Below are 56,864 nucleotides of genomic sequence, written 5' to 3'. Positions count from 1 at the left end.
CGCTGGTTGATGATCGTGTCGACGGCCAGAGCGGTCTTGCCGGTCTGACGGTCACCAATGATCAGCTGACGCTGGCCGCGGCCGATCGGCACCATGGCGTCGACGGCCTTGTAGCCGGTCTGCATCGGCTCGTGCACCGACTTGCGGACCATGACGCCAGGGGCCTGCAGCTCGAGGGCGCGGCGGCCGTCGGTCGCGATCTCGCCGAGACCGTCGATCGGGTTGCCGAGCGGGTCGACGACACGGCCGAGGTAACCCTCGCCGACGCCGACGGAGAGCACCTCACCGGTGCGCTGCACCGGCTGGCCCTCCTCGATACCGCTGAACTCGCCGAGAACGATCGCACCGATCTCGCGCTCCTCAAGGTTGAGGGCGAGACCGAGGGTGCCGTCCTCGAACTTCAGCAGCTCGTTCGCCATGGCGGAGGGCAGGCCCTCCACCTTCGCGATGCCGTCGCCGGCAACGCTGACCGTACCGACCTCCTCGCGCGAGGCCGCGTCCGGCTTGTACGACTGGACAAAGTTCTCCAGCGCGTCCCGGATCTCCTCCGGCCGGATCGTGAGCTCCGCCATCTGGGTTCCCTGCTCTCCTTGTTGGGCCCGAAGTTTCTTAAGGGGGTCTGGGGGCCGACCCCCAGGAATCTTCTGCAGTTTCTGCACGGCCCAACCGGGCCGCTGGTCTTGCTCTGTTCTGTTGGGTGCGCCGCGCTCGGTCAGCCGGCCATGCGACGGGTCGCCTCGTCGAGGCGCTCCGCGATGGTGCCGTTGATGACCTCGTCGCCGACCCGCACCGCGATCCCGCCGAGGACCTCGGGGTCCACATCGAGATTCAGGTGCATCTGCCGGCCGTAGAGCTTCGCCAGGGCCGCGCCGAGGCGCTGCTTCTGGCGGTCACTGAGCGGCACCGCCGAGGTGACGACCGCGACCGTACGGTCCCGGCGCTCCGCGGCGAGCTTGGAGAGGGAGTCGAGTCCCGCTTCCAGGCTACGTCCCCGGGGCTGGGTGACGAGTCGCACGACGACGCGCTCGGTGGTGGGCCGGGCCTTTCCGCCGAGCAGGCTGCGCAGCAGCTCGCCCTTGGCGGCCGGGCTCGCGGTCCGGCTGGTGAGCGCGGAGCGCAGCTCCGTGTCCGAGGCCACGATCCGGCCGAACCGGAACAGCTCGTCCTCGACGTCGTCGAGGTCACCGCTGCGCTGGGCGGCGGTGAGGTCGGCGGTGTTCGCCAGCTCCTCGATCGCGTCGACCAGGTCGCGCGACTGCGACCAGCGCGAGCGGACCATGCCGGAGACCAGATCGACGGCTTCGCCGCCCACCTGGCCGTTCAGCAGACGTCCGGCGAGCTCGGCCCTGGCCTCGGCGGCCTGCGCCGGGTCGGTCAGGACCCGGCGCAGCGACACCTCGCGGTGCAGCAGCGCCGTGACGCCGGCCAGGTCCTCGGCGAGCTTCGACGCGTCGACCGACGTGCTGTCGGTCAGCGCGTCGAGACGCTCGCGTGCGGCAGCCAGTGCCTCGCGGCTCGCGCTGTTCATCGGACGGCCTCGGCCTTCGCCTCGAGCTCGTCGAGGAAGCGGTCGACGGTGCCGCTCTGCCGGGCGTGGTCCTCGAGGGACTCGCCGACGAGCTTGCCGGCCAGGTCGGTGGCGAGCTTGCCCACGTCCTGGCGCAGCGCGGCGGCGGCGGCCTTGCGGTCGGCCTCGATCTGGGCGTGGCCGGCGGCGACGATCTCGTCGCGCTGGCGCTGGCCCTCGGCACGCATTTCCTGCAGGATCACGGCGCCCTGCTCCTGCGCCTCCTGGCGCAGACGAGCGGCTTCGTGGCGGGCCTCGGCGAGCTGAGCCTTGTACTGCTCAAGAACGCTCTGGGCCTCGGTCTGGGCCGCATCGGCCTTCTCGATCCCGCCTTCGATGGCCTCGCGGCGCTCTTCCAGAACCTTGTTGATGTTCGGGAGGAGCTTCTTGGCGAGGAAGCCGAAGACGATGACGAAAGCGATGAGGCCAATGACGAGCTCAGGGATCGGCGGAATGAGCGGGTTTTCCGCTTCCTCCGCCGCGAGCTGAACCAGGGGGTTCACGTCAGTGCCTTCCGTCGAATGGGCTGTTCGCGACCGGTCAGGCGGTCGGGTAGACGAACGGCATGACCAGACCGATCAGGGCGAGCGCCTCACAGAAGGCGAAGCCGAGGATCTGGTTGGCGCGGATGAGACCGGCAGCCTCGGGCTGACGGGCGAGCGCCTGGGTGCCGTTACCGAAGATGATGCCGATGCCGACGCCGGGGCCGATCGCGGCGAGGCCGTAACCGATCGAGCCGAGGTTGCCCTTGATTTCGACGCCGGCGGCGAGGGTCTGGAGAGCGGACATGCCGGTTCTTCCTTCTCTTTCAATGTCCGGTGGGGGTTGGCCACCGGGTGCTTCAGGAGGTGGGTGCTCAGTGGCCCTTGGCGAGAGCGCCCTGGATGTAGCTGCAGGCCAGCAGGACGAACACATAGGCCTGGACAGCCTGGATGAAGAGCTCGAAGGCCGTCATCACGAGGACCATCACGAACGAGACGCCCGCGTACGCGATCCCGATGCCGTTGAGCATGTACCAGCTGGCGATCGTGAAGAGCAGCAGGAGCGTGTGGCCCGCGAACATGTTGGCGAAGAGTCGGACCGCGTGCGTGAACGGCCGGACCAGCAGGTTCGAGAAGAACTCGATGGTCATCGAGAGCGGCAGGACCCCGCCGAGGTTCTTGTCGTAGCCCGTGAAGTTCTTCAGGGCCCCGACGAAGCCGTGCTTCTTGAAGGTCAGACCGACCCAGAGCACGTAGACGATGCCGGCGAGGACCGCCGGGTACGAGATGATCGCCGTCACGGGGAACTGGGCGATCGGGATGATCGACCAGAGGTTCATCATCCAGATGACGAAGAACAGCGAGACCATCAGCGGGACGTACTTCTCGCCGTCGCGCTTGCCGATCGTCTCGTAGACGATGCCGCGGCGGATGAAGTCGTAACCGGCCTCGGCGGTCATCTGAAGCTTGCCGGGCACCAACTTCGGCTTGCGGAAGGCGGCCCAGAAGAAGCCAACGATGATCACCGAGCCGAGCAGGGCCAGCAGCATCGTCTTGTTGAAGTACAAGTTGCTGTCCGCGTCGCCCCAGAGGGGCTCGAACAGGAACGAGTGCAGGCCGGGTGCCGGAAAGCCACAACCGTCGAAGAGGTGGCAATCGGTCTCGAAGGCGAGCACCTGTGTCGGGTCAGCACTCACCGCGGGCTCCTTCAGCGTGGCGCATAGGTACGGCAACCTCGTTGTGTCGGCGCGGCGCGCAGCCGCGGTTCGGCACTGGACTGGTGTTTCGGATGTGTGAGCGGCAGTCAGGCATGTGAGCCTCGCGATCGAGCAGGCGTCAGCTCACATGCACGCGCCCGCAGTGCCGCAGTTGGAACCGGACGATAGCAGGGTCCTGAACCTGCACTTATTCCGCCCCTACCCTTCACGCTCGGGACCCCGGCTTCTTCGGCTTCTCGGCCTGGTCGGACTCGGGTTCCACGTAAAGGATCTTGGCCTTCATGTGCGCACGCGCCTGTGCGCCGATCCACACGAGGGTGGTCGCGACCAGCGTGATCGCGAATGCCTTCGGGTTGAACAGCGAGGTGTTCTTGAATACGGCGACGAAGATGAACAGGAGCAGGAGCTGCGCCGTGTAGAGCGCGAGCCCCATCGCCTGGAAGAGGTGAGGCATGGACCGGGCGGTCCGCTGCAGGACGACCATCCCGATCCCCATGAAGAGGATCACCACGATCGTCCCGACGAGCGCGCCCAGGGCTCCCTTGCCGCCCGCGACGCCACCGCTGATCGCGACGGCTGCGACGCCGGCGGTGGCGGTGGGTACGGCGGTCTGGAGGAGAGTCCGGACGTCGTTGGACGGCATGGCGGCAGCTCCGCTTGCTGGGGGTGGGCAGTGTGTCGTCATGGACGAGCGTAGGGCCGGTGAGAGTCGAACCCTCGGGGGCCAAGGGACCGTGCTACTCAGGTCCTTCGGCTCTGTCACCGGGTTCGTGAACGGTATCACAAACTATTTGATGAGGTCTTTACCAAGAAAGTGTGCTTGCTGTCACACGTGAGAGCTAATTCGCGCGTGTGAGCAAGACAACTCCGACCCTTGTCTGGTATTGCCCCGCGATGACCGAAATATCAACGGGTGGAATCCGCCTTGCGACGATCCGAGAACCTCGCACGGGGGCCGATCGCGGTCGCCCCGTTGACGCCGGAGACACCCGCGGCGATCGGCGCCCGCGGTGAAGGCTCCTGTCCCTCCTGCCCCATCCGCCCGTCCTGGGGCCCCTGTTGGCCCTCCTGGGCGCCTTCGGCGGACGCCCCGGGGTCCTGGACCCCGCCCCGCTTCCGCCGCCGGTAGCGGGGCGGTACGAAGCGCTCGGCCCAGCGCGGCGCGCGGGGGGTGAACCGGGGCATCAGCAGCAGGATCAGACCCAGCGTGGAGAGCCCGGTGATCGCCAGCACGATCCACATCGACGTCGAGTGCACCGAGTAGCCCACCGCGCCGAAGGCGATCAGCGCCGACCAGAAGTACATGATCAGCACCGAGCGGCTGTGCGAGTGGCCGATCTCCAGCAGCCGGTGGTGCAGATGGCCGCGGTCGGCGGCGAACGGCGACTGCCCGTTCCAGGTCCGCCGCACGATGGCGAGCACCAGGTCCGCCGCCGGGATGGCGATGATCGTCAGCGGCAGCAGCAGCGGGATGAAGACCGGGAGCATCGCGTGGGTGGCCTGCCGCTCGCTGCCCGCGAAGAGCTTCATCGCGTCCGGGTCGACCTGCCCGGTCACCGAGATCGCGCCCGCGGCGAGGACCAGGCCGATCAGCATCGATCCCGAGTCCCCCATGAAGATCCGGGCCGGGTGCATGTTGTGCGGCAGGAAGCCCAGGCACATCCCCATCAGGATCGCCGTGAAGAGCGTCGCGGGGGCCGCCGCCTCGATGCCGTACCCGTACCAGAGCCGGTACGTGTAGAGGAAGAGCGCCGCTGCGGCGATGCAGACCATGCCGGCCGCCAGACCGTCCAGCCCGTCCACGAAGTTGACCGCGTTGATCGTGATCACGACCAGCGCGACCGTGAGCAGCGTGCCCTGCCACTGGGTGAGCGGCACCGTGCCGACGCCGGGGATCGGCAGCCACAGGATGGTGAGGCCCTGGAGCACCATGACCGCGGCGGCGATCATCTGCCCGCCGAGCTTGATCAGGGCGTCGATCTCGAACTTGTCGTCCAACACCCCGATCAGCCAGATCAGCGCGGCGCCCGAGAGCAGCGCGCGCGGTTCGTTGGAGAGGTCGAAGACGCCGTCGAGATTGGCCAGGTGGTCGGCGACGATGAGCCCCGCGCAGAGCCCGCCGAACATGGCGATGCCGCCGAGCCTCGGTGTCGGTTCGCGGTGCACGTCGCGCGCGCGGATCGCGGGCATCGCCCCGACCGCGATGGCGAACTTACGCACCGGGCCGGTGAGCAGGTACGTCACCGCGGCCGTGACACAGAGCGTCAGCAAGTAATCACGCACGGGCTGCCCCATAAATGTCGCCGGCCATCTCAGCCCACACCTTAACTAGGTCCGCCTCATGGTTGAGGACACGGAGCACCCCGCGATGGTTGCACAGGGCACTCCTTTACGGACAAATGTGCGATGTCACCCCGGGTACGGCGGATGCGCCTCGGCCATCTCGCGCACCTCGGCGCCCGCGTCGCCCTCCCCGCGCACGGCCGAGCCGATCAGCACGGCGAGTCTGGCCATGTCCGCGTCGTCCATGCCCTGGGTGGTGAGGGCCGCGGTGCCCAGCCGGATCCCCCGGGCGTTCCCGTACGGCAGCGCACAGGTGTCCAGCACCATCCCCGCGCCGGCCAGCCGCGCGCGGGCCTCGGGGCCGTCGGCGCCCAGCGGCGCCGGGTCCGCGACGATCAGATGGGTGTCGGTGCCGCCCGTGACGATCTCGAAGCCCTCCGCCTCCAGACCGGCGGCCAGCACCCGGGCGTGGGCCACCACCCGATGGGCGTACGCGGCGAAGGACGGCGCCGCCGCCTCCCCGAAGGCCACCGCCTTCGCGGCCACGGTGTGCATCTGCGCGCCGCCCTGGGTGAACGGGAACACCGCGCGGTCGATCCGCTCCGCCAGGTCCGCCCCGCACAGCAGCATCCCGCCGCGCGGGCCGCGCAGCACCTTGTGCGTGGTCGCGCAGACGACGTCCGCGTACGGAACGGGGTTCGGCGCCGCTCCCCCGGCGATCAGCCCCATCGGATGCGCGGCGTCGGCGATCAGGAACGCGCCCACCTCGTCGCAGATCTCCCGGAAGCGCGCGTGGTCGATGTGACGCGGATAGGAGATCGAACCGCTGACGACCGCCTTGGGGCGGTGCGCCAGGGCCAGGGCCCGGACCTGGTCGTAGTCGATCAGCCCGCTCTCCGGGTCCACCCCGTAGCCGATGAACTCGAACCACCGGCCGGAGAAGTTGGCGGGCGAACCGTGGGTGAGATGGCCCCCGTACGGGAGACCCATCGCCAGGACCGTGTCCCCGGGCCGCAGCAGCGCCGCGTAGGCGGCGAGGACGGCAGAGGAGCCGGAGTGCGGCTGCACATTGGCGTGCTCGGCGCCGAAGAGCGCGGTGGCCCGGCGGACAGCGATCCGCTCGGCCGCGTCCGCCTGCTCGCAGCCGCCGTGGTGGCGGGCGCCGGGATATCCCTCGGCGTACTTGTTGGCGAGCGGGGAGCCGAGGGCGGCCAGGACGGCGGGCGAGACGAAGTTCTCCGCTGCCGTCAGCTGGAGCGTGTGCGCCTGCCGGTGCGCCTCCCCCGCCAGTACGCCGGCGATCTCCGGATCCTCCCGGAGCAGCGCCCCGAAGTCCTGCGGCACGGCGGTGGCGGCGGACGGTGAGCTGGCGCTGGTGACCGGCATCGGGGGCTCCGGGCCTGGGGAGGGGTGGCGTCGGCTCCAATGTAGGCCCGTACGGCGGCCGCTGCCCGCTGCCGGACCCGGGTGCACCCGTCCGGACCCCGGGCACCGCGTCCGCGCCGTACGGCCGAGGGCGCGCTCTCGGCGCCCCGGGTCGGATCAGTGCGCGGCGGGCACGCCGGTGAGCGCGGTGACGACGGGGTCCAGGGCCTGGTTGATCTCGTCGCCGATGGACCGGAAGAACGTGATGGGGGCGCCGTACGGGTCGTGGACCTCGTCGGCGTCCGCGGTGGGGGCGAGCAGCCAGCCGCGCAGTGCGGCGGCCGCCCGGACCAGGGCGCGGGCGCGCTCGACGACGCCCTCGTCCCGGGCGTCGGGCAGGGTCGCCGGGTCTATCGCCCGGACGAGCCGGGTGAACTCCTTGAGCGTGAAGGTGCGCAGCCCCGCCGAATGCCCCATGGAGATCACCTGGGCCCGGTGGTCGCGGGTCGCGGTGAGGACGAGGTCGGCGCGGATCACGTGCTCGTCGAGGAGCTCGCGGCCCACGAAGCCGGTGGCGTCGGCGCCGAAGTCGGCGAGGACCACCTCCGCGTTGGCCTCCATGGGGGCGCCCTCGTGCCCCCAGGTTCCGGCGCTCTCCACGATCAGCCCGCCCTGGAGCGGATCGCCCAGCCGGTCCACGAGGGCATGCCGGGTCAGCCGCTCGGTGATCGGTGAGCGGCACACGTTGCCGGTGCTGACGTGGAGGATGCGGAAGGTGTCGGTCCGACCCGCTATGCCACGCCCCTCAGGGGCGGTCAATTGGCCACCTCGAGGTCGGGTACCACCGTGCGCAGGTCCTCCGCGGAGAGCGCCCCGGCCCGCAGCAGGACCGGCACCTTGCCCGTGACGTCGACGATCGAGGAGGGCACGATGCCCGGGGTCGGACCGCCGTCGAGGTAGACGGAGACGGCGTCGCCGAGCATCTCCTGGGCGGCGTCGCAGTCCTCGGGGGCCGGGTGGCCCGTGAGGTTGGCGCTGGAGACGGCCATCGGGCCGACCTCCGTGAGCAGTTCGATGGCGACCGGGTGCAGCGGCATCCGGATCGCGACGGTGCCCCGGGTGTCGCCCAGGTCCCACTGGAGCGAGGGCTGGTGCTTGGCGATGATCGTCAGGGCGCCCGGCCAGAAGGCGTCGACCAGCTCCCAGGCCTGCTCGGAGAAGTCGGTGACCAGGCCGTGCAGGGTGTTCGGCGAGCCGATCAGCACGGGCGAGGGCATGTTCCGGCCGCGTCCCTTGGCCTCCAGCAGATCGCCGACCGCCTCGGAGCCGAAGGCGTCCGCACCGATCCCGTACACGGTGTCGGTGGGCAGCACGACCAGCTCGCCGCGGCGGACGGCCGACGCGGCCTCGCGCAGACCCGTCGTACGGTCGGTCGCGTCGTTGCAGTCGTATCGCCGTGCCATCTAGCCGGCCTCCTCAAGCATGTACGGGTAGGGCTGGTACGGGCGGGTGCCGGCGGTCACGGCATGGCCTTGCGGGCCGTGGCGAACCGGGGGCGCCGGTTGAGGTCGGGGTGGTCGGCCGCGTCCGCCCAGCCCCGCTCCTCGGTGAAGATCCACGGCACCTGGCCGCCCTGGGTGTCGGCGTGCTCGATGACGACGAGCCCGCCGGGGCGCAGCAGCCGGTGCGCGGTGCGCTCGATGCCCCGGATGGTGTCGAGGCCGTCCTCGCCGGAGAAGAGGGCCATCTCCGGGTCGTGGTCACGGGCCTCGGGCGCCACGTACTCCCATTCGGTGAGCGGGATGTAGGGCGGGTTGGAGATGACCAGGTCGACCTGGCCGTCCAGCTCGGGCAGGGCGGTCAGGGCGTCGCCCCGGTGGACGGTGACCCTGGAGTCCTCGGCGTTCTTCCGGGTCCACTTCAGGGCGTCCTCGGACAGCTCCACGGCGTGCACGCGCGAGCGCGGCACCTCCTGGGCCATGGCGAGGGCGATGGCGCCGGATCCGGTGCACAGGTCGACGATCAGCGGTTCGACGACGTCCATCGCGCGGACGGCGTCTATCGCCCAGCCGACCACCGACTCGGTCTCCGGCCGGGGCACGAAGACCCCGGGGCCGACCTGGAGCTCCAGATAGCGGAAGAAGGCCCGGCCGGTGATGTGCTGGAGCGGTTCGCGGGCCTCGCGGCGGGCGATGGTCTCCCAGTAGCGGGCGTCGAAGTCGGCGTCCGGCACGCTGTGCAGCTCGCCCCGCTTGACGCCGTGCACGAACGCGGCGAGTTCCTCGGCGTCGAAGCGCGGCGAAGGGACACCGGCGTCGGCCAGCCGCTGGGTGGCCTGGGCCACCTCGGCGAGCAGCAGGTTCATCGCGGTTCTCCGTACGGGTTCACGGGCGGTGCGGTCAGAGGGGCTCGGCTCACGCGTTGGCGAGCTTGGCCGCCGAGTCGGCGTCGACACAGGCCTGGATCACGGCGTCCAGGTCCCCGTCGAGCACCTGGTCCAAGTTGTACGCCTTGAAGCCGACGCGATGGTCCGAGATGCGGTTTTCCGGGAAGTTGTACGTACGGATCTTCTCGGACCGGTCGACCGTGCGCACCTGGCTGCGGCGCACGTCGGAGGCTTCCTGCTCGGCGGCCTCCTGGGCGGCGGCCAGCAGCCGCGAGCGCAGGATGCGCATGGCCTGCTCCTTGTTCTGGAGCTGGCTCTTCTCGTTCTGGCAGGAGGCGACGACGCCGGTCGGCAGGTGGGTGATGCGGACCGCGGAGTCGGTGGTGTTGACGGACTGCCCGCCGGGGCCGGAGGAGCGGTAGACGTCGATGCGCAGGTCGTTGGCGTGGATCTCCACGTCGACCTCCTCGGCCTCGGGGGTGACGAGCACGCCGGCGGCGGAGGTGTGGATGCGGCCCTGGGACTCGGTGGAGGGCACGCGCTGCACGCGGTGCACACCGCCCTCGTACTTCATCCGGGCCCAGACGCCCTGGCCGGGCTCGGTGGCGCCGTTGCCGCCCTTGGTGCGCACGGAGACCTGGACGTCCTTGTAGCCGCCCAGCTCGGACTCGGTGGAGTCGATGATCTCGGTCTTCCAGCCGACGCGCTCGGCGTAGCGCAGATACATGCGCAGGAGGTCGCCGGCGAACAGGGCGGACTCGTCGCCGCCCGCGCCGGCCTTGATCTCCAGGAGCACGTCCTTGTCGTCGCTGGGGTCGCGCGGAACGAGCAGCAGGCGGAGCTTCTCGGTGAGTTCCTCGCGCTCCTGCTCCAGTTCCTTGACCTCGGCGGCGAAGTCGGGGTCGTCGGCGGCGAACTCGCGGGCGGTCTCGATGTCGTCGCCGGCCTGCTTCCAGGAGCGGTAGGTGGAGACGATGGGAGTCAGCTCGGCGTAGCGCTTGTTCAGCTTGCGCGCGTTGGCCTGGTCCGCGTGGACCGCGGGGTCCGCGAGCTTCTTCTCGAGATCGGACTGCTCGCCGATCAGTTCCTCGACCGCCTCGAACATCTTCGGGCTCCTGGTTCCTTCGCTCGTCGTGCCTGCCGGAGAGATGCCTGTCCGGCCGGGGTGCGGGGCCGCGCCCCGGCCGAAAAAACGCCGGCCCCAGCGCCCCCGGAACGAGGGCGCCGAGGACCGGCGCTGTCGGCTCGCTACTTGCTGGCGGTGCCGGCGGCCTTGCCGAAGCGGGCCTCGAAGCGGGCCACGCGGCCACCGGTGTCGAGGATCTTCTGCTTGCCCGTGTAGAACGGGTGGCACTCGGAGCAGACGTCGGCACGGATGGTGCCGCTGTCCAGCGTCGAACGGGTGGTGAACGACGCGCCACAGGTGCAGCTGACCTGCGTCTCGACGTACTGGGGGTGGATGTCGCGCTTCAAGGGTTTCTCCTAGGTTCGGGAGGGCACCGGGTCGTCCGTGCGGATTGCGCGTCCGTGAACCGGGGCCGACGTACCAGTCTGCCAGGACCGGCCGTATCTCCCAAAACCGGGGTGGGCCGCCGGCTATTCCCGGGGCGGGGTCAGCGCACGATCTGCCCGGCGTCGCCCTTGTCGCCCGCGGATTCCTCCAGGGCGGAGGCGGGGATCGGGGCATCGGCGCGGAGCGCGGTCCACACCTGCTTCGACTCCTCCTCCAGCGGGACGACCCGGTTGGGATCGGCGGGGTCGTACCGCACGGGCAGGGTCACCATGCGGACGTCGTCGGCGCCGAGGCCCTTCAGCCCCGTCGCGAAGCTCGCCAGCCTGGTGACGGAGCCGAGGTCGGAGTCGGTGGTGACGGCCTTGGTGGCGGTGTCCGCGATGCCGTAGAGCTTGGTGCCGTCGAGGACGCCGACGCTCGTGGCCTGCTTGATGAGCGCCTTGATGAAGTCCTGCTGGAGCTGGATGCGGCCGAGGTCGCTGCCGTCGCCGACGCTCTTGCGGGTGCGGACCAGGCCGAGCGCCTGCTCGCCGTTCAGGGTGTGGGTGCCGGGGGCCAGGTCCAGATGGCTCTTGGGGTCGTCGATGGCCCGGCTCGTGGTGATCTCGACGCCGCCGAGCTTGTCGACGAGCTTCTTGAAGCCGGTGAAGTCGACCTCGATGTAGTGGTCCATCCGGATCCCGGACATCGCCTCGACGGTCTTCACCGCGCAGGCCGGTCCGCCGACCTCGTACGCCGTGTTGAACATGGCCCGCTCCTGGCCGGCGACGGGCTCGCCGCTCACGTCGCCGGTGCACTCGGGACGGGTGACGAGGGTGTCGCGCGGGATGGAGACCACACTCGCGGACTTGTGCCCCTTGTTGACGTGCACGACCATCGCGGTGTCGGAGCGGGCGCCGCCCTGGTCCTCGCCGTACGCGGCGTTGGCGCCGGAACGGGAGTCGGAGCCGAGCACGAGGATGTCCTCGGAGCCGTTGTCGACGTTCTCGGGGCGGTTCTTGCCCAGCGCGTTGTTGATGTCGACGGCCTTGAGGTTGCCGTTGAGGTGGAAGTAGGCGTATCCGAGACCCGATCCGCCGACGACGACCAGTCCGGCCAGGCCCCAGGCGGCGACGACGGCCGCCCTGCGGCGGCGCGACGGCTTCCTCCGGCGGCGGCCGGTGGCCCGTATTCGGCTGGTGCTCCCGCGCTGTCCGCTCATCGCTCTCCTCGATCCCTCGGCCCGGTCCCGGCTACCGCCCCCTGCGTGGTGTGCGGGTGTGTGTGCCGCTTTGTCACTGTCGGGTACGACGTGGCGGCGACAGAAAGGGTTGCACAGGGGGTTGTGGCCTCCGGGTAAGGAACGGAACCGCGCGAGGGGCCGGGCAGCAGCCCGTGACCCCGCGCTCACCTGCGGTTTCTTGTCCTCTACAGCGACCGGACGGACCCGGTGGCGGCGGACGGCCGTGTGGCGAAGGTCTCGGGACGGCAACGACGAGGCCGCCCCCGGCACCGAAGTGCCGGGGGCGGCCCGGATGTCCGAAGCGGGACGGCCCTAGTCGTTGTTGCCCGGGGCCGGCGTCGTCTTCTGGATCTGGAGCAGGAACTCCGCGTTGGACTGGGTCTTCTTCATCCGGTCCAGCAGCAGCTCGATCGCCTGCTGCTGGTCCAGTGCGTGGAGCACCCGGCGGAGCTTCCAGACGATCGCCAACTCCTCGCTGCCCAGCAGGATTTCCTCCTTGCGGGTGGAGGACGCGTCGACGTCCACCGCCGGGAAGATCCGCTTGTCGGAGAGCTTGCGGTCGAGCTTGAGCTCCATGTTGCCGGTGCCCTTGAACTCCTCGAAGATCACCTCGTCCATGCGCGAGCCGGTCTCGACGAGCGCGGTGGCCAGGATGGTCAGCGAGCCGCCGTCCTCGATGTTGCGCGCGGCACCGAAGAAGCGCTTCGGCGGGTAGAGCGCGGTCGAGTCGACACCACCGGACAGGATGCGCCCGGAGGCCGGGGCCGCGAGGTTGTACGCGCGTCCCAGGCGGGTGATCGAGTCCAGCAGGACGACCACGTCGTGACCCAGCTCCACGAGGCGCTTGGCACGCTCGATGGCCAGCTCGGCGACGGTGGTGTGGTCCTCGGCGGGGCGGTCGAAGGTCGAGGAGATGACCTCGCCCTTCACCGACCGCTGCATGTCGGTGACCTCTTCCGGACGCTCGTCGACCAGGACGACCATCAGGTGGCACTCGGGGCTGTTGACCGTGATCGCGTTGGCGATGGCCTGGAGGATCATGGTCTTGCCGGTCTTCGGCGGGGCCACGATCAGACCGCGCTGGCCCTTGCCGATGGGGGCGACCAGGTCGATGATCCGCGTCGTCAGGACGTTGGAGTCGGTCTCCAGACGGAGCCGGTCCTGCGGGTAGAGCGGGGTCAGCTTCTGGAACTCCGGGCGGCCGCGGCCGGATTCGGGTGCTCCGGCGTTGACCGAGTCCAGCCGGACCAGCGCGTTGAACTTCTCGCGGCGCTCGCCGTCCTTGGGCTGGCGCACGGCACCCGTGACGTGGTCGCCCTTGCGCAGGCCGTTCTTGCGGACCTGGGCGAGCGAGACGTACACGTCGTTCGGACCGGGCAGGTAGCCGGAGGTCCGGATGAACGCGTAGTTGTCGAGGATGTCGAGGATGCCCGCGACGGGGATCAGCACGTCGTCGTCGGAGACGGCGACCTCGCCGGCGAAGTCGTCGCGTCCGCGACGGCCCCGGCGGTCGCGGTAGCGGCCCCGGCGGCCGCGCCGGCCGCCCTCGTCGTCGAAGTCGTCCTGCGGTCCGCCGCCCTGCTGGCCCTGGTTCTGCTGGCCGCGCCGGCTCTGGCCGCCCTGACCCTGGCCCTGGCCCTGCTCGTCGCCCTTGTTGCGGCGGTCGCGCTGACGCTCGCGGCGGTCGCCGCGCTGGCCGCGCTCCTGGCGGTCGCCGCGACGCCCCTCGGCGTTGTCGGCGGCGGCCTCGGCCTTGGACTCGGAACGGTCCTCGGCGGGCGCCTCGTGCTTGGGCTCGTCCTTGGCCCGGTCCTTGGTCTCGGACTTGGTCTCCGGGCTGCCGGCCTGCGCGGTGGCGCGGCGGCGACGGCGCTCGCCCGCGGGCGCCTCGTCGCTGGCGGGCTGCCCGGGGATGTCGATCTGCTGCTGGGCCGCGGGCTGCTCGGCGGGGGCGGCGGCCGGGGTCTCGTCCCCGGCGCCGGTGCGCGCCTTGGAGGTGGCCCGGCGCTTCGGCGCGGTCTTGGCCTCCTCGGCGGGGGCCGCGGCCTTGGCCTTCGGCGCGGCGGAGCCGCCGGCCTGGGCCTCCTTGATGACCTCGATCAGCTGGCTCTTGCGCATCCGCGCAGTGCCCTTGATACCGAGGCCGGACGCGACCTGCTGCAGCTCGGCCAGGACCATGCCGTCAAGGCCGGTGCCGGAGCGGCGGCGCCGTGCGGTGGTGCCAGTGGCAGCACCTTCGGCGGGCGCGGCGCTGTCGACGTTCTTGTCGGCAGTCACGCCCATCAGATCGGTGGTGTCGCTCACGAAGGGTCCTTCCCTGGAGCGGACGTCGGCCTTCTGGCTCGGCGACCGGTTGTGCTGTCCGACTGCGGTCTTCGGTGCGGACCGTGCCGGGGCGGTGGTCCCGCCGGGTAGGTACGGCGGAGAGGTGAACGTGTGCATGGGTCCGGCGCGAGCATCCCCCTGCTCGGCCCACTCCTGAGACAAGCGAGGGGTGTCGTGCCGGTTCCGGAGCGTGCTCGAAACTGCTCAGGCAGGCTGCTCAGGCAGTTGGGGAGGCTCCCGGAAGAATTGGTGGTCCCGGAAAGGGACACGAAGCAACGCGCCACATAGACGTCGATTGCAGACTTGAGGTTAACACTACCGGCTCCAACAAACATTCCCCCTCTCGGTCACCGGCAACCACTTCTCGCCTACGGGGCGAGCGGCAGCACACTCGCTCCCTGGGCGTCGAGAGCGAGCCGGTTGGCCGCCCAGCCCTCGCCCGCCAGTCGTGCGACCTTGTCGGCCGCACCGTCCTCGGCCAGTGCCAGCACGGTGGGTCCGGCACCGGAGATGACCGCGGGGACGCCTTCGGCGCGCAGCCGGGCCACCAGTTCCGCGCTCTGCGGCATGGCCGGGGCGCGGTACTCCTGGTGGAGCCGGTCCTCGGTGGCCGTGAGCAGCAGCTCGGGGCGCCTGGTCAGGGCCTCGACGAGGAGCGCGGCACGGCCGGCGTTGAAGGCGGCGTCGACGTGCGGGACGGAGCGCGGCAGCAGGCCGCGGGCGGTCTCGGTGAGCACCGGCTTGCCGGGGACGAAAACCACCGGAACGATGGAATCAGCGGGATCCATCCTGATCGCGCGCGCCGATCCCCCGTCCATCCAGGCCAGCGTGAATCCGCCGAGCAGACAGGCGGCGACGTTGTCCGGGTGGCCCTCGATCTCGGTGGCCAGCTCCAGCAGGGCGGCGTCGTCGAGCCGGGCGTCACCGCCGGTGGTCACGGCGCGGGCCGCGACGATGCCGGCGCAGATGGCGGCGGAGGAGGAGCCGAGGCCGCGTCCGTGCGGGATGCGGTTGGCGCAGACGATCTCCAGGCCGCGGGGCTGTCCGCCGAGCAGGTCGAAGGCGGTGCGCAGGGACCGCACGAGGAGGTGCTTCTCGTCGCGGGGCAGCGTGTCCGCGCCCTCACCGGCGATGTCGATGTGCAGTCCGGAGTCGGCCACGCGGACGACGACGTCGTCGTACAGGCCCAGCGACAGGCCGAGGGCATCGAAACCCGGGCCCAGGTTGGCGCTGGTGGCGGGGACGCGCACCCGGACGGCGGCGGCTCGGAAGGCGGGACCGGCCATCGCTCTGACGACTCTCCTTGTGAGGCGGCGGGGACATGCGAGAAGCTGCGGGGCTTCTGGGGATGGGGGTACTTCGGGGTGGTACGGGGGTTTTCCTGGCGTACTTCAGGGGGGGGACCGCAACGACCCGTGCACCCCGGCTCGTACGGCGGGGCGGACTGGGTTGGGTACAGCTTATCGAAGGAAGGTTCTGTCGCGACATAGGGCGCACAGGAGGCGCACGATGCGTGTCGCACGCCGCCGGTGCGCTCGCCGCCCCGAAAAGGGGCGTTTGAGCTGCGTTTCTGACGAGGTGTCGCCGTTTCCCGGGCCCGTCGCGCGGACGGGCCCGGGAGGCGGCTGCCGGGTGCGCCGGGTGTTACGCGAGACCCAGCCGCTCGGCCGCGGTGGCGGCGTCGACCGGGACGGTGACCGGCTGCGGGGCGCCCGCGACGGCCCAGTCGGGGTCCTTGAGGCCGTTGCCGGTGACCGTGCAGACGATCTTCTGGCCGGGGTCGACCTTGCCCTCTTCGGCGGCCTTCAGCAGACCGGCCACGGAGGCCGCCGATGCGGGCTCCACGAAGACGCCCTCCTGGGAGGCCAACAGGCGGTAGGCGGACAGGATCTGACGGTCCGTGACCTCGTCGATGAAGCCGCCGGACTCGTCGCGCGCGGCCAGGGCGTACTGCCAGGAGGCCGGGTTGCCGATCCGGATGGCGGTGGCGATGGTCGACGGGTCCTTGACGACCTCGCCGCGCACGATGGGCGCGGAGCCGGAGGCCTGGAAGCCCCACATGCGCGGGGTGCGCGAGGAGACGCCGTCCTTGGCGTACTCGGTGTAGCCCTTCCAGTAGGCGGTGATGTTGCCCGCGTTGCCGACCGGGAGGACGTGGATGTCCGGGGCGTCGCCGAGCGCGTCGACGATCTCGAACGCGGCGGTCTTCTGGCCCTCGATGCGGACCGGGTTGACCGAATTGACCAGCGCCACCGGGTAGTTGTCCGAAAGTGAACGGGCGAGCGTCAGGCAGTCGTCGAAGTTTCCGTCGACCTGGAGGATCTTGGCGCCGTGGACGAGCGCCTGGCCCATCTTGCCCAGGGCGATCTTGCCCTGGGGAACGAGGACGGCGCAGACCATGCCGGCGCGCACCGCGTACGCGGCGGCGGAGGCGGAGGTGTTGCCGGTGGAGGCGCAGATGACGGCCTGCGCGCCCTCCTCCTTGGCCCGGGTGATGGCCATGGTCATGCCGCGGTCCTTGAAGGAACCGGTGGGGTTGGCGCCCTCGACCTTGAGGTGCACCTCGCAGCCCGTGCGCTCGGACAGGACCTGAGCGGGGACGAGCGGCGTACCGCCCTCACGGAGCGTGACGACCGGCGTCGTGCTCGTGACCGGGAGCCGGTCCCGGTACTCCTCGATGATGCCGCGCCACTGGTGGGTGCCCTTGGTGGTCATGGGTCCTTACTCCCCTTCAACACGCATGATGCTGGCGACACCGCGCACGGTGTCGAGCTTGCGCAGCGCCTCGACGGTCCCGGAGAGGGCGGCGTCGGGCGCGCGGTGGGTGACGACGACGAGGGAGGCCTCGCCGTCCGATTCCTGACTGTCCGGCCGGCTCTGCTGGCGGACGGTGTCGATGGACACGCCCTGCTCGGCGAAGACCGTCGCGACCTGGGCGAGCACGCCGGGCTTGTCGGCCACGTCGAGACTGATGTGGTACCGCGTGACGACGTCGCCCATCGGGCTCACCGGCAGTCGGGTGTAGGCGGACTCGCCGGGGCCGGGCGCCTCGTTGAGCCGGTTGCGGCAGACCGCCACGAGGTCGCCGAGGACCGCGGAGGCGGTCGGGGCGCCGCCGGCGCCGGGTCCGTAGAACATCAGCTGACCGGCGGCCTCGGCCTCGACGAACACCGCGTTGTACGCCTCGCGGACGGAGGCCAGCGGGTGGCTCAGCGGGATCATCGCGGGGTGCACCCGGGCCGTGACGGACTGCCCGTCGGCGGCGCGCTCGCAGATGGCGAGCAGCTTGACCGTGCAGCCCATGCGGCGGGCGGAGGCGATGTCGGCGGCGGTGACCTCGGTGATGCCCTCGCGGTGCACGTCGCCGATCCGCACCCGGGTGTGGAAGGCGATGCCGGCGAGGATCGCGGCCTTCGCGGCGGCGTCGAAGCCCTCGACGTCGGCGGTCGGGTCGGCCTCCGCGTAGCCGAGGGCGGTGGCCTCGTCGAGCGCCTCGGAGTAGCCGGCGCCGCTGGTGTCCATCTTGTCGAGGATGAAGTTCGTGGTGCCGTTGACGATGCCGAGCACTCGGTTGACCTTGTCGCCGGCCAGCGATTCGCGCAGCGGGCGGACGAGCGGGATGGCACCGGCGACGGCGGCCTCGTAGTACAGGTCGCGGCCGTGCTGTTCGGCGGCGGCGTGCAGGGCGGCGCCGTCCTCGGCGAGCAGCGCCTTGTTGGCGGAGACGACGCTCGCGCCGTGCTCGAACGCGGTGGTGATGAGCGTGCGGGCGGGCTCGATGCCGCCGATGACCTCGATGACGACGTCGATGTCGCCCCGTTTGACCAGGGCGGTCGCATCGGTGGTGATCAGCGCGGGGTCGATGCCCTCGCGCACCTTGGAGGGCCGGCGCACGGCGACACCGGCGAGCTCGACCGGGGCGCCGATGCGCGCCGTGAGGTCGTCGGCGTGCGTCGTCATGATGCGGGCCACCTCTGAGCCGACGACTCCACAGCCCAGCAGCGCCACCTTCAGCGGACGCGTACGCATCATCCGACCTCGTTTCCTCAACATCTGATGTGTGAACCAGTCTCACTCACCGGACGGGCGATTCTGTCACCCGTCCGGATCCTGAGATGTTTACTGCGGCCCGGGGGCGCGCCCCCGGAAAATCGTCGTCAGCCCACGTCGAGACGCAGGAGATCTTCCTCCGTCTCGCGCCGAACGATGACCCGCGCCTCCCCGTCGCGCACGGCGATGACTGGCGGACGCAGGGCGTGGTTGTAGTTGCTGGCCATGGAGCGGCAGTACGCGCCGGTGGCGGGTACGGCGACCAGATCGCCGGGGGCCAGGTCCGCCGGGAGGAACGCGTCCTTGACGACGATGTCCCCGCTCTCGCAGTGCTTGCCCACGATGCGGACGAGCATGGGCTCGGCGTCCGAGGTCCGCGAGGCGAGCGCGACGCTGTACTCGGCGTCGTACAGCGCGGTGCGGATGTTGTCCGACATGCCGCCGTCGACGCTGACGTACGTGCGCAGCCCCTCCAGGGGCTTGATGGTGCCGACCTCGTACAGCGTGAAGGCGGTGGGGCCGACGATGGCGCGGCCGGGCTCGACGGAGATGCGCGGGGTGGCGAGACCGGCGGCCTCGCACTCGCGGGTCACGATGTCGCCGAGCGCCTTGGCGATCTCCTGCGGCTCGCGCGGGTCGTCCTCGGAGGTGTACGCGATGCCGAGGCCGCCGCCGAGGTCGATCTCGGGCAGTTCGACGCCGTGCTCGTCGCGGACCTCGGCGAGCAGCTGCACCACGCGGCGGGCGGAGACCTCGAAGCCGGCCATGTCGAAGATCTGCGAGCCGATGTGGGAGTGGATGCCGACGAGCTCCAGCCCGTCGAGGGTGAGCGCGCGGCGCACGGCCTCGGCGGCCTGTCCCCCGGCCAGCGCGATGCCGAACTTCTGGTCCTCGTGCGCGGTGGCGATGAACTCGTGGGTGTGGGCCTCGACGCCGACGGTCACCCGCAGCTGGACGCGCTGGCGCCGGCCGAGCCGCTGGGCGGCGTGGGCGACGCGGACGATCTCCTGGAAGGAATCGAGGACGATCCGGCCGACGCCCGCGGTGACGGCGCGCTCGATCTCGGCGACGGTCTTGTTGTTGCCGTGGAAGGCGATGCGCTCGGCGGGCATCCCGGCGTCCAGGGCGGTGGCCAGTTCGCCGCCGGAGCAGACGTCGAGGTTGAGCCCCTCCTCCTTGAGCCAGCGCACGACGGCGCGGGAGAGGAAGGCCTTCCCGGCGTAGAAGACGTCGGCGTCGGGTCCGAAGGCGTCGGCCCAGGCACGGCAGCGGGCCCGGAAGTCGGACTCGTCCATGAAGTAGGCGGGGGTGCCGAACTCCTCGGCCAGCCGGGCGACTTCGATGCCGCCGACGGTGAGGGCGCCTCGTTCGTCGCGGGTGACCGTACGGGACCAGACCTTCGGGTCGAGCACGTTGAGGTCCTCGGCGGGGGCGGCGTAGTGGCCCTCCGACAGAACGTCGGCGTGACGGGGTCCGGCGGGGTGTGCGGATCGGCTCATCGTGTGGTTCTGCTCTCTCGGATCTGTCAGAGGTACGGGGGCGCGCTGATGCCGAGCAGGGACAGGCCGCCGGCCAGCACCGTCCCGGCGGCCTCGGCGAGGGCGAGCCGGGAGCGGTGGGCGGCCGAGGGTTTCTCGTCCCCGACGGGCAGCGGCGAGGCCGCGTCGTGGACGTCGAGGAAGGCGTGGGCCACCGCTTCGAGGTGGCGGGCGAGCCGGTCGGGCGCGCGGTGCCGGGCGGCGGCGGCCAGCTCGGCGGGGTGGTCGGCGAGCAGCCCGTACAGCGCGACCTCCTCGGGCCCCGCGGGCACGGCCGCCGCCTCGTCCGGACCGGCGGCGGCGAAGCCGAGCAGGGCGGCGCCCCGCGTCATCGCGTGCGTACGGGCGTGGGCGTGACGGACCAGGAAGAGCGCGTTGCCCTCGCCCTGGACCAGGAGGTGGTCGCCGAGATCCGCCCGGTCGTGCCCGGCGGGGCGCAGCAGCCCCCATCGGGCGGCGTCGGGTCCGAGCCGCCGCAGCAGCTCCGCGGCGGTGGCCCCGGCGGGGACGGGCCGAATCGTGATGGCGGGGGCAGAGTCCGGGGCGGCCCCCGCGGCCGGGGTGTCCCGGGCGGCGGCGAGAGCGGACGGCGCGGTGTCCCGGGCGGCGGCGACAGCGGACGGCGCGGTGTCCGGGACGGAATCCATATCCGTCCCGTCCTCCACACCCAGCCGGACGAGGTCCGGTCCGGAGGTCCCCGCCGCGTGGTCGACGCGGACGCGGGCGCCCTGGGCGCGGGCCAGGCGGCGCACGGCGTCGGCGGTGACGGCGGCCCTCACCCCGCCGGCGGGGCGCAGACGCAGCACCTCCCCGGCGAGCGCGTCCCCGTACCCGTACCGCGCGCCCCGCTCCCGCACCCCGGCGAGAACCGCGCGATGGGCGGCGGTGTCGGCGCCGGCGTCGAGCGTGAAGTTCAGGAATCCGGCGCCGGTGACCTCGACGCGCCCGAGCCCCGGCAGGCCGCTCATGCGCGCGCACAGGATCTCGGCGACCTCGCGGGCGGGCCGCGCGGCTGGTCCGGCGAGCTGGAGGGCGACGGCGGTGGCGTAGTCCCCGGTGCCGCCGGGCCGCGTCCGCTCGACCCGCACCCTGCTCGGCACGGGCGCCCGCAGCACATGCGCGTCGACCGCGCTGCGCACGGCGTGCAGCACGGTCGCGGAGAGATCTGCGGGGGTCACGGGACAAGCGTAGGCGAGGGAGGGGGGCCTTTAGCGAACGCGTTTCGTCATCCGGTCAGCCGGCCGCGCTCTCCGCACGCCCGGCCCCCTGCCGCCCGTCCAGCACGGCGGTCCGCCCGCGCTCCGCCAACGTCCGTACCAGCCGCACCAGCTCACTGGGCTCGAAGGGCTTCGCGAGGAACGCGTCCACCCCGGCCGCGACCCCGCTGTCCACCTCGTACGGCGTGCAGGCACTGACGATCGCCAGCGGCAGATGCCGGGTCCGCGGATCGGAGCGCAGCCGGGTGGCCGTCTGCAGCCCGTCCATCCGCGGCATGACGACATCGAGTGTGATCACGTCGGGACTCACCCGATGAACGAGATCCAGACACTCGACACCATCGGCCGCGGTCACGACCTCGAAGCCCTCCAGCTCGAGATTGACCCTGATCAAGTGCCGGATGACCTTGTTGTCGTCGACAACAAGCACACGGCCGCACGCGCCTGACACCCTTCGAGAGTAGGCGGGGCGGAGGGGCTGCGTCCGGGTTTTGCCCACTTCCGCCCCCGGACGGCGGCGGCAAGGTTGGCCAAATGTGTGTGCGAGGGGGCGTACGCCCTCCCGCGATGACGCGGAATACCTGTTCACGGGCACCCCGTGGAAGCTGGTAGTGTTTCACCCGTCGCCGAGCAACACAGCGATACGCCCCCGTAGCTCAGGGGATAGAGCATCGGCCTCCGGAGCCGGGTGCGCAGGTTCGAATCCTGCCGGGGGCACTTCGCAGGAAGTGCCACAGAAGCGCTGACCGACAGAAATGTGGGTCAGCGCTTTTTTGTTGTTCCCCGGCCCCTCTCAGCCGGGAAGATCCAGCTCGGCAACGACCGTCTTGCCGATCGGGTCGCGGTCGAGCACCGCCCAGCGGTCGGCGAGCGCCTCGACCAGGAGGAGGCCCCGGCCGCCCTCGGCCAGCGGCAGGGGTGCGGGACGGAGGGTTCCCGGGGACGGCGGGCGGCACTCACTCCGGGTGTCGGAGACCTCGATGCGCAGGGTGGTGGGGACGAGCCCGAGGACCAGTTCGAAGTCGCGACCGGGGATCCGTCCGTGGGTGGCGGCGTTGGCGGCAAGCTCGGCCACGAGGACGGCGGCGGTGTCGGACGCCGGGCTGCCGTACGGCAGGCCCCAGAGATCGAGCTGGTGGAGGGCGAGCCGGCGGGCGAGGCGGGCACCTCGCGGGGTCGAGCTGAAGCGCTGGACGAACACACATACGGTGACGGACGCTTCGAGGGTGCCGGGGGCGGAGGGTGCTGTCATATGCCCACGGTGCCGCCGGGGTGTCCCCCTCCACCAGGGGCGGAGCGCGTACGCAAGGTCAGCGTACGCGCACGTTCGGTAGACAGTACGCGTCACCGTCCGTGACGATGGGCGCCAGTCGGAAGCGGTACGGCGGGCGAACAGCACGGGAGGTGTCCGGCGATGGCCTACGAGGGCATGGACGGCGGCGTTACGGGATCGGCGGGCGGTACGGAACCGGAGGCGTCGGACAGCCTGCGCACCTTCGGCGCGGTCGTCCACGCGTTACGGGAGCACGCGGGGCTCAGCCGCGAGGAGTTCGGTGCCCTCGTCGGGTACTCGAAGCACACGATCGCCTCCATCGAGCAGGGCCGCCGCATGCCCGACCTCGACTTCGTGGAGGGCGCGGAGCCGGTCCTCGGCAACATCGGCGCGCTCCGTCGGGCGGCGCCGTTCCTCACCCGGCAGGCGGGGCTGGCGAGTTGGTTCGTCCAGTGGGCGCGCATCGAGGCGACGGCGATCAGCCTGTACACGTACGAGTGCCGGGTGGTGCCCGGCCTGTTGCAGACCGAGGCGTACGCACGCGCCGTATCGCTGGATGTTCCGCCTCTGCCGGACCCGGAGGAACTGGAACAGCGCATCGCGGCCCGGATGGCCCGTCAGAACCTCCTGTCCGTCAACCGGAAGCCGCCCACGGCCTTCAGCTTCATCATCGAGCAGTCGGTGCTGGAGCGCAGGACGGGTGGCGACGAGGTGACGCGAGAACTCCTAGACCATCTCATCGACTTGGCCGAGAACAACTGGACCGTGGAGATCCAGGTGATGCCCACGCGACGGCCGCATCACGCGGGGCTGGATGGGCCGATGCGACTGGCCGAGACCCCGGAGCACCGCTGGTTCGCGTACTCGGAAGGACAACAGAACGGACGCTTGATCTCTGACGTGAAGGAGATCAGCGTCGTCCAGCAGCGGTATGCGAAACTGCGCTCGCAGGCTCTCACCCCCGAGGATTCGCTGAGTCTGCTGAAGCGAATGCGAGGAGCGCTATGAGCACGTCCGAACTGGCCTGGTTCAAGAGCAGTTACAGCGGCTCTCAGGGTGACGACTGTGTCGAGGTGGCGATGTCCTGGCACAAGTCGAGCTACAGCGGCTCCGAGGGCGACAATTGCGTCGAGGTCGCCGCCTGCCCGACCGCCGTCCACGTCCGGGACTCCAAGGACCAGCACAGCCCCGAACTCGCCCTCTCCCCCACCGTGTGGAGCGACTTCATCACCTACGCCGTCCAGGCCTGACGCCCGGACGCCCAGCGCCCCGTCCCGGAGTCGTCCGGGGCGGGGCGCTGTCGTTCACGGACCGGACAGCTCCGGGGCTTCGGGCGGCAGGGATCCGCACGCGTCTGAAAAGTCGGCCTCGGGATCCCTGGAATCTGCCCGTACAGCCCCTCGGAGGGGGTGCGGAGGCAAGCTGACGCCGGTCCCGGACCGTCTTGGTCGACCGCCTTCGGACAGGCTGTCACGCGCCCGTCGACGGGATGGAGAAACTGGCCTTGACCTGGTGTTTTCCTGGGATGTTCCTAGCCTGGAGACTCTGCTCGGCACCGTCGGAGGGGACATCGTGAACGCGGAGAGCACCGGGTACGACAGCACTCGCATCGAGATGCTGGAAGGGTGGGCCGCCGTACGGAAGCGGCCCGGCATGTATGTGGGCTCGACGGGGGAACGCGGGCTGGCCCAGATGGTGTTCGACGTCGCGGACCGGGCCGTGAACGAGGTTCTGGGCGGCCGTGCCACGTCCGTCGCCATCACGCTGACGGCCGACGGCGGTCTGCGCGTGGCAGATGACGGGCCAGGCATCCCTGTCGACGGGTCGGACGGGGCCGCTGGTAGCGGGCTCGAAGCCCTGCTCACCGAGACGTGGTCCGAGGCAGGTGTCGAGGACCGCCACGAGGTGGCGTTCAGTGCGTTCGGCCTGGGGCTCGGCGTCATCAACGCACTGTCCCATCGTATGACGGCCGAAGTGCGGCGCGGGGGCATCCGGTGGGTTCAGGAGTACGCGCGGGGCGTCGCCGTCACCCCGGTCACCGAGGTGGGAACGGCGGACGGAAGCGGAACCACCATCACTTTCTGGCCGGACGCCGACATCTTCGGAAGGGCGCAGTTCTCGTTCGACTCGCTGGAGAAGCCGTTCAGGGAACTGGCTCCGGTGTACCCGCTCCTGGACGTCTCGCTGGCCGACCTGCGGCGCCCGGACGAGCCCCGTTCGGTGCGGATCCGCTTTCCGGGCGGACTCGGGAAGTTCGTCGATGTTCTCGACGCTCACACGGCGGCCACCCCGATGGATACCCTCGCCTTCGCGCAGGAGGACTCTCGGATGTCGGGGGTGTTGGAGGTCGCCTTCCGCTGGTGCGGCTGTCCCGGCGAACGGGTGCGGAGCTACGCCAACGGCCGGCCCACTCTCGGCGGTACGCACGTCACCGGCTTCCGCCGAGGGGCAGCCGCCGCGCTCACGGCGTACGCGCGCGAGCGGGGGATCCTGACGCCGTCGGATCCCGACATTGACCCGGAGGGGATCGGTACCGGCCTGACGGCCGTCGTGTCGGTCAAGCTGGACCGCCCCGAATTCGAGGGCTCCACGAGAGGTGTGCTGGGCAACGCCGAAGTGACGAAGTGCCTCGAAGACGCCGTACGGGACCGCCTCGGTAAGCGGCTGCGGGAAGACCCGGAGGGGGCCGCCGCCGTCGGCCCGATTGTTCGGGGTGCCCGTCGGGGCTGAATGAATCGTCCCGTATCAGCATTCGGCTACTGGCTCAAAGGAGACGTACGCCCTCGGGAGCTCTCGGCAATACTCCCTTCACGGACCCGCACGATGCGGCCTTCCGGGGCCTGAAGCGAATGCGAGGAGCGCTATGAGCACGTCCGAACTGGCCTGGTTCAAGAGCAGTTACAGCGGCTCCGAGGGGGACAGCTGCGTCGAGGTGGCGATGTCCTGGCGCAAGTCGAGCTACAGCGGCTCACAAGGCGACAGTTGCGTCGAGGTCGCCGCCTGCCCGACCGCCGTCCACGTCCGGGACTCCAAGGACCGGCACAGCCCCGAACTCGCCCTCTCCCCCACCGTGTGGAGCGACTTCATCACCTACGCCGTCCAGGGCTGACGCCCGGACGCCCAGCGCCCCGTCCCGGAGTCGTCCGGGGCGGGGCGCTGTCGTTCGGGGACCGGATGGCTCCGGACACCGGCTGGACCGGCCGGGATACGGTCGTGTCCGGGGCCCGGCCGCAGGCGGTGCCGTCGTGGACGCCGTCGATCAGCCGGGTGATGTGATGAAGAGGACAGAGGGAATCGCGAGTTGCCTGCGAGGTGGCGGGTTCCTCAGGGGCTCCGCCCTCGGCCTTGCGGAGATGTTCCTCGGGTGGCGCACCCTCTTCCTGGGTTTCGGCGGAACGCTGGTCGGGTTCGTGGGAGCGATCACTAACGAGGGAGCCGCGACGCGGGTAACGCTGGTGGTCATCGGTTGCGTCTCCCTGGCCCTTCTGGTGGTCACCCTGAAGTACGTGAAGAGCGACCGGAGCCGGCACACCGGCGCCTGACCTCGTGCGTGGACCCGGTGTGCTTCCGGGCCGGTGCCGGATAACACGACAGCGCCCCTCCCCGGACTGCTCCGGGGCGGGGCGCTGTCGTATGCGGAGTGCGGGTCAGTCGACCGGCAGCCCCGGGGCCGGGTACGCCTCCATCAGTTCCTTCACCTCGGCGCGGATCGCCGTGAGGGTGGGCTCGTCGGCGGTGCGGGCGGCGGTGACGGCTCGGTCGATCCAGGTGGCGACGGTGGCCATCTCCGTCGTCGGGATGCCCCGGGACGTGAGCGCCGGGGTGCCGATGCGGATGCCGGAGGGGTCGAAGGGCTTGCGGGGGTCGTAGGGGACGGTGTTGTGGTTGACGACGATGCCGGCGCGGTCGAGGGCCTTCGCCGCCACCTTGCCGGGGATGTCCTTGGTGGTGAGGTCGATGAGGAGGAGGTGGTTGTCGGTGCCGCCGGAGACGAGGTCGAAGCCTCGGGCGGCGAGTTCCTCGCCGAGGGCGCGGGCGTTGGCGACGACGGTGTGGGCGTAGGAGCAGAAGGCGGGGGTGGCGGCCTCGTTGAGGGCGACGCCGATGGCGGCGGTGGTCTGGTTGTGGGGGCCGCCCTGGAGGCCGGGGAAGACGGCGCGGTCGAGGGCGCGGGCGTGTGCGGCGCGGCTGAGGAGCATGGCGCCGCGGGGGCCGCGGAGAGTCTTGTGGGTGGTGGTGGAGACGACGTCGACGTGGGGGGCGGGTGAGGGGTGGGCGCCGCCGGCGATCAGGCCCGCGATGTGGGCGATGTCGGCGACGAGGACCGCGCCGACCTCGCGGGCGATCTCCGCGAAGCCCGCGAAGTCGATGGTGCGGGGGACGGCGGTGCCGCCGCAGAAGATGAGCTTGGGCCGCTCGGCGAGGGCCAGGTCGCGGACCTCGTCCAGGTCGACGCGGCCGGTGTCGCGGCGGACGCCGTACTGTACGCCGTTGAACCAGGTGCCTGTGGCCGAGACGCCCCAGCCGTGGGTGAGGTGGCCGCCCATCGGGAGTGACATGCCGAGGACGGTGTCGCCGGGCTTCAGGAAGGCGAGGTAGACGGCGAGGTTGGCCGGGGAGCCGGAGTAGGGCTGGACGTTGGCGTGCTCCATGCCGAACAGGGCCTTCGCCCGCTCGACGGTGATCGCCTCGACCTGGTCGATGACCTGTTGGCCCTCGTAGTAGCGCTTGCCGGGGTAGCCCTCGGAGTACTTGTTCTGGAGGACCGTTCCGGACGCTTCGAGCACGGCGGCCGAGACGTAGTTCTCGCTGGGGATCAGGCGCAGGGTGTCGGCCTGGAGGCGTTCCTCGGCGGCCACGAGGGCGGCGAGTTCGGGATCGGCCGCCGTCAGGGCGGAGTGGCGGGGCGGGGCCACGGTGGATGCGGCTGTGGATACGGACGCGGTCACGGGAGTCCTCCCGGGTCGGTCGCACGAGGCGACATGGACCCGGATCGCCCAGGCGGACGGCTCTCCGGCGATGGCCCCCGGGCGCGCCCGGGTGTGCCGCTCCCTCGTGGTCGGTTCCACGGAACACCCCGGAGGGTGCACGCCAGTCGCGGCCCTTCGGACTCTACCCGTCGGCGGCCGGGACCGTCGGCCGAGGGTGCGAAGCCCGGCGATTTGGCGTCAACCGGCCATGCTTGAGCGTCCCTTGGCCGTTTCTTGGCTTATACATGCCCCATACATGAGACGTTCCTCGCCAGAGTGTCCCCTTACATGTGCACATCATCCGGCACATGGTCCACACGCGAGACCCATATCGCAGGGGGTTACGTTGAGAATCAGCCGCGCCGGACGACGCGCCGGGCTGAGCATGGCAGTGACACTGCCCATGCTCGCCGGGGCGCTCGCCCTCGGGATACCCGACGCCAGCGCAGACGCCGCACCCGGCGCTCGAGCGGCGTTGCAGGGGACCAAGCCGGCCTGGGCCACCGCATCGGCCGACCGGGGCGCCTCGGCCGACAGCGCGAAGGTCTCCGTCCGGGTCCACCTGGCCGGACGGGACGCCGCGGGCCTCACCGCGTACGCCGCCGCCGTGTCCGACCCGGAGTCGGCCTCGTACGGGAAGTATCTGAGCCCGGCCCAGGCGCAGGCCCGGTTCGGGGCGACGCCGGAGCAGATCGACCGGGTGAGCCGGTGGCTCAAGGACTCCGGGCTCACGGTCACGGGCACCAACCAGCACTACGTCTCGGCCACCGGTGACGTCGCCACGGCCGAGAAGGCCTTCGGCACCCAGCTGCGCGAGTACCGCAGGAGCGGCCGGACCTACCGGGCCCCGGCGGCCACCGCGACCGTGCCCGCCGCGCTCGGCGACGCCGTCCTCGCCGTCTCCGGTCTGGACAACGCGCCGCACCGGTCCAGCCACGACGAGGTCCTTCCGCCGCCGGACGCCGTGTTCCGCAACTCGGGGCCGTTCTCCAGCTACTTCGGCTCGAACACCGCCTCCTCCCTCCCGAAGGCGTACGGCGCGAAGGTGCCGTACGCGGTCAAGGGCTACACCGGCAAGCAGCTGCGCTCCGCGTACGGGGCCGGGAGCTACACGGGCAAGGGCGTGACCGTCGCGATCACCGACGCGTACGCCTCCCCCACCATCGCCGAGGACGCCTCCGAGTACGCGAAGCGCAACGGCGACGCGCCCTACCGGCGCGGGCAGCTCACCCAGGTCCTCCCCGACGACTACACGAGGACCGAGGAGTGCGGGGCCTCCGGCTGGTACGGCGAGGAGACCCTCGACGTCGAGGCCGTGCACGCCGTCGCCCCGGACGCGAACATCGTGTACGTGGGCGGCGCGTCCTGCTACGACAACGATCTGCTGGACTCGCTGAACAAGGTCGTCGACTCCCGGCTCGCCGACATCGTCTCCAACTCCTGGGGCGACATCGAGGCCAACCAGACCCCCGACCTGGCGCTCGCCTACGACCAGGTGTTCAAGATGGGCGCGATCGAGGGCATCGGCTTCTACTTCTCCTCGGGCGACGCCGGCGACAACGTCGCGTCCACCGGGACCAAGCAGGTCGACGTCCCCGCCAACTCCGCCTGGGTGACCTCGGTCGGCGGCACCTCGCTGGCAGTCGGCAAGCACGACGCGTACCAGTGGGAGACCGGCTGGGGCACCAAGAACGCGCTCCTGTCGGAGGACGGCCGCAGCTGGACCGACTTCCCCGGCGCGTACACCTCGGGCGCGGGCGGCGGCACCAGCGCCACCGTGAAGCAGCCGTTCTACCAGCGCGGCACCGTGCCGGACGCGCTGGCCCGCGCCAACGGGAAGACCCGGATGCGCACCGTGCCGGACATCGCGGCCGTCGCGGACCCGAACACCGGCTTCCTGGTCGGCCAGACGCAGACCATGCCCGACGGTTCCCTCGCCTACGACGAGTACCGCATCGGCGGCACCTCGCTGGCCGCGCCGGTCGTCGCCGGGGTGCAGGCCCTCGCCCAGCAGGCCGCGCACGGCCGTCCGCTCGGCTTCGCCAACCCGGCGATCTACGCCCGCTACGGCTCGAAGACGTACCACGACGTGACGGACCACCCGCTGGGCGCCAAGCGCGATCTGGCCGTGGCCCGGGTGGACTTCGTCAACGGGGTCGACGCGGCGGACGGGCTGCGGACCTCGGTGCGCAGCCTCGGCAAGGACGCCTCGCTGGCCGCCGTGCGCGGCTACGACGACGTCACGGGCGTCGGGACTCCGGCCCCGGGCTATGTGAGCTCCTTCCGCAGGCGCTGACGCCCGCGGGGACGGGAGAACGGGAAAACGGGGAAACGATACGGACGGCCGTCGCGGGGATGCCCCGCGGCGGCCGTCCGTCCGTCCGTCCCGTCTCAGGCGTGCGGCCGGTGGGACAGGTACCGGTCGAGGCCGGTGACCAGGATCTCCAGGCCCGCCGCGAACGCCTCCTGCCGGACCCCGGGGTTCCATTCGGCCGCCCAGGCCCCCAGATGCGGGAACCCGCTGAAGTCGGGGGCCTCGCCGGGCTCCTGGGCGCTTTCGGCGTCCTCGGTGGTGCCGGTCTCGCTCTGCTCCTGGAGGACGAAGCCCGTGACGTAGCTGACCACCGTGTCGCAGCCGTGCGCGACGGCGGCGACGGGGGCCCCGGTGACGCTCAGGACGCGCATCAGTCCGTCGGCGAAGCCGAGGCGGTGCGGGCCGAGCCAGGCGGATCCGGCCACGAGCCGGGCGGCGTCCCGGTGGGCGAGGAGCACCCGCCGCATGTCGACGGCCATCCGGCGCACCGCGTCGGGCCAGGTGGCGGCGTCGGCGGGCGGGACCGGGGCCAGTTCGCCGAGGATCTTCTCGGCCAGGGCGTCCAGCAGGTCCTGCTTGTTCTTGACGTGCCAGTACAGGGCGCCGGGGCGGACCCCGAGTGCGGTGGCGAGCCTGCGGGTGGAGAGGGCGTCGAGGCCGATCTCGTCGAGCAGTTCCAGTGCCGTGTCCACCAGTTCAGACCGTTGCAGCGGCATCGCGCCGTCCCGTCCCTTCGTCACGGACCTCAGCTGTTCCGGAGCCCTGCGCGCCCCCATCATCCGCTGCCGGGGCCTCGGCCGACGAGGGGCCCGACTCCGCGGCCGCCCCGGCCGCCCCGCTCTCCCCGACGAGCGCGTCGATGTCGTCGATCTCCCGCAGGCGCATCTCTTTGAGGAAGAAGGAGAGGGCCAGCGCCACGAGCATGATGACGGCGCCGGTGACGAAGACGACCCCCAGGGAGGAGGTGAAGGCGTCCAGCCCCGCCGTGCGCGCGGGCTCCGGGAGGCCGGCCAGCCGCTCGGGCGCGAGGTCCCGGCCGTGCAGTCCGGGGACGGTGCTCGCGGCGGCACGGGAGGCGAACTGGTTGGTCAGGATCGCGCCGAAGACCGCGGCACCGAAGGACTGGCCCATCGTCCGGAAGAACGTGGCGGTAGTGGTGGCGGAGCCCAGCTCGCGGTCGGGGACGGTGTTCTGGACCGCCTGGACCAGGACCTGCATCAGCAGGCCGAGACCGAGACCGAGGAGCAGCAGTCCGACGGCGAGGACGGCGTACGCGCTGTCGGCCCGCAGAGTGGCGAGGGCGCCGAGTCCGGCGGCGGCCACGGCGGTGCCGATGACCGGGAAGATCTTGTAGCGGCCGTCGCGGGCCGAGATGACGAGACCCGAGCCGATTGAGGAGGCCATGATGCCGACGATCATGGGCATGAGGCGCAGTCCGGTGGCGGCCGGTGTGAGGCCCTTGACCAGTTGGAGGTAGAGGGCGGCGTAGGTGATGGCGCCCATGAGGGCGAAGCCGGTGACGAAGAGCATCGGGGTGGCGACGGCGACGGTGCGTTCGCGGAACATCCGCAGCGGCATGAGCGGTTCGGCGGCCCGGCTCTGGCGCAGGGCGAAGAGGCCGAGGAGCAGGACGCCGGCGGCGGCGAGGCCGAGGATCGCCGGGTCGGACCAGGCGTACGTGTGGCCGCCCCAGGTCGTCATCAGGAGCAGCGCGCAGGTCGCGGCGACGACGAGCAGCGCGCCGGCGACGTCGATGCGGTGGCTGCCGCGTCCGGTGGCCTCGGGGAGCTTCAGCAGGGTGACGACCATGGTGATGCCGGCGATGCCGATCGGCAGGTTGACGTAGAAGAGCCAACGCCACGAGGTGTGCAGGCCGAACAGGCTGTGGTCGCCGGTGAGGAAGCCGCCGATCAGCGGGCCGGCGACGGTGGCCAGCGCGATGACCAGGCCGCCGACGCCCTGGAACTTGGCCCGGTCGCGGGCCGGGACGGCCCGGCCCAGCAGGATCAGCGAGACGCTGTAGAGGCCGCCGGCCCCGATGCCCTGCACGGCGCGGCAGGCGATGAGCTGCCCCATCGTTGCGGCGGTCCCGCAGAGTGCGGAGGCCGCGAGGAAGATCCCGGCCGCCGCGACGAAGACCCGCTTCGCCCCGTACAGGTCGGAGATCCTGCCGTACAGCGGCTGGGTGGCCGTGGAGCCGAGCATGTACGCGGTGATCAGCCAGGGCATCAGCCGCACCCCGTCGACCGGGTCGAGGTCCGTGGCGATCGGGAACGCCGCGACCGACACGATCGTCTGGTCGAGCGCGCTGAGGAACGCGGTGAGCAGCACGCCCACCAGCGCCCAGACCACCCGGCGCCCGGGACCTCCGCGCGCCTTCCCCGTCGCCGTCCCCGCCCCCGTTATTGCGTCGACCGCCACCGGAACCACCCCTCCCCGAAAATTGAACAGTGACCAATTGATCGGTGTTCAATTTAGGGACGCGGGGCGCCGCGCGCAAGCCCCCCGGGGCGATGACGGGCGCGATGACGGGCGTACGGCGTCCGGAGGAGGGGCAGGTCGAGGGATCAGGCGGAGGCGCGCTTGCGCGGGGTGCGCCGTTCGGACGTCTTCTTCGCGGCGGCCTTTTTGGTCCCGCCGGCGCTCTTCTCGGCGGTCTTCTTCTTGGCGGAGGACCGGCCGGCCGGCGCGCTCTTCTTCGCGGCCGGCTTCCGGGACCCGGACGCCTTCTTCTTCGCCCCGGCCCCCTTCGCGGCGGACTTCCCTCGCCCGGAGAGCTGAGTCACCTCCGCCACCTCACCCTCCCCGTCGGCCGCCTCCCCGTCGCCGGTCTCCTCGCCGCGCGCCTCCTTCGCCGCGCGGACGCTGCCCTCCAGGGCGGCGATCAGGTCGATGACCTTGCCGCCGGAGGAGTCGGGGGCGGCCGGCTCCAGGGCCTCGCCGGAGGCCTTCGCCGCGATCAGCTCCTCGACGGCCTCGCGGTAGTCGTCGTGCAGCGAGTCCATGTCGACCTCGCCGAGCGTGTCCATCAGGGCGTCGGCCAGGTCGAGTTCGGCGTCGCGGACCGTGACGTCGGCCTCCGGGGCGACCCCCTCGGGGGCCCTGATCTCGTCCGGCCAGAGCAGCCCGTGCATGGCGATGACGTCGTCCACGACGCGCAGCATGCCCAGGCGCTCACGGCCGCGGAGCGCGTATTTGGCGAGGGCGACCTTGTTGCTCCGCTTCAGTGCCTCGCGCAGCAGGGTGTACGGCTTGGCGGCCGGTACACCGTTGGCGGAGAGGTAGTACGCGGCGTCCATCTGGAGCGGGTCGATGGAGTCGGCCGGCACGAAGGCGACGATCTCGATGGTCTTGGCGGTGGGCAGCGGCAGGGACCCCAGATCCTCGTCGGTGATCGGGATCATCGTCCCGTCGGCCTCCTCGTACGCCTTGCCGATCTCGCCGGAGCCCACCTCCTCGCCGTCGATCTCGCACACCTTGCGGTAGCGGATCCGGCCGCCGTCGGAGAGGTGGATCTGACGGAAGGAGACCGAGTGGTTCTCGGTGGCGTTGACCAGCTTGATCGGGATGCTGACCAGCCCGAAGGAGATCGCCCCGTTCCATATGGACCTCACCGGTCACCCCTTCCGTTTCATCCGCACAAATCCATAGAGATCCATACGAATCCGTATTTCGTGTGACTCTTATCGTATGACGCCGATCACAGAGGTGGAGGGGCGGCGCCTGGCGCTGAGCAATCTGGACAAGGTGCTGTATCCGGCCACGGGCACCACCAAGGGCGAGGTACTGCACTACTACGCGGCCACGGTCGCCGGACCCCTGCTGGCGCACCTGCGGGACCGGCCGCTGTCGTTCCTGCGCTATCCGGACGGCCCGGACGGGCAGCTGTTCTTCACGAAGAACCCGCCGCCCGGTACGCCGTCCTGGGTACGCACCGCCCCGGTGCCGCACCACGAGAAGGAGAGTGCCCGGCAGATCGTGGTGGACGGGCTGGCGTCCCTGATGTGGGCGGCCAATCTGGTGGTGGAGTTCCACACCCCGCAGTGGCGGGCCGAGGCTCCGGGGACGGCCGACCGGATGGTGTTCGACCTGGACCCCGGGGCACCCGCCACCGTCGTGGAGTGCTGCCGGGTCGCGCTCTGGCTGCGCGAGCACCTGGCGGCGGACGGCCTTGAGGCGTACGGGAAGACCTCGGGCTCCAAGGGGCTGCATCTGCTCGTCCCGGTCGAGCCCACACCCTCCGCGCGGGTCTCGGCGTACGCGAAGGCACTCGCCGTCCGGGCGGAGCGGGAGCTGCCGGAGCTGGTGGTGCACCGGATGCGGCGGGCGCTGCGGCCGGGCAAGGTGTTCGTCGATTTCAGCCAGAACGCGGCGGCCAAGACGACCGCCACCCCCTACACCCTGCGCGCCCGCGCCGAGCCCACCGTGTCGGCACCGGTCACCTGGGCGGAGATCGAGGAGTGCCGGGACGCCCGTGACCTGGTCTTCCTCGCCGGGGACATGGCCGGACGGCTGGCGCTCCACGGCGATCTGCTCGCCCCGCTCACCGATGCGGACCGGGGGCGTCCGGTGCCCGACGCCGGATAGCCGGGCCGTGCGCGGGCCCGCACCGGCCCTGCGCGGCGGGCGCGGTGGCCGGTGCACGGCGGGCGCCGTGGCCGTGTGCGGCCGGGATATACCGTATGGCCGCCCCCATTGTCATGCGCAAGGCCAAAAGCTGGCCGGGGGCGGTCGGATTGTCCGAGCGGTGGTGCACACTCTGCGCAGACACTGCGCAAGGGAGACCGTGGGGAGGCGATGGCGTGTTCGCGGGGATCGACGAGGTCGACTGGGCCTCGATGGAACATGCGTACGGGCCCGCCGACGACGTTCCGGGGCTGCTCCAGGGCCTCGCGTCCGCCGATCCGGTGCGCCGGGAGGCCGCGCTGGACGGGATGTACGGGGCGGTGCACCACCAGGGCGACGTCTACGCCTGCACGCTCGCCTGCATCCCGTTCCTGTTCGAGCTGGTCGCCGACCCCCGCGTCCCCGACCGCGGCGGTGTCGTCGAGCTGCTGACCAGCATCGGCGGCATCGACGTCGACGAGGAGGACATCGGGGAGGCGGCGGAAGAGGCGGACGGTGCGGCGAACTACGCGATGGCCGCCGCCGCCGTCAGCGCGGGCTCCGAGGCCTTCTTCGCCCTGCTGGCCGACGAGGACCCCGGCGTCCGGGTCAGCGCCCCCCTGGCCCTCGCCACGCTGCACGGCGACCCGTCCAGGGTGCTGACCGTGCTCTGCGAGCGGATCACCGTGGAAGGGGACGAGGAGGTGCGCCTCGCCCTGGTCGAGGCCGCCGGGCGGCTGGCCCTGCGGCACCGCCCGGTCGCCGGGCGCAGCGCCGCGTGCCTGGGCCGGCTGGCCGCCGGGGCGCATCCGCCGGGGCTGCGGCTGGCCGCCCTGGCCCAGCTCGCCCGGTGCGCCCCCGAGGAACTGCCCGGCGATGTGGTGCGGGTGGTCGCCGGACTCCTGCGGCAACTGCGTTCGGCGCCCGGCTCGGAGCCCGGGGACGCGCCGGGGGCGGACCCCGGCGAGAGCGGCCCGCGCGCCGCCGAGACGCACGGCGAGGAGCCGGCCGGGACCGAGGCCGCGCCGGTGACGCTGCTGGGACAGCTGCGGTCGCTGTCCGCCGAGGAGCGGGCCGGGCGCACCGCGCCGTGGACCGCCGATCTGCTGCGCACCCTGCACGTCGGCCTGGACGACCGGATCGCGGACCGCACGGCCCTGCTCACCGACCAGCTGTGCAGCCCGGACCCGGGGCAGCGCATCGACGCGGTGCGGATGAGCGGCGGGCTGATCCGCACCTGGCGCGGTTCGTACGGGGAGCTGGTCCGGCTGGTCGGGGAGCAACTGGCCTCGGACGAGCCGCGGCTGTCCGAGGCCGCCTCGCACGTCCTGGAGGAGCTGTTCGGTCTGGCCGCGCCGGCCGCCGACGCGCTGGCGGCCCGGGTGGCGGCGGATCCGGACGGCTGGGTGAAGGAGTGGGCGAGCGGGCCGCCCTGTCTGGGCAGTGCGGTGAAGGCCCTGGCCCGGCTGGGCGACGTCCGCGCGCTGCCCGCGCTCGGCGCGGCCCTGGAGCGGCCCGAGGTGCCGCACGACGTGGGGTACGCCCTCGCCCATCTCGGCGAGGCCGCCCGGCCGTTGGCCGACGCGCTGCGCCACCGGCTGGGCGAGGTGGCCCTGGACGAGGAGGCGTACGACCGGGCGAGTCCGCTGCTCGCCGGGCTGACGGCGCTGCGGGCGGGCGAGGCGGCGCCGGAGGTGCTGCGGCTGCTGCGCGGGGCGCCGGCCTACCGGGGCGACTGGCTGCGGACGGCGGCGCTGCGGGCGCTCGGCTCGTTCGGGCCGGCGGCGCGGTGCGCGATCCCGGAACTGCGGGCGCTGATGGGCCGGGCCGGTACGGCCGCGGCGGTCGAGGCCGCGCAGGCGCTGTGGGCGGTCGAGGGCGATGCCGGGGCGGTGCTGCCGGTGCTGGCCGAGGGGCTGCGCGCGAAGCAGGTCAACGAACGGCGGGCGGCGGCGGGGGCGCTGGGCCGGCTCGGCGGACGGGCGGCGGCGGAGGCGCCCCGGCTGCGGGGGCTGCTGCGCCATCAGGAGCTGTGGCTGCGGGTGGACGCGGCGATCGCGCTGTGGGAGGTTTCCGGTCGGGCCGGGGAATCCGTACCGGTACTCCTCGCGGCCTGGGAGAAGAACCGTCACGTCAGGGTCCGGATCGCCGGACATCTGGCACGGACGGGGGCTGCCTGCGCGGGGCCGGACGCGGCGCGGGTGCTGCGGGCCGAACTCGCCTCCGTACGCCGCCACAACGCGATGGACGGCGGCTACGGCAGCCATGACACATACGAGGACGAGAAGCTGCTGGCGCTCTGCCGCCGGGCGCTCCTGGGTGATACGGGGAAGGGACCCACGACATGATCATTTTCGGCACGCGAGGCTATCTGTACCAGCTGGCGATCCTCACGCTGGTCTGCGGCTGGTGCGGGAACCCCGCCGCGCACACGCTGCGCAAGCGGGTGACGAAGTTCACGCTGTTCTTCGTGCCGCTGTTCCCGTTCTCGACGAAGTACGCCACGCAGTGCACCTTCTGCGGCGGGGAGCAGCGCATACCCAAGGAGCAGGCCGACCAGCTGCTCGCCCAGCACGTGGCGTCGCAGGACGGGAACCCGTTCGGCGGGAGCCCCCAGCCCGGAAGCGCCCCCGGAGCGCAGGGCGACCGGCCCCGTCAGCACTGAGGGCGCGACGGGGGCCGCGCGGCGCGGTGCGGGACCGACTCCGCACGGGCCCGTCCGGCGCGGTGCGGGACCTGCGAACCTCCGCACTATGACATAAGGGAAATAAGCCCCACGTCTTGCTACGTTGCGGGGCATGACCGCATCGACGGCGGACGCTCCCCCGCCCGAGCTGCGCCTGCCCCGGCGGCGCGGCGTGGAACTCTCGCTCCTCATCGGGGCCGTCCTCCTCTCCGTCTACGGCTACACCGCCGTCGGTCTCGCCCACGACGACGCGGTTCCGCCCGATGTCCTCGGATACGGCGGCGGGCTGGGGCTGCTCGCGCTGCTGGCCCATCTCGCGGTCCGGCTGCGCGCCCCGTACGCCGATCCGCTGCTCCTGCCCATCGCCGTGCTGCTCAACGGGCTGGGGCTGGTGCTGATCTACCGGCTCGACCTGGAGACCCCGCACGACAGGGCGGCCCCGACCCAGCTCGTCTGGTCCACGCTCGGGGTCGCGTTCTTCATCGCGGTGGTGGTGTTCCTGCGCGACCACCGGGTTCTCCAGCGGTACGCGTACCTCTCGGTCGCCGCGGCCCTCGTGCTGATGATCGTGCCGATCTTCTTCCCGGCGGTGAACGGGGCCAAGATCTGGATCAGGATCGGCGGGTTCTCCTTCCAGCCCGGTGAGTTCGCCAAGATCCTGCTCGCGGTGTTCTTCGCCGCCTATCTCGCGGCGAACCGCGGGGCGCTGGCGTACACCGGGCGCACGGCCCAGCGCCTGCGGCTGCCCACCGGCCGGGTGCTCGGCCCGATCGTGGCGATCTGGCTGATCAGCGTCGGCGTGCTGGTCCTGGAACGGGACCTGGGCACCTCGCTGCTGTTCTTCGGCCTCTTCGTGATCCTGCTGTACGTGGCGACCGGGCGGACCGGCTGGATCGCCGTCGGACTGCTGCTGGCCGCTGTGGGGGCCTTCGTCGTCGGCTCCTTCGAACCCCATGTGCACAGCAGGGTGCAGGACTGGCTCGATCCGTTCGCCTCCATCGACGCCGGGCAGGGCCCCGGACAGCTCGCCCAGTCGCTGTTCGCGTTCGCGGCGGGCGGGATGCTCGGCACCGGGCTCGGCCTCGGCCACTCCGTCCTCATCGGCTTCGCCGCCAAGTCCGACTTCATCCTGGCGACGGCCGGCGAGGAGCTGGGCCTGACCGGGCTCACAGCGGTGTTCCTGCTGTACGCGCTGCTGGTGGCGCGCGGCTACCGGGCCGGGCTGGCCCTGCGCGACCCCTTCGGGCAGTTGCTGTCCATCGGACTCGCCTCGATCCTGGCGCTCCAGGTCTTCGTCATCGCGGGCGGGGTGATGGGGCTGATCCCGCTGACGGGGATGGCGATGCCCTTCCTCGCCCAGGGCGGCTCCTCCGTGGTCACCAACTGGATCATCGTGGCCCTGCTGATCCGCCTCAGCGATCTCGCCCGGCGCCCGCGCCCCGACCGGGCGGAGACCGGAGTCGTCGCCCCCGCCCCCGAAGGAGCCGGCTCGTGATCCGTTACATCCGGCGCGCCGCCGCCTTCTGTCTGCTGCTGCTCGTGGCCCTGCTGCTGAACGCGGCCCGCGTCCAGGTCCTCGACGCCGACGAGCTGGACGACAACCCCGCCAACCGCCGCACCACGATCGCCCGTTACGACCAGCCGCGCGGCAACATCCTGGTCGGCGGACGGCCGGTTACCGGCTCCAAGGACACCGGCGAACAGCTCGCCTGGGAACGCACCTACCGCGACGGCCCGCTGTACGCGCCGGTGACGGGCTACGCCTCGCAGACGTACGGCACCACCCTGCTGGAGAACGCCGAGGACGACGTGCTCGCGGGCACCGATCCGATGCTGGCGCCGCTGCCGTTCTGGAACGAGATCACCCGCGGCCGGCAGCCGGGCGGGAACGTCGTCACCACGATCAGGGAGGCCGTGCAACGCGCCGCCTACCAGGGGCTCGACGGGCGGCGGGGAGCGGTGGCGGCCATCGAGCCGACGAGCGGGCGGATCCTGGCACTGGTCTCCACCCCGTCCTACGACCCCGGGCTGCTCTCGGGCACCGGCACGGCCGTCACGGACGCCTGGCGCGAGCTGAACGCGGCGGACAGCCAGCCCATGCTGAACCGGGCGATCCGGCAGACGTATCCGCCCGGCTCCGCGTTCAAGATCGTGACGGCCGCGGCCGCGCTCGACGCGGAGGTCGTCACCGATCCGGACGCGCCGACCGACACCCCCGTGCCCTATGTCCTGCCGGGCACCACCACGACGCTGCCCAACGAGTCGCGCGGCTGCGAGGAGGCCTCGCTGGCCGACGCGATCCGGGTGTCCTGCAACACCGTGATGGCCCATCTGGGGGTGGAGGTCGGGCTGGAGGGCATGGTGGAGGCCGCCGGGCGCTTCGGCTTCAACGACACGGGGCTGCGGATCCCGTCCGGGGTGGCGAAGAGCAACTTCGACACGGAGATGAGCGACGACCAGCTGGCCCTGTCCTCGATCGGCCAGTTCGACACCACGGCGACGCCGTTGCAGATGGCGATGGTGGCCTCGGCCGTGGCCAACGGCGGCGAGCTGATGGCTCCGCACCTCGTCGAGCGCACGACGACACACGGCGGCTCCACCGTCCGCACCACCGGAGCGCGTACCTACCACCGGGCGATGAACCCGATGACGGCGGTGCGGCTGCGGCAGATGATGATCGACGTGGTGCGCGACGGCACCGGCACCAACGCGGCGATCGACGGGGTGACCGTCGGCGGCAAGACCGGCACCGCCCAGCACGGCGTGGACAACTCGGGAACCCCGTACGCCTGGTTCATCTCCTGGGCCCAGGCGCCGGACAGCGGCCGCCCCGCGGTCGCCGTGGCCGTCGTCGTGGAGGACGCGGCGGCCGACCGGGCCGATATCAGCGGCGGCGGCAGCGCGGCCCCGATCGCCCGTTCCGTGATGGAGGCGGCGCTGGGAGACTGAGAGCGCGTCGGCGAACCCCCGCCCGGACCGGGCCGCGGGGCCGCCCCTCCGCTCCGAGGCCCGTCCGGTGGACCGCGGCGGGGAGCGTGATCCGAGAGGCGGGCCCACAGGGGATGGACGGATTCCGGGACGTGACGGGCGGGCAGGGGGTGGGCGAATTCCGGGACGTGGCCGGTCCGCAGGGGATGAACGGGTTCCGGGACGTGGCGGGCGGGCAGGCGGTGGACGTGGCGGGCGCGCTGGTCGCGGCCGAGCGGGCGGACGAGCGGTTCCACGCCTTCCTCGACGTCTGGCACGAGGAGGCGCTCGCCCGGGTGCCCGGGGCCGCCCGTCTCCCCCTCGGCGGGCTGCCGTTCGCGGTGAAGGGCCGCACCGGCGTGCGCTCCCCCGCCGCGCGACGGCTGATCGCGGCGGGCGGAATCCCCGTCGGCTCGACGTCGGTGCCGGGCCCCGGGACGCCCTGGCAGACCTGGGGACTGGGGGCGCGCGGCCGGACCCTCAACCCGTGGCGGCCCGACCGCACCCCCGGCGGATCGTCGGCCGGGGCGGCGGTGGCGGTCGCGGCGGGCGCGGTCCCGCTGGCGACCGGCGGCGACGGGGCGGGGTCGGTGCGCATCCCGGCCGCCTGGTGCGGGGTGTTCGGCCTGAAGACGACGAACGGGCTGCTGCCGTCCGCCGACCGGTCCGGGCTGGCGGCGCCCGGGGTGCTGGCCCGTACGGCCGCCGACGCGGAGATGTATCTGCGCGCGGTCCTGGACGGCTTCGCCCCGGCCCCCGTGACGCTCCCGCTGCCCGCCGCCCACAGCCCCGGCCTCGGATACGCCGAGGTCGAACCGGAGGTGGCTACGGTGGTGCGGAGCGCGGTGGACCGGCTCGTCGCGGCGGGCGTCGTCAGCCTCACCGGCCCCGCGTGCGCGCTGCTGGACCCGGCGCCGGCCTGGCAGGCGGTGCGCGCCGGGCACGTACCCCGCCAGCAGGCCGAGGCGCGCGAGGAGAACGACCGCAGACTCGACGCCTTCTTCGCCCGCACGCCGCTCCTTCTGACCCCGGTCACCCCCAACCGCCCGCACGGCCACGACGGCCCGGGCGACACCTTCTCGACGTCCCTCACCTGGGGGTTCAACCTGAGCGGACATCCGGCGGCAAGCCTGTTCGCCGGGTTCACCGGGGACGGCTGCCCGGTCGGACTCCAACTGGTCGCCGACCGGGGCACGGACGCCGCCCTGCTCGCCATGGCCGCGGCGGCGGAACGGGTGCTGGGGACCGTGCGACCGTGAGGAGCGGGCGGCCTTGCGGGGCCCGGTGGGCCGTGCGGGGGGGCCGTTCGGCCTCGCGGAGCTCGTTGGGTCGTGCGGAGTCGTACGGGGCTGCGGAATCGTACGTGGTGAGGATTCGTACGGCCCCGAGGGCGCGTCCCTCAGCCGGCCGCCGTGCCGCCGATCGGCTCGCGCGATTCGGCACGGACCCGGGCGGCGTCCAGGGCTGCCTTCTCCAGGTCGACCTTCTCGGGGGCCTGCACGGCGGTCTCGGGGGTGACGACGGCGACGAAGGACGCGGTGTTGGCGTCGCCCCAGGCGCACATGGGCAGGGTGCTGGTGACGCCTCCCTGCACGGAGCGCACGACCTGGCAGGAGACCGTGACGTCGTAGCCCTCGGGCCGGAAGTCGCGGGCGGCGACGGCGATCGTCATGCCGTCGTTCTGCGTGGCGCCCTCCAGGATCTTCTCCCGGGTGAACGCGGGGCTCTTGATACGCCCCCACATGCCGGAGACGATCAGGCTGCCGCCGTCGTCGGAGGCGTACTGGGCGACCACGGCCTTGGCGTCCCTGATGGACGGGTCGTAGGTGTCCTCGATCTCCCGCCCGTCGGTCGCCGAGGAGTCCTTGACGAGGCTGTACTCGTCGTCGAGGAGCGTCTTCCGCACGGTCAGCCGGTACTTGGCCTCCGGAAAGGCGCCGACCGTCGGGAGGTCGCCCTTCTCGACCGCCGAGTCCAGCAGCCGCGCGACGCCGAACGCGATGCCGCCCGCCACCACCAGGGCGCCGACCACGATCCCGACGACGAGCCCGGTCCGCCTGCGCCGCGGTGGCACGGGGACGAAACCGGGGCCGCCCCACGGCTGCCCCGGCTGCGCGTACCCGTACGGCGGCTGTCCCGGGGCGGGCTGCCCCGGCTGCGCGTACGGGTTGTACTGCGGCTGCTGGGACGGCTGCGCGGGACCGTAGGGACCGGGCGGGGGCCCGTACGGGTCCTGCGGGGGGCCGTACGGGTCCTGGGGCGGAGGCGGCGGGGTGGTCATGGCGCCCAAGTTACGGCATCGGGGCGAACATGATTTCGAGTGCCCCGGACGGCGGCGGTCCGGTCAGTCAAGGGACTCACGCCGGCTCAGCCAGCTCTCCGGCATGCCCTCCACTCCGGTGGCCGCGCCGACGACGCCGCCGGTGATGGCACACGTGGTGTCGATGTCCCCGAGCCCTTCGGCGGTGGCCCAGAGGGCCGCCTCCAGATCACCGGGGTGGCGGGCGGCGGTCCACAGCGCGAACGGCACGGTGTCGTCGGCGCGGATGCGCTGCCCGTTGCCGAGGAGGTCGGCCGCGCGCCACGGCGCGGTGTCGAAGGGGACCTCGGCGGCGCGCAGCAGACCGTCCCGGACGGCGCCCGGGGGCGTCGCCCCGGCGACCCGGGCGAGCGTGAGGCCCCCCTCCGCCGCGAGGGCCGCCGCGACGGCGACGGCGACCGCGCCGGCGATCCCCTCGGGGTGGGCGTGGGTGACCTCGGCCTGGAGCGCGGCCTGTTCGGCGACGAGGTCCAGGTCGTGGTGGAAGCGGGCACCCAGCGGGGCGACGCGCATGGCCGCCCCGTTGCCGAGGCTGCCGCCCTCGAAGAGCCCGGGGGCCAGGGTGCGCCAGTCGGCCGGGTCGGTGAGCAACTGGGGCAGCAGCAGGTGCATGCCGTGGCCGTACCCCCGTGCCCGGTCGGCGTCGAAGGCGAGCGCGAAGAGGAGGGCGAGCCGGTCCTGTTCGACGCGTCCGCACTCGTCGAGCATCCGGTTCAGGGCGCGGGCGAGGGCGGTGTCGTCCGTCCAGTGCCAGACGGGCTCCCGAGGGATTCGACGGGCCCGGATCGCGTTGACCGTATGCCGGGGAGGTGTGAACAGCGGGAACCACCGCTCACCGAAAGCGTCCCCGAGCGCGAGCGCTTCGAGGCTCCGGCGGGCGGCGGCGAGGTCCTGGGCGGTGGTTTCGGTGGACACGCACGTATCCTCCCGCCACCGGCCCGGGACCGTACAGCGGTTTCCGGCCGCGTCCCGTTGGCGCGTTCGGCCAGGGGCGGTTCGAGCCACGGGCGGTTCGAGCCACGGGCGGTTCGAGCCCACGGTCCGTTCGGGCCAGGGGTGGTTCGAACCGCGGACGGCTCGCGCCACAGGCGGTTCAGGCGCCCTCGGCTATCGCCTCGGCGACCTCCGCGACGCGGGCCTGCTCCTCGGCGGCGAAGCGTTGGCGGTCCAGTTCCTCGGCTATCTCCTCGTCCTGGGCCATGAGGAGGTCGAGGTTGGAGTCGCCCAGGTCGAAGACGCCCATGTCGACATAGGCCTTCTGGAGGCGTTCGCCCCACAGGCCGATGTCCTTGACGCAGGGCACGATCCGGCTGAACAGCAGCTTGCGGAAGAGCTGGAGGAATTCCGAGTGCTCGGAGAGGTCCTTCGCCTCCTGCTTGGGGATGCCGAAGTTCTCCAGCACCTCCACCCCGCTGAGCCGGTCGCGCATCAGGTAGCAGCCCTCGATGACGAACTCCTCGCGCTCGCGCAGTTCCGCCTCGCCGAGCTGCTTGTAGTAGTCCCGCAGGGCCATGCGGCCGAAGGCCACGTGGCGGGCCTCGTCCTGCATGACGTACGCAAGGATCTGCTTGGGCAGCGGCTTGGTCGTGGTGTCGCGGATCATGCCGAACGCGGCGAGCGCCAGACCCTCGATGAGCACCTGCATGCCGAGGTAGGGCATGTCCCAGCGGGAGTCGCGCAGAGTGTCGCCGAGGAGCCCCTGGAGGTTGTCGTTGACCGGGTAGAGCATCCCGATCTTCTCGTGGAGGAAGCGCCCGTAGATCTCGGCGTGCCGGGCCTCGTCCATGGCCTGGGTGGAGGAGTAGAACTTCGCGTCCAGGTCGGGGACCGACTCCACGATGCGGGCGGCGCAGATCATCGCGCCCTGCTCCCCGTGGAGGAACTGGCTGAACTGCCAGGAGGTGTAGTGCCGGCGCAGCTCGCCCCGGTCCTTCTCGGTCATCTTCGTCCAGTGCGGCGTCCCGTAGAGGGTCAGGGCCTCGTCGGGGGTGCCGAGCGGGTCGGTGGGGTCGACCTCCAGGCTCCAGTCGATGCGTTTGTTGCCGTCCCACTGCTTGTCCTTGCCCTTCTGGTAGAGGGCGAGCAGGCGTTCGCGGCCGTCGTCGTAGTCCCAGCTGAAGCGGGCCGCGCCGGTGGCGGGCACCGTCCACAGCGGCTCCTCGGGGGCGGTGGTGTAGAGGTCGTGTGTCGACACGGACGGCTCCTTCGCCTCGCGATACTCCGGTAAGTCACCTGGTTCCCGGCTCAGTTGGCAGGTTCACACGTTGGTAGACGCCGGGTCAACAAGTCGCACGCAAGGGGATTGACCGGCTTGCTGACAGGCGGTCTCATAGTGGGTGACCGCCGGTAACCCCTGGGAGAGGCACGTCCCGCCATGACGACCGCGACCGAACGCGATGTACAGCTGCTCCGCGACGCACTGGGCCCGCTCCGCGACCGCGAACAGGTCGCCCTGCGTCTCCTGGAGGCCTCCGCCAAGCACTCCTTCGACCCGGACCGGGAGCTCGACTGGGACACCCCGCCCGTGGACGGCAAGTGGTTCTGGCCGCCCGAGCTGCTCTCCCTGTACGACACCCCCATGTGGCGGCGGATGTCCGAGGAGCAGCGCCAGGAGCTGTCCCGGCACGAAGCCGCCTCACTGGCGTCCCTCGGCATCTGGTTCGAGATCATCCTCATGCAGCTGCTCGTCCGGCACATCTACGACAAGCCCGTCGTCAGCAACCACGTCCGCTACGCGCTCACCGAAATCGCCGACGAGTGCCGGCACTCGATGATGTTCGGCCGGATGATCACCTGGGGCGGCTCCCCCAGCTACTCCGTACCGCGCCGCTACCACAACCTCGCCCGCGTCCTGAAGACCATCTCCACCACCCCGGGATCCTTCGCCTCGACCCTCCTCGGCGAGGAGATCCTCGACTGGATGCAGCGGCTGACCTTCCCGGACGAGCGCGTCCAGCCGCTCGTGCGCGGGGTGACCCGCATCCATGTGATCGAGGAGGCCCGGCACGTGCGGTACGCCCGCGAGGAACTGCGCCGCCAGATGGTCACCGCCCCGCGCTGGCAGCGCGAACTGACCCGACTCAACTGCGGGGAGGCCGCCCGCGTCTTCTCCGTCTGCTTCGTCAACCCCCAGGTGTACGAGCACGTCGGCCTGGACCGCCGCGAGGCCGTCGCCCAGGTCCGGGCGAGCGGCCACCGCGCGGAGGTCATGCAGACCGGGGCCAGGAAACTGACGGACTTCTTCGACGACATCGGCGTCCTCAACGGGGTCGGCCGCAGGCTCTGGAAGCAGTCGGGACTGCTCGCATGAGGCCCCGCATCCGCCGCTGCGGCCCGGCCCGTTCCGCGAACGAGGACCTAAGCTGCCTGTTATGACCCCTGCCGCAGCCGCAGCGCCCAGCCGTGCGTACCGAAGGCTCAGCGTCGAGGAACGCCGCACCCAGCTCCTCGGTGCGGCCCTCACGCTCTTCGCCCACCGGGCACCGGACGAGGTCTCCCTCGACGAGGTGGCGTCCGTCGCCGGAGTCTCGCGCCCGCTGGTCTACCGCTACTTCCCGGGCGGGCGGCAGCAGTTGTACGAAGCCGCGCTGCGCTCCGCCGCCGAGGAGCTGAAGCTCTGCTTCGCGGAGCCGGCCATGGGACCGCCCACGGAGCGCGTGACCCGGGTCCTGGACCGCTACCTCGCCTTCGTCGACGAGCACGACGCCGGCTTCAGCGCCCTCCTGCGCGGCGGCAGCGTCGCCGAGACGTCCCGGACGAGCACCATCGTCGACGAGGTACGGCGGTCCGCGGCCGAACAGATCCTGCTCCACCTGGGCCACGACGAGAACAGCGAACCGGCGCCCCGGCTGCGCATGATGGTCCGCACCTGGATCGCCGCCGTCGAGGCCGCGTCGCTCATCTGGCTGGACGAGGGCAAGCGGCCCCACCCGGAAGAGCTGCGCGACTGGCTCGTCGACCACTTCATCGGCCTCCTCGCCGTCACCGCCGCCACCGACGTACGCACCGCGGAGGCCGTGGCCGCCCTCCTGCCCCTCGAAACCGCGGCCGGTCCGGCCGGCCGGCTCGCGGACCGGCTGGCACCGCTCGTCGGTGTGGCGGGGCATCTGCTGCCGTCAGGTGAGGCATGAGCGGTTTGCCGGAGCGGTTCCTCCGAGAGGTTCGACTTTCGGTCGGCTTTCGTTCGTAAGCGCGGGTGATCGATTGATCGGTTGATCGGTGGGCTGATCGATTGATCGAATGGCCGTCGGCCGACCGCTCGTCGACCCCTCGTCGACCGATCCGCCGGCCGGTTCGCCGATCGGTCAGACTGGGGCGGTGAGATCCGAGAACACCCGCTTCACCGGCGGCCCGCTGGACGGCCGGGTGCTGCCCGTCCTGGTCGGCGCGACCGGTCACCCGCCCAAGTGGTACGAGGTCCCGGTCCCGGCCACCGACGACGCCCCGGCCACCGTGCACGCGTACCGGAGGGCTCCGGCCGGTCACACACCGCGGCTGGGCATCCAGCGGGGCTGGGTGTACGAGTACGTCCCCGAGGGGCGGGGTCCGCACCGCCCGAAGTGGCCCTGGTCGAAGCGGGCCTGACCGGCCCCGCGAAAGGAGCGGCGGACCCTCTAAGATCGGCGCTCAGGTCCGAGGGACGGTCAAGAGGGGGTGCGCCATGGAGGCGCTGCGTCAGGACGATCCACGCCGCTTCGGCCCGTACACGGTGCTGGCACGATTCCGCGAGACGGCCGCCGCCCTCCAGTACCTCGCGCGGGAGACCTCCGGGGACGAGCTCGTCGTGGTGACCGCCGCCCGGCCCGGCCTGGCGGAACTGCCCGCCTTCCGGCGCCGCTTCCAGGCCGAGTCCCGCACCGCCGACCGGCTGGCCGGCGGCTGGGTCGCGCCCCGGATCGACACCCCGGACGGCACGGCGGACGACGCGGACGAACTGTGGACCGTCTCCCCCTACGTCCCGGCACTGACGCTCGCCGAGGCGATCGACCTCGCCGGGCCCCTCCCCGAACGAGCCGTGCGGATACTGGGCGCGGGCATCGCCGAGACCCTGTCCAGGGTCCACGCGACCGGCGCCGTCCTCCAGGGCCTCGCGCCCCGGACCGTGCTCCTGGCGGAGGACGGCCCCCGGCTCACCGCCTTCGGACCGCTGGGCGCGGCGGCCGCCGCCGAGGCGCGGCCCGGCGGCCAGCTCTCCGTACGTCTCGACTATCTGACCCCCGAGCAGGTCACCGGCCAGGAAGCCGGACCGGCCTCCGACCTCTTCGTCCTCGGCCTGCTGCTGGCGTACGCGGCGACGGGCAGCACCCCGCTGGCCGACGGCCCCGCCGAGGAGGCCGCCGAGCGGATCGCCCGCTCCGAACCCCGCCTCGACGAGGTCCCGGACGCCCTGCGCGACCTGGTGGCCCGCTGTCTGGCCAAGGACCCCGCCGACCGCCCCGAGGCGGGCGCCGTCGCCGCCGACCTCGCTCTGGAGGGCGCCGCGGGCCTCGCCCGGGGCGGCTGGCTCCCGGCCCCTCTCGCCACGGCGGTGACCGATCAGGAATCGGCCGCCCGCAAGCTGGAGGCACCGGACGGGCACGAGCCGGAGGACGGCACACCGGAACCGGACGGACCGGCTGAGGACCGGCCGGTCGTGGTCGCGGACGCGGTCGTCGCCGATGCGCCGGCGGACGGCACGGCGGGGGCCGGTTCGCAGGCCGAGGGCGCGGAGATCGCCGACGCGGCGGTTGTGGACGCGGCGGCGCCCGAGACGCCCGTCTCCGACGCGGTGGTCACGGACGCTCCCCCGCCCCTCCGGGACAGCCGGACCGCGCAGCTGGGGGTCATCGACCCGTTGGCACCCCGACCCGACCGGGCGACGGCACAGCTGTCCGTACCGCGTGAACTGCCGTCCGGGCCCGATCTGTCGGCGGCTCCCCAGCCACTGCCCGTACCGGCACCGGCTTCCCTGTCCCCGTCTTCGGCCTCGCCCTCGTCCGAGGTGCGGCCTCCGGTGGCGGGTGGTGGCGTGCCCGAGGGTGTGTCTCCGGCGGGTCCGGGTCCGTCGGGTCCCACGGCGAAGACCGCCCCTGTCGACCGGCGGACGTTGCTGATCGGGGCTGCCGCCGGTGTGGCGGGACTGGTGATCGGGGGCGGTGGCGTCCTGGCGCTGGGGGACGACGAGACGGCCCCCGAGCCGGACGCCAAGCCCGCGCCCGCACCGAGCCGGCCGACCGTCGCCGGTCTCGCGCCGCGGCCGCGCTGGATCCACACCCTGCCCGCGGCCGAACCGTCGCCGCTCACCGCCGCGCTCTGGAACGAGCGGCTGCTCGTCCTGACCGGCGACAACCACGCCTCCGCCGTCGACCTGAACACCGGCCGCCGCATCTGGGAGAGCCCCGACGCCGCCAAGGGCCAGGCGGCCCTGGAGGCCGGCAAGGAGTTCTGCTTCGTCGCGGGGCCCTCCGAGTTCCTGTGGCTGGCGGCGAAGGACGGGAAGGTCGCCCACCGGGTGGCGTACGCCGACGGATTCGAGAACGCGCCCGGCCTCGCCGTGGCGCAGATCGTCGGCGCGTCCGGGGCGACCGTCTGGTTCACCGGTTCGCACCAGGTCACCGTGAAGGCGCCCAAGCCGAAGAAGGGCAAGAAGCCCGGCAAGGACAAGAAGGTCGTCAAGTCCTTCCTGTTCGCGTACGACGTCGAGCAGCGCAAGGAACTGTGGCGCACCCCGGTACCGACCGGCCGGGGTCCGGCCGCCCCGGTGTACCGGCTGACCGCCGTCCGCCCGGACGACATCGTCGTACGGCAGAGCCGGCCCACGCTCACCCCGGCCGATGTGAAAGCGGCCAAGGGCAAGGCCGTCTTCCGCTGTTTCGAGCGCGGGACCGGCAAGCTCCGTTGGACCAAGTCCTTCGGCACGGTGACGCCCGACGACGCGGCGACGGGCGACGCCGACGGCACGCTCTTCGCAGCGGTCGGCGACGACCTGCGCGCTTTCGAAACTCCGGCCGGCCGGCCGAAGTGGACGCTCAACGGCACACCGGGCTCCGTTTTCGGGCCCTCCGTCGAGGCGGGCGCCACCCTGCACACCACCAGCCGGAACCAGGAGGTCGGCGCCGTCGACCGGGCCTCCGGCAAGCTCCGCTGGCGCCGCTCCACGGAAGCGGTGCCCAACGGTTCGGCGCCCTCGCTGGCCGTCAGCGGTTCGGGCCGCACGCTGCTCGCGGCGAGCGCCGGCCAGGTCACCGCGTTCGCGGCGGCGGACGGGCGACGGCTGTGGAAGTTCCAGGACGTCGGGGAGCAGGACCCCCAGGGCGGCACCGTCACCGCCGGATACCAGGTGCTGACGTTCGGCCGGACTGCCCTGGTGCGGCGGGGCCGCGTCGTCTACGCCTTCCCGGTCGACTGACTTTCGTTTGGTGATGCGATCGATCAATCGATCGGCCGATCAGCAAAACGATCAATCGAAGGGCGAAGCGGTCAATCGATCATGCAACGGGCCGAACGATCAGTCAGCGGTCGGCCGGTCGGGCGAATCGGTCGGCCGCCACCCCCGGAGGTTCTTGCATCACCCCTCGGTGAGTGAGCGTATGGACGAATTGCGCTCACTCATGGGGTAGTCGCACGATTCACCCCGTTCCCGGAGGTGATGTCGTGTCGGGCAGGCTCCTGCGCTCCATCGGCACGGCGGCGCTGGCCGCCGTCGTCGTGACCTCACCGGCCGCCGCCGCTCCGGCGCCCTCGCCCGGCCCGTCGGACCCCGCCGCCCCGGCGGCCGGGCCGCAGACCGCACCGACCGGGGTTCCCGCGCTGCTGACCCGGCTCCAGAGCCTCTACCAGCAGGCCGAGGAGGCCACCGAGACCTACAACGGAACGGCTGCCGAGCTGAAGAAGCGGACCGCCGAGGCGAAGAAGCTCGACGCCCGGTTGGTCACCGCCCGGCTCGCGCTGTCCCGCAGCCGGGACGACGCGGGCCGGCTGGCCCGTGAGCAGTACCAGGGCCGTTCCGACCTCTCCCTCTATCTGCGGCTGCTGCTGATGCGCGACCCCGCGACCGCACTGGACCAGGGACAGGTCATCCAGCGGCTGGCCGCCGGCCGGGTGGCCACCATGAAGCGGCTGGGCGGCGCGGAGAAGCGGGCCGCCGCACTCGCGAAGTCCTCGCGTGCGGTCCTGGACCGCACGCAGGTCCTGGCGGCGCGCCAGAAGAAGGAACGCGACGCGGTGCGCACCCGGCTCGGCGAGGTGGAGGCCCTGCTGGCCTCGCTCTCCACCGACCAGCTCGCCGGTGTGAACCGGCTCGAACAGGAGGGCACGGACCGGGCCCAGGACGCCCTGGTCGCCTCCGGTGCCCTGTCCTCGTCGCGGCCGCCCACGGAGGAGGGCGGCGCGGCCGTCCGCTACGCGATCCGGCAGATCGGCAAACCGTACGTCTGGGGAGCGGAGGGCCCCGACTCCTTCGACTGTTCCGGGCTCACCTCGCAGGCCTGGGCGAGCGCCGGCCGTACCATCCCGCGCACCTCCCAGGAGCAGTGGCGGCAGTTGCGGAAGGTCCCGGTGAACGCGCTGCGCCCCGGCGACCTGATCGTGTACTTCCCCAAGGCGACGCATGTGGCGATCTACATCGGCAACGGCCTCGTCGTGCAGGCGCCCCGCCCCGGCTCGGTGGTGAAGGTCTCGCCCCTGGCCGCCAACCCGCTGCTCGGCGCGGTCCGCCCCGATCCGGAGGGCACCCCGTTGGCCTCGTACTCCCCGCCGGAACTCCCCGACGGCGCCTCCGTCGGTTCGGACCAGGGATACGGAGAGGCCTCCGCACCCGACGCGTAGGGCGTCGGACACGGAGGCCGTGATCGTTTGATCGGTCGACCGGTCGATCGATCAGCCAAACGATCAATCACTCATAGCGATCACCCATCGATCCCCGAGCGATCAAACGGTCAAACGATCACGCCCCGGAAACCGAGGCGAGGTAGGCGTTCGCCTTCTCCGGGTCGAAGAAGAAGTTCTCGAAGTCGGCCGGGTTGTTGAAGCCGTTGGCGAAGCGGTCGGCGACCGGCTGGAGCTGCCCGGCGGCTCCGATCAGGTTGAGCACGTGCTCCGGCGGAACGCCGAGCATCGCGTTCGTCCACTTGGTGACGTGCTGGGCGGTCTCCCAGTAGCGGTCGAAGGTGGCCTGCATCCACTCGGCGTCGAACGCGCGGTCCCCGTGCTCGATGATCGAGTCCAGGTACGCGTTCGCGCACTTGGACGCCGAGTTGGAGCCCTGGCCGGTGATCGGGTCGTTGGCGACGACGACGTCCGCGACACCGAGGACCAGACCGCCGCCGGGCAGCCGGCCGATGGGCTTGCGGACCGTGGGGGCGTAACGGCCCGCCAGGGTGCCGTTGGCGTCGGTCAGTTCGACCTTGGTGGCGCGGGCGTACTCCCACGGGGTGAACCGCTCCATCAGCTCCAGGGTCTTCGCCAGGTGCTCGGACGGGTCCTTGATGCCCTGGAAGACGTCGAGCGGCCCGCCCGGGACGCCTTCCCAGAACAGGATGTCGGCGCGGCCCGAGGTGGTCAGGGTGGGCATGACGAAGAGTTCGCCGACGCCCGGGACCAGGTTGCAGCGGACCGCGTCGAAATCGGGGTGCTCCGGGCGCGGGCCCATGCCGTGGACGTACGCCACGGCCAGGGCGCGCTGCGGGGCGTCGAACGGGGAACGGGAGGCATCCCGGCCGAACATGGACACCAGCTCGCCCTTGCCGGCCGAGACCAGCACCAGGTCGTAGGTGCGGGAGAAGTAGTCCAGGTCGGAGACGGCCGCGCCGTGGATGACGAGCTGTCCGCCGCGCTGGGCGAAGGTCTCCATCCAGCCGGCCATCTTCACGCGCTGGTCGACGGACTGGGCGTAGCCGTCCAGCCGGCCGACCCAGTCGACGGCGCGCGAGGAGTCCGGGCCGGCGACCGAGACGCCGAGGCCCTCGATGCGCGGGGCCTGGGACTCCCAGAAGTTGAGCTGGTAGTCCCGCTCGTGCTGGAGGGCCGTGTGGAACATGCACTGCGTCGACATGACCCGGCCGGAGCGGATCTCGTCGGCCGTACGGTTGGACATGAGGGTGACTTCGTACCCTCTGGACTGCAGTCCGAGAGCGAGCTGGAGCCCGGACTGACCGGCTCCGACTATGAGTATCTTCCGCATCGTGGTTCTCCGTTGTGCGTACGTACGGGGGTGCGTACGGGCTAGGCGGGGGTGGCGTCGAGGGCGTGGCCGACCAGAGTCAGCAGCGATTCGACGACGGTGATCCTGTTGCGCGCGTCCATGATCACAACCGGTACGTGCGGCGGAACGGTCAGGGCCTCGCGGACGTCGCCGGCCTCGAAGCCGGGCGTGCCCTCGAAGTGGTTGACCGCCACGATGTACGGCAGTCCGCAGCTCTCGAAGTAGTCGAGTGCGGGGAAGCAGTCGGCGAGCCGCCGGGTGTCGGCCATGACGACGGCACCGATCGCGCCGCGCACCAGGTCGTCCCACATGAACCAGAAGCGCTGCTGTCCCGGCGTGCCGAAGACGTAGAGCACGAGGTCGTCGTCGAGCGTGATGCGGCCGAAGTCCATGGCGACCGTGGTGGTGACCTTGTCGGGAGTGGCGCTGAGGTCGTCGGTGTCCTCGCTGGCCTGGGTCATCATCGCTTCGGTCTGGAGCGGGGTGATCTCCGAGACCGAGCCGACGAAGGTCGTCTTGCCGACGCCGAAGCCCCCGGCGACCACGATCTTCGTGGCGATCGGGGCCCGGGTGTGGTCGAGCTGCCAGTCCTGCGGTGCTTCCTCGGTCCGGTCCGCCGGTCCCGGCTGGCGAGGGGCGAACAGCGGCGACTCAGAGACGGCGGAGCCCATTGAGCACCCTTTCGAGCAGTGCGCGGTCGGGCTGACCGGTGCCGTGACCGGTTCCGTACACGCGGATCTTTCCCTGGTCGGCCAGGTCGCTGAGGAGGACTCTGACCACACCGAGCGGCATCTTGAGCAGGGCCGAGATCTCCGCGACCGTGCGCATGCGGCGGCAGAGTTCGACGATGGCCCGCAGTTCGGGCATGACCCGGCCGGCGAGGTTGCCGTTGGGCAGCTCGCGGCGCTCCTCGGGGGCTTCGAGGGCGGCGACGAAGGTCTCGACGAGCAGCACGTGGCCGAAGCGGGTGCGGCCGCCGGTGAGTGAGTACGGGCGTACCCGCGCGGGCCGTTTGTCGGCACCGCGCACCGGAAGTTTCCGGGCGGGCTGGGCGGCGGCGGGGGTCACTGGGCGCTCTCCATCGATTTGCGCAGCTCGCTGCGGAGTTCGGGGGTGAGGACGTGTCCGGCGCGGCCGACGAAGAGCGCCATGTGGTACGCGATGACGCTCATGTCGCAGTCGGGGGTGGCGTGCACCCCGAGCAGCGAGCCGTCGCTGATCGACATGACGAAGACGCTGCCCTCGTCCATGGCGACCATGGTCTGCTTGACACCGCCGCCGTCCATGAGCTTCGCGGCGCCGATGGTGAGGCTGCCGATGCCCGAGACGATGGTGGCCAGATCGGCGCTGGAGCCTCGGGGCCCGTCCTGCCGCCCGTCGGGTGTTGCGGCGTGCTGGTGGCCGGGGTCGGAGGAGAGCAGCATGAGTCCGTCGGACGAGACGACGGTGACCGAGTGGACCCCTGGCACCTCCTCCACCAGATTGCTCAGCAACCAGTGAAGGTTACGGGCCTCGGTACTCAGCCCATATGTGCTGGGCGCAGTCAACTGCGTGCCTCCTCGACTGTGTCCCCCGTCTCTCCGGTACGGCCGTCGGTACGGCCGGCCGGCTCAGTGTGTTCGGTACGTGTGGTGCTGCCCGCGGGGGCGGTGGCCTCGGCGATCTCCGCCTCGACGTCCCTGCGGCCGTTCTTCGCGCCCTGGTGGAATCCGCCGAGGCGGCGGCGCAGGGCCTCCTTGTCGATGCCGCCCTTGCGCTCGGGCGCGGGGGCCGGGGCGGACTTGACGACCTTGGGGGTGCGCTTGGGCAGCCCCTTGTCGGTGACCGCCGGGGCCTGGGGCTCCGTGGTCCCGCGCGTCTCCGGCTCCGGCCTGCGCGGTCCGGGCACCTCGGCGACGGGGCCCGCGACGGGCTCGTGTGAGCCCTCGTCGGGGGTGCGCTCGTGGCGGTCGGGGCCGATGGCGTACGGTCCGCCGGCGGTGGCGGGCTCCGGCGCCTCGCCGCGGCCCGGTGCCGTGGCGGCTCCGAACCCGTCCGGTACGGGCGGCGGCTTCGGCATCCGGACCTGCATCGTCCGCTCGGCCTCGGACTCGACCGGCGGCCGGACGCTCCCGGGCTCCTCGGCCTCCACGGCGGCCCCGGACTCCTCCGGAGCCTCGGCGCTCCCGGTCTCCGCCGGGGACGCGGCGCTCCCGGCTTCCACGGCCGGCACCGTGCCCTCCGGGTCCACCGGACCCGTGCCGGCGGGAGCCGCGGGTTCCACCGGTTCCTCGGCCGCGGCGGGCTCGGCCTCCCGGGCGGCCAGGGTCCGCTCGGCGGCGGCGATCAGCGGGTCGTCGGCCGGGGCGAGCGCGCCGCGCTGCGGCAGGGCGTTGGAGTTGGCCTCGGCGACCGAGCCGGGGAGGTTGAGCGAGGGGGCCTCTCCCGGGGTGCGGACGGGCGGCGGGGTGGCGGCCGGGGGCGCCTTGGGCAGCAGGGCGGTGGGCAGGACGACGACCGCCGTGACGCCGCTGCCCTTCTGCTCGCGCAGTTCGACCCGTACGCCGTGGCGGGCGGCCAGCAGCGCGGTGACCTGGAGGCCGAGACCGGCCCCGTCGGCGCTCTGCTCCCCCGCCTCGAAGAGCGTGGGGTCGCCGAGCCGGGTGTTCAGCTCGCCCATGCGTACGGCCGACATGCCGATGCCCTCGTCCTGCACGGAGAGCATCACCTCGCCGCTCTCCAGCAGCCAGCCGGAGAGCTGGACCTGGGAGTTCGGCGGGGAGAACGCGGTGGCGTTCTCCAGCAGTTCGGCCACCAGGTGGCTGAGGTCGTCGGCGGCGAACCCGGCGATCTGGGCGTGCGGCGGCAGGGACTGGATGGTGACCCGCTCGTACCGCTCGATCTCGCTGACGGCCGCGCGCAGGACGTCGACGAGCGGGATCGGCCCGGGGTGCCCGTGTCCGTGCTCGGCACCGGCGAGGACCAGCATGTTCTCGCTGTGGCGGCGCATGACCGTGGCCATGTGGTCGAGCTTGAAGAGCGTGCCCAGCCGTTCCGGGTCCTGCTCGCGGTCCTCCAGGGACTCGATGACGCCCAGCTGGCGTTCCACGAGGCCGAGGGTGCGCAGCGAGAGGTTGACGAAGGTGTGGTGGACGGTGTTGCGCAGCTTCTCCAGCTGGGCCGTCAGGTCGGCGGTCTGCACCTGGAGTTCGGCGCGCTGGAGGGTGAGGGCCTCGCGTCCGGCGACGAGTTCGCCGCGTTCGCGCTCCAGCGTCTCGAACCGTCCGTTGAACTCGTGGAGCAGTCCGTGGAGCCGGCCGTGCAGGGTGTTGATCGACCGGACGACCTGGGCGAACTCGTCGTTGCGGCCGGTGTAACGGACGGGTTCCGCGGTCTCGGGATCGTCGGCGAGGCGGCCGGAGCCGATGCGCAGGACGGCGAGCGGCTGGGTGAGGGTGCGGGCCACGGCGGTGGAGACGCCGACGGCGACGAGGAAGCAGGCGCCGAGGAGCGCGATGCGCAGTTCGAGCGCCGTGACGTCGTCGTCGCGCAGCCCTTCGAGGCGTTGCACCTGCGCGGTGCCCAGGGCGGACTCGACGCCGCGCATCCGGTCGACCCGGGCGGACAGCGCCGCCGTGAGCTTCTTGCGGCTGACCTTCCGGTCGGACTCGGACAGCTCGGGGCGGTCGGTGAGGGCGCCGAGGTACTTCTCGGCGCTGTTGACCTCGGGTCCGGTGACCGTGGTGGTCAGCTTGTCGCGGCCGGTGGCGCCGGCGGCCTGGTCGAATTCGGCGAGTGCGGACAGTTCGCCGGTCCGGGAGCGCTGGGCGGCGGCGCTCAGTTCGTCGCGGAGGCGGTCCTCCTTGGTCTCGCCCTCGTCCTGGGTCTGGACGGGCAGCCCGGTGAACGGGTCGATCTGTGGGGCGGCCGGCTCCTTGACGGGGACGGCGAGCGCGGCGAGCAGCAGTCCGCGGGTGGCGGAGGCCTGTTCGGTGGCGCGGCCGAGGGCCAGCGGGGCGCGGACCGACTGGGCGGCGCGCGGCGGGGTGCTGTCCGCCAGTTCGTCGGCGAGGTCGTGGAGCTTGGCGATGACCTCGGAGTACGCCTGGTGGGCCTCCAGGGCCGTGCCCTTGCCACCGATCGCGTTCCGGCGCAGCGAGGGGATGGTGGCGAGGTCGCGGCGCAGGGCCACGGGGGCCGCGTCACGGATCTCGTCGACCTGCTGGTCGACCCGGGCGCTGCGGCTTCCGGTGCCGTCCTGGCCGGGCTTGCCCGTGCGGCCGGCCGCGATGAAGACGGTGACCTCGTCGCGTTCGTCGGCGAGGGAGTGGGCGAGCGCGATCGCCTGCTGGTTCAGCTCGGCGAGGGTGACCAGCCGCTGGGAGTCGGTCAGGTCGGAGGAGGC

At 71.9% G+C, this 56,864-nt stretch carries 52 protein-coding genes and 1 tRNA gene (2 of these 53 cut by a window edge); 19 read left to right on the top strand and 34 right to left on the bottom strand.

Annotated elements, in window-relative coordinates:
• The 21 genes from atpA to ACFVDM_RS09110 form a co-directional block, all read right to left on the bottom strand.
• Positions 1 to 572: the beginning of a F0F1 ATP synthase subunit alpha gene (gene atpA, locus ACFVDM_RS09210; protein ID WP_383635055.1), read on the bottom strand. It extends 1,000 nt beyond the left edge of the window; only the first 572 of its 1,572 coding nucleotides appear in the window; the start codon lies at positions 570 to 572; the stop codon falls past the left edge of the window.
• Between the two features lie 140 nt (positions 573 to 712).
• Positions 713 to 1,528, bottom strand: coding sequence for a F0F1 ATP synthase subunit delta (locus ACFVDM_RS09205; protein WP_383635053.1), 816 nt, complete (start codon positions 1,526 to 1,528; stop codon positions 713 to 715).
• Entirely contained in the window at positions 1,525 to 2,070 is a 546-nt protein-coding gene (locus tag ACFVDM_RS09200) for a F0F1 ATP synthase subunit B (protein WP_361019640.1), read from the bottom strand. The genes ACFVDM_RS09205 and ACFVDM_RS09200 overlap by 4 nt, the downstream gene beginning before the upstream one ends.
• Positions 2,071 to 2,107: 37 nt before the next feature.
• Positions 2,108 to 2,356: an ATP synthase F0 subunit C gene (gene atpE, locus ACFVDM_RS09195; protein WP_330313742.1), complete on the bottom strand. Its 249-nt coding sequence runs from the start codon at positions 2,354 to 2,356 to the stop codon at positions 2,108 to 2,110.
• Positions 2,357 to 2,423: 67 nt separating this feature from the next.
• Entirely contained in the window at positions 2,424 to 3,245 is an 822-nt protein-coding gene (gene atpB, locus ACFVDM_RS09190) for a F0F1 ATP synthase subunit A (protein WP_383635051.1), read from the bottom strand.
• Between the two features lie 226 nt (positions 3,246 to 3,471).
• Positions 3,472 to 3,909, bottom strand: a complete 438-nt coding sequence (locus tag ACFVDM_RS09185; protein WP_383635049.1) for a hypothetical protein — start codon at positions 3,907 to 3,909, stop codon at positions 3,472 to 3,474.
• 263 nt (positions 3,910 to 4,172) lie between these two features.
• Positions 4,173 to 5,561 (bottom strand): MraY family glycosyltransferase, encoded by a 1,389-nt coding sequence (locus tag ACFVDM_RS09180; RefSeq protein WP_383635047.1) that lies wholly within the window; start codon positions 5,559 to 5,561, stop codon positions 4,173 to 4,175.
• A gap of 114 nt (positions 5,562 to 5,675) precedes the next feature.
• Positions 5,676 to 6,935 carry a serine hydroxymethyltransferase gene (glyA, locus tag ACFVDM_RS09175; RefSeq protein WP_383635045.1) on the bottom strand — a complete coding sequence of 420 codons (1,260 nt, stop codon included), beginning with the start codon at positions 6,933 to 6,935 and terminating at the stop codon, positions 5,676 to 5,678.
• Between the two features lie 156 nt (positions 6,936 to 7,091).
• Positions 7,092 to 7,733 (bottom strand): protein-tyrosine-phosphatase, encoded by a 642-nt coding sequence (locus tag ACFVDM_RS09170; protein WP_383635043.1) that lies wholly within the window; start codon positions 7,731 to 7,733, stop codon positions 7,092 to 7,094.
• Entirely contained in the window at positions 7,730 to 8,377 is a 648-nt protein-coding gene (locus ACFVDM_RS09165; protein ID WP_383635041.1) for an L-threonylcarbamoyladenylate synthase, read from the bottom strand. Before ACFVDM_RS09165 ends, ACFVDM_RS09170 begins: the two co-directional genes overlap by 4 nt.
• Before the next feature lie 56 nt (positions 8,378 to 8,433).
• Positions 8,434 to 9,279, bottom strand: a complete 846-nt coding sequence (gene prmC, locus ACFVDM_RS09160; RefSeq protein WP_383635039.1) for a peptide chain release factor N(5)-glutamine methyltransferase — start codon at positions 9,277 to 9,279, stop codon at positions 8,434 to 8,436.
• 49 nt (positions 9,280 to 9,328) lie between these two features.
• On the bottom strand, positions 9,329 to 10,405 hold the full coding sequence (gene prfA, locus ACFVDM_RS09155) for a peptide chain release factor 1 (protein ID WP_383635037.1): 1,077 nt from the start codon (positions 10,403 to 10,405) through the stop codon (positions 9,329 to 9,331).
• 143 nt (positions 10,406 to 10,548) lie between these two features.
• Positions 10,549 to 10,773 carry a 50S ribosomal protein L31 gene (gene rpmE / locus ACFVDM_RS09150; RefSeq protein ID WP_136203279.1) on the bottom strand — a complete coding sequence of 75 codons (225 nt, stop codon included), beginning with the start codon at positions 10,771 to 10,773 and terminating at the stop codon, positions 10,549 to 10,551.
• A 140-nt stretch (positions 10,774 to 10,913) separates the two neighbouring features.
• Positions 10,914 to 12,014 carry an LCP family protein gene (locus ACFVDM_RS09145; protein WP_383635034.1) on the bottom strand — a complete coding sequence of 367 codons (1,101 nt, stop codon included), beginning with the start codon at positions 12,012 to 12,014 and terminating at the stop codon, positions 10,914 to 10,916.
• Positions 12,015 to 12,347: 333 nt separating this feature from the next.
• Positions 12,348 to 14,339 (bottom strand): transcription termination factor Rho, encoded by a 1,992-nt coding sequence (gene rho / locus ACFVDM_RS09140; protein WP_383635032.1) that lies wholly within the window; start codon positions 14,337 to 14,339, stop codon positions 12,348 to 12,350.
• 389 nt (positions 14,340 to 14,728) lie between these two features.
• Positions 14,729 to 15,646 carry a homoserine kinase gene (thrB, locus tag ACFVDM_RS09135; RefSeq protein ID WP_383635030.1) on the bottom strand — a complete coding sequence of 306 codons (918 nt, stop codon included), beginning with the start codon at positions 15,644 to 15,646 and terminating at the stop codon, positions 14,729 to 14,731.
• Positions 15,647 to 16,004: 358 nt separating this feature from the next.
• Entirely contained in the window at positions 16,005 to 17,075 is a 1,071-nt protein-coding gene (thrC, locus tag ACFVDM_RS09130) for a threonine synthase (RefSeq protein ID WP_383635028.1), read from the bottom strand.
• 6 nt (positions 17,076 to 17,081) lie between these two features.
• A complete protein-coding gene (locus tag ACFVDM_RS09125) occupies positions 17,082 to 18,392 on the bottom strand; it encodes a homoserine dehydrogenase (protein WP_383635026.1) in 1,311 nt (436 codons plus the stop codon).
• A gap of 125 nt (positions 18,393 to 18,517) precedes the next feature.
• Positions 18,518 to 19,909: a diaminopimelate decarboxylase gene (gene lysA / locus ACFVDM_RS09120; protein ID WP_383635024.1), complete on the bottom strand. Its 1,392-nt coding sequence runs from the start codon at positions 19,907 to 19,909 to the stop codon at positions 18,518 to 18,520.
• Positions 19,910 to 19,935: 26 nt separating this feature from the next.
• A complete protein-coding gene (gene nrtL / locus ACFVDM_RS09115; protein ID WP_383635022.1) occupies positions 19,936 to 21,126 on the bottom strand; it encodes an ArgS-related anticodon-binding protein NrtL in 1,191 nt (396 codons plus the stop codon).
• Positions 21,127 to 21,181: 55 nt separating this feature from the next.
• The gene (locus ACFVDM_RS09110) at positions 21,182 to 21,538 is read right to left on the bottom strand and encodes a PleD family two-component system response regulator (protein ID WP_383635453.1); all 357 of its coding nucleotides are present in this window, start codon (positions 21,536 to 21,538) and stop codon (positions 21,182 to 21,184) included.
• On the opposite strand from ACFVDM_RS09110, the gene ACFVDM_RS09105 reads away from it, so the two are divergent.
• On the top strand, positions 21,479 to 21,613 hold the full coding sequence (locus ACFVDM_RS09105; RefSeq protein WP_383635481.1) for a hypothetical protein: 135 nt from the start codon (positions 21,479 to 21,481) through the stop codon (positions 21,611 to 21,613). The genes ACFVDM_RS09110 and ACFVDM_RS09105 overlap by 60 nt on opposite strands.
• Before the next feature lie 197 nt (positions 21,614 to 21,810).
• A tRNA-Arg gene (locus ACFVDM_RS09100) sits at positions 21,811 to 21,882 on the top strand.
• Positions 21,883 to 21,958: 76 nt separating this feature from the next.
• On the opposite strand, the gene ACFVDM_RS09095 is transcribed toward ACFVDM_RS09100, so the two are convergent.
• Complete coding sequence (locus ACFVDM_RS09095) at positions 21,959 to 22,417, bottom strand: ATP-binding protein (RefSeq protein WP_383635020.1); 459 nt, start codon at positions 22,415 to 22,417, stop codon at positions 21,959 to 21,961.
• Positions 22,418 to 22,579: 162 nt separating this feature from the next.
• Between ACFVDM_RS09095 and ACFVDM_RS09090 the strand changes: the two genes are divergently transcribed.
• The 5 genes from ACFVDM_RS09090 to ACFVDM_RS09070 all read left to right on the top strand — a co-directional run bounded on the left by ACFVDM_RS09090 (position 22,580) and on the right by ACFVDM_RS09070 (position 25,980).
• Entirely contained in the window at positions 22,580 to 23,446 is an 867-nt protein-coding gene (locus tag ACFVDM_RS09090) for a helix-turn-helix domain-containing protein (protein WP_383635018.1), read from the top strand.
• Complete coding sequence (locus ACFVDM_RS09085) at positions 23,443 to 23,688, top strand: DUF397 domain-containing protein (protein WP_383635016.1); 246 nt, start codon at positions 23,443 to 23,445, stop codon at positions 23,686 to 23,688. The genes ACFVDM_RS09090 and ACFVDM_RS09085 overlap by 4 nt, the downstream gene beginning before the upstream one ends.
• Before the next feature lie 322 nt (positions 23,689 to 24,010).
• The gene (locus ACFVDM_RS09080; protein WP_383635014.1) at positions 24,011 to 25,168 is read left to right on the top strand and encodes an ATP-binding protein; all 1,158 of its coding nucleotides are present in this window, start codon (positions 24,011 to 24,013) and stop codon (positions 25,166 to 25,168) included.
• Positions 25,169 to 25,301: 133 nt separating this feature from the next.
• Entirely contained in the window at positions 25,302 to 25,547 is a 246-nt protein-coding gene (locus ACFVDM_RS09075; RefSeq protein WP_383635012.1) for a DUF397 domain-containing protein, read from the top strand.
• 136 nt (positions 25,548 to 25,683) lie between these two features.
• Entirely contained in the window at positions 25,684 to 25,980 is a 297-nt protein-coding gene (locus ACFVDM_RS09070) for a hypothetical protein (protein ID WP_383635009.1), read from the top strand.
• A gap of 105 nt (positions 25,981 to 26,085) precedes the next feature.
• Here the strand turns inward: ACFVDM_RS09070 and glyA (ACFVDM_RS09065) are convergent, their stop codons facing one another.
• Positions 26,086 to 27,387 (bottom strand): serine hydroxymethyltransferase, encoded by a 1,302-nt coding sequence (gene glyA, locus ACFVDM_RS09065; protein ID WP_383635007.1) that lies wholly within the window; start codon positions 27,385 to 27,387, stop codon positions 26,086 to 26,088.
• 406 nt (positions 27,388 to 27,793) lie between these two features.
• Between glyA (ACFVDM_RS09065) and ACFVDM_RS09060 the strand changes: the two genes are divergently transcribed.
• On the top strand, positions 27,794 to 29,704 hold the full coding sequence (locus tag ACFVDM_RS09060; protein ID WP_383635005.1) for a protease pro-enzyme activation domain-containing protein: 1,911 nt from the start codon (positions 27,794 to 27,796) through the stop codon (positions 29,702 to 29,704).
• A gap of 95 nt (positions 29,705 to 29,799) precedes the next feature.
• Here ACFVDM_RS09060 and ACFVDM_RS09055 read toward each other — a convergent pair whose 3' ends face one another.
• From ACFVDM_RS09055 to ACFVDM_RS09045, 3 genes are all read right to left on the bottom strand, one after another.
• Positions 29,800 to 30,414: a TetR/AcrR family transcriptional regulator C-terminal domain-containing protein gene (locus ACFVDM_RS09055; protein ID WP_383635003.1), complete on the bottom strand. Its 615-nt coding sequence runs from the start codon at positions 30,412 to 30,414 to the stop codon at positions 29,800 to 29,802.
• Between the two features lie 4 nt (positions 30,415 to 30,418).
• Positions 30,419 to 32,143, bottom strand: coding sequence for an MFS transporter (locus ACFVDM_RS09050; protein WP_383635001.1), 1,725 nt, complete (start codon positions 32,141 to 32,143; stop codon positions 30,419 to 30,421).
• A gap of 146 nt (positions 32,144 to 32,289) precedes the next feature.
• Positions 32,290 to 33,336 carry a Ku protein gene (locus tag ACFVDM_RS09045; protein ID WP_383634999.1) on the bottom strand — a complete coding sequence of 349 codons (1,047 nt, stop codon included), beginning with the start codon at positions 33,334 to 33,336 and terminating at the stop codon, positions 32,290 to 32,292.
• 76 nt (positions 33,337 to 33,412) lie between these two features.
• Between ACFVDM_RS09045 and ligD the strand changes: the two genes are divergently transcribed.
• From ligD to ACFVDM_RS09015, 6 genes are all read left to right on the top strand, one after another.
• The gene (gene ligD / locus ACFVDM_RS09040; RefSeq protein WP_383634997.1) at positions 33,413 to 34,309 is read left to right on the top strand and encodes a non-homologous end-joining DNA ligase; all 897 of its coding nucleotides are present in this window, start codon (positions 33,413 to 33,415) and stop codon (positions 34,307 to 34,309) included.
• A 215-nt stretch (positions 34,310 to 34,524) separates the two neighbouring features.
• Positions 34,525 to 36,675, top strand: coding sequence for a HEAT repeat domain-containing protein (locus tag ACFVDM_RS09035; protein WP_383634995.1), 2,151 nt, complete (start codon positions 34,525 to 34,527; stop codon positions 36,673 to 36,675).
• Positions 36,672 to 36,992: a zinc-ribbon domain-containing protein gene (locus tag ACFVDM_RS09030; RefSeq protein WP_383634993.1), complete on the top strand. Its 321-nt coding sequence runs from the start codon at positions 36,672 to 36,674 to the stop codon at positions 36,990 to 36,992. Before ACFVDM_RS09035 ends, ACFVDM_RS09030 begins: the two co-directional genes overlap by 4 nt.
• Before the next feature lie 133 nt (positions 36,993 to 37,125).
• Complete coding sequence (locus ACFVDM_RS09025; protein ID WP_383634991.1) at positions 37,126 to 38,508, top strand: FtsW/RodA/SpoVE family cell cycle protein; 1,383 nt, start codon at positions 37,126 to 37,128, stop codon at positions 38,506 to 38,508.
• Positions 38,505 to 39,962 carry a penicillin-binding transpeptidase domain-containing protein gene (locus ACFVDM_RS09020; protein WP_383634989.1) on the top strand — a complete coding sequence of 486 codons (1,458 nt, stop codon included), beginning with the start codon at positions 38,505 to 38,507 and terminating at the stop codon, positions 39,960 to 39,962. Before ACFVDM_RS09025 ends, ACFVDM_RS09020 begins: the two co-directional genes overlap by 4 nt.
• 185 nt (positions 39,963 to 40,147) lie before the next feature.
• Positions 40,148 to 41,239 carry an amidase family protein gene (locus ACFVDM_RS09015; RefSeq protein WP_383635450.1) on the top strand — a complete coding sequence of 364 codons (1,092 nt, stop codon included), beginning with the start codon at positions 40,148 to 40,150 and terminating at the stop codon, positions 41,237 to 41,239.
• A 140-nt stretch (positions 41,240 to 41,379) separates the two neighbouring features.
• Here the strand turns inward: ACFVDM_RS09015 and ACFVDM_RS09010 are convergent, their stop codons facing one another.
• From ACFVDM_RS09010 to ACFVDM_RS09000, 3 genes are all read right to left on the bottom strand, one after another.
• On the bottom strand, positions 41,380 to 42,261 hold the full coding sequence (locus ACFVDM_RS09010; protein WP_383634987.1) for a hypothetical protein: 882 nt from the start codon (positions 42,259 to 42,261) through the stop codon (positions 41,380 to 41,382).
• A gap of 63 nt (positions 42,262 to 42,324) precedes the next feature.
• Positions 42,325 to 43,215, bottom strand: a complete 891-nt coding sequence (locus ACFVDM_RS09005) for an ADP-ribosylglycohydrolase family protein (protein WP_383634985.1) — start codon at positions 43,213 to 43,215, stop codon at positions 42,325 to 42,327.
• A gap of 178 nt (positions 43,216 to 43,393) precedes the next feature.
• Complete coding sequence (locus ACFVDM_RS09000; RefSeq protein WP_383634983.1) at positions 43,394 to 44,494, bottom strand: ferritin-like domain-containing protein; 1,101 nt, start codon at positions 44,492 to 44,494, stop codon at positions 43,394 to 43,396.
• Positions 44,495 to 44,674: 180 nt separating this feature from the next.
• On the opposite strand from ACFVDM_RS09000, the gene ACFVDM_RS08995 reads away from it, so the two are divergent.
• The 5 genes from ACFVDM_RS08995 (at position 44,675) to ACFVDM_RS08975 (ending at position 51,105) form a co-directional block, all read left to right on the top strand.
• A complete protein-coding gene (locus tag ACFVDM_RS08995) occupies positions 44,675 to 45,610 on the top strand; it encodes a diiron oxygenase (RefSeq protein WP_383634981.1) in 936 nt (311 codons plus the stop codon).
• 61 nt (positions 45,611 to 45,671) lie between these two features.
• Positions 45,672 to 46,430, top strand: a complete 759-nt coding sequence (locus ACFVDM_RS08990; RefSeq protein ID WP_383634979.1) for a TetR/AcrR family transcriptional regulator — start codon at positions 45,672 to 45,674, stop codon at positions 46,428 to 46,430.
• Positions 46,431 to 46,617: 187 nt separating this feature from the next.
• A complete protein-coding gene (locus ACFVDM_RS08985; RefSeq protein WP_383634977.1) occupies positions 46,618 to 46,884 on the top strand; it encodes a hypothetical protein in 267 nt (88 codons plus the stop codon).
• A 76-nt stretch (positions 46,885 to 46,960) separates the two neighbouring features.
• The gene (locus ACFVDM_RS08980; RefSeq protein WP_383634975.1) at positions 46,961 to 49,687 is read left to right on the top strand and encodes a PQQ-binding-like beta-propeller repeat protein; all 2,727 of its coding nucleotides are present in this window, start codon (positions 46,961 to 46,963) and stop codon (positions 49,685 to 49,687) included.
• A gap of 245 nt (positions 49,688 to 49,932) precedes the next feature.
• Entirely contained in the window at positions 49,933 to 51,105 is a 1,173-nt protein-coding gene (locus ACFVDM_RS08975) for an NlpC/P60 family protein (protein WP_383634973.1), read from the top strand.
• A gap of 118 nt (positions 51,106 to 51,223) precedes the next feature.
• Here the strand turns inward: ACFVDM_RS08975 and ACFVDM_RS08970 are convergent, their stop codons facing one another.
• The 5 genes in view from ACFVDM_RS08970 to ACFVDM_RS08950 are tightly spaced (at most 41 nt apart) and all read right to left on the bottom strand, a layout consistent with a single transcriptional unit that may run on beyond the window.
• Positions 51,224 to 52,459: a styrene monooxygenase/indole monooxygenase family protein gene (locus ACFVDM_RS08970; protein WP_383634971.1), complete on the bottom strand. Its 1,236-nt coding sequence runs from the start codon at positions 52,457 to 52,459 to the stop codon at positions 51,224 to 51,226.
• 41 nt (positions 52,460 to 52,500) lie between these two features.
• A complete protein-coding gene (locus ACFVDM_RS08965; protein ID WP_383634969.1) occupies positions 52,501 to 53,151 on the bottom strand; it encodes an ATP/GTP-binding protein in 651 nt (216 codons plus the stop codon).
• Positions 53,132 to 53,548 carry a DUF742 domain-containing protein gene (locus ACFVDM_RS08960; RefSeq protein WP_383634967.1) on the bottom strand — a complete coding sequence of 139 codons (417 nt, stop codon included), beginning with the start codon at positions 53,546 to 53,548 and terminating at the stop codon, positions 53,132 to 53,134. The genes ACFVDM_RS08965 and ACFVDM_RS08960 overlap by 20 nt, the downstream gene beginning before the upstream one ends.
• Entirely contained in the window at positions 53,545 to 54,027 is a 483-nt protein-coding gene (locus ACFVDM_RS08955) for a roadblock/LC7 domain-containing protein (RefSeq protein WP_383634965.1), read from the bottom strand. Before ACFVDM_RS08955 ends, ACFVDM_RS08960 begins: the two co-directional genes overlap by 4 nt.
• Positions 54,024 to 56,864, bottom strand: partial view of a nitrate- and nitrite sensing domain-containing protein gene (locus ACFVDM_RS08950; protein WP_383634963.1) — the 3' portion only. It continues 171 nt past the right edge of the window; only the last 2,841 of its 3,012 coding nucleotides appear in the window; the start codon falls outside the window, past its right edge; it ends in the stop codon at positions 54,024 to 54,026. The genes ACFVDM_RS08955 and ACFVDM_RS08950 overlap by 4 nt, the downstream gene beginning before the upstream one ends.

The organism is Streptomyces sp. NPDC057682, from assembly GCF_042799575.1.
Classification (GTDB): domain Bacteria; phylum Actinomycetota; class Actinomycetes; order Streptomycetales; family Streptomycetaceae; genus Streptomyces.
Note: the sequence above shows the minus strand (reverse complement) of the source record. Positions and strands in the feature narration are given on the sequence as shown.

What these genes read in the sequence shown, in the direction of transcription:
- thrB (WP_383635030.1), bottom strand. Translation starts at nt 15,646, where the DNA reads ATGGCCGGTCCCGCCTTCCGAGCCGCCGCCGTCCGGGTGCGCGTCCCC.
- ACFVDM_RS09125 (WP_383635026.1), bottom strand. Translation starts at nt 18,392, where the DNA reads ATGATGCGTACGCGTCCGCTGAAGGTGGCGCTGCTGGGCTGTGGAGTC.
- ACFVDM_RS09025 (WP_383634991.1), top strand. Translation starts at nt 37,126, where the DNA reads ATGACCGCATCGACGGCGGACGCTCCCCCGCCCGAGCTGCGCCTGCCC.
- ACFVDM_RS09145 (WP_383635034.1), bottom strand. Translation starts at nt 12,014, where the DNA reads ATGAGCGGACAGCGCGGGAGCACCAGCCGAATACGGGCCACCGGCCGC.
- atpE (WP_330313742.1), bottom strand. Translation starts at nt 2,356, where the DNA reads ATGTCCGCTCTCCAGACCCTCGCCGCCGGCGTCGAAATCAAGGGCAAC.
- ACFVDM_RS09205 (WP_383635053.1), bottom strand. Translation starts at nt 1,528, where the DNA reads ATGAACAGCGCGAGCCGCGAGGCACTGGCTGCCGCACGCGAGCGTCTC.
- ACFVDM_RS08965 (WP_383634969.1), bottom strand. Translation starts at nt 53,151, where the DNA reads ATGGGCTCCGCCGTCTCTGAGTCGCCGCTGTTCGCCCCTCGCCAGCCG.
- ACFVDM_RS09165 (WP_383635041.1), bottom strand. Translation starts at nt 8,377, where the DNA reads ATGGCACGGCGATACGACTGCAACGACGCGACCGACCGTACGACGGGT.
- ACFVDM_RS09010 (WP_383634987.1), bottom strand. Translation starts at nt 42,261, where the DNA reads ATGACCACCCCGCCGCCTCCGCCCCAGGACCCGTACGGCCCCCCGCAG.
- ACFVDM_RS09090 (WP_383635018.1), top strand. Translation starts at nt 22,580, where the DNA reads ATGGCCTACGAGGGCATGGACGGCGGCGTTACGGGATCGGCGGGCGGT.
- ACFVDM_RS08995 (WP_383634981.1), top strand. Translation starts at nt 44,675, where the DNA reads ATGACGACCGCGACCGAACGCGATGTACAGCTGCTCCGCGACGCACTG.
- ACFVDM_RS08990 (WP_383634979.1), top strand. Translation starts at nt 45,672, where the DNA reads ATGACCCCTGCCGCAGCCGCAGCGCCCAGCCGTGCGTACCGAAGGCTC.
- ACFVDM_RS09085 (WP_383635016.1), top strand. Translation starts at nt 23,443, where the DNA reads ATGAGCACGTCCGAACTGGCCTGGTTCAAGAGCAGTTACAGCGGCTCT.
- ACFVDM_RS09060 (WP_383635005.1), top strand. Translation starts at nt 27,794, where the DNA reads ATGGCAGTGACACTGCCCATGCTCGCCGGGGCGCTCGCCCTCGGGATA.
- prfA (WP_383635037.1), bottom strand. Translation starts at nt 10,405, where the DNA reads ATGTTCGAGGCGGTCGAGGAACTGATCGGCGAGCAGTCCGATCTCGAG.
- ACFVDM_RS09105 (WP_383635481.1), top strand. Translation starts at nt 21,479, where the DNA reads ATGAACGAGATCCAGACACTCGACACCATCGGCCGCGGTCACGACCTC.
- ACFVDM_RS08980 (WP_383634975.1), top strand. Translation starts at nt 46,961, where the DNA reads ATGGAGGCGCTGCGTCAGGACGATCCACGCCGCTTCGGCCCGTACACG.
- prmC (WP_383635039.1), bottom strand. Translation starts at nt 9,279, where the DNA reads ATGAACCTGCTGCTCGCCGAGGTGGCCCAGGCCACCCAGCGGCTGGCC.
- ACFVDM_RS09095 (WP_383635020.1), bottom strand. Translation starts at nt 22,417, where the DNA reads ATGACAGCACCCTCCGCCCCCGGCACCCTCGAAGCGTCCGTCACCGTA.
- lysA (WP_383635024.1), bottom strand. Translation starts at nt 19,909, where the DNA reads ATGAGCCGATCCGCACACCCCGCCGGACCCCGTCACGCCGACGTTCTG.
- ACFVDM_RS08970 (WP_383634971.1), bottom strand. Translation starts at nt 52,459, where the DNA reads ATGCGGAAGATACTCATAGTCGGAGCCGGTCAGTCCGGGCTCCAGCTC.
- ACFVDM_RS09180 (WP_383635047.1), bottom strand. Translation starts at nt 5,561, where the DNA reads ATGGGGCAGCCCGTGCGTGATTACTTGCTGACGCTCTGTGTCACGGCC.
- ACFVDM_RS09030 (WP_383634993.1), top strand. Translation starts at nt 36,672, where the DNA reads ATGATCATTTTCGGCACGCGAGGCTATCTGTACCAGCTGGCGATCCTC.
- glyA (WP_383635045.1), bottom strand. Translation starts at nt 6,935, where the DNA reads ATGCCGGTCACCAGCGCCAGCTCACCGTCCGCCGCCACCGCCGTGCCG.
- ACFVDM_RS09015 (WP_383635450.1), top strand. Translation starts at nt 40,148, where the DNA reads ATGAACGGGTTCCGGGACGTGGCGGGCGGGCAGGCGGTGGACGTGGCG.
- thrC (WP_383635028.1), bottom strand. Translation starts at nt 17,075, where the DNA reads ATGACCACCAAGGGCACCCACCAGTGGCGCGGCATCATCGAGGAGTAC.
- ligD (WP_383634997.1), top strand. Translation starts at nt 33,413, where the DNA reads ATGACGCCGATCACAGAGGTGGAGGGGCGGCGCCTGGCGCTGAGCAAT.
- ACFVDM_RS09185 (WP_383635049.1), bottom strand. Translation starts at nt 3,909, where the DNA reads ATGCCGTCCAACGACGTCCGGACTCTCCTCCAGACCGCCGTACCCACC.
- ACFVDM_RS09075 (WP_383635012.1), top strand. Translation starts at nt 25,302, where the DNA reads ATGAGCACGTCCGAACTGGCCTGGTTCAAGAGCAGTTACAGCGGCTCC.